The following is a 57,671-nucleotide window of genomic DNA, read 5'->3' as shown; positions in this document are numbered from 1 at the left end:
CGAGTTGCTTCTACAACTTTTTCTGTTTCTGGAGATTTCGCAGAACCTTTTGTAGAGAAGCTTAACATAGCAACGCGTGGATCAATACCGAATAGTTCAGCAGTTTTCGCACTCTCGATACCAATTTCAGCTAAATCTTGGCTGTTTGGTGCAATGTTAATTGCGCAATCAGCGAATACATATTTCTCTTCTTCACGTACCATGATGAATACGCCAGAAGTTTTTGTAACACCTGGTTTTGTTTTAATAATTTGAAGTGCTGGACGAACTGTATCAGCTGTAGAGTGAGCTGCACCACTTACTAAACCGTGTGCTTTGCCCATGTATACAAGCATTGTACCAAAGTAGTTTTCGTCTTTAAGGATTTTGCGAGCGTCTTCTTCAGTTGCTTTACCTTTACGGCGTTCAACGAAAGATGCTACCATTGCATCCATTTCTTCGTATGTAGCTGGGTCATAAATATCAACGCCCGCTAATGTTAAATTCATGCTAGCAGCTTTTGCGCTAATTTCTTCTTTATTACCAACTAAGATTGGTTGTACTAACTCTTCTTTTGCTAAACGCTCTGCAGCGCCTAGAATTCTTTCATCAGTTCCTTCAGGAAGTACGATAGAAATGCCTTTTCCTTGAACTTTTTCTTTTACTGTTGTAAATAAGTTGCTCACGAATAAACCCTCCTACTTATGTTAAAAAAACTCTATCTTTAAGAATACTGCTTTTCCTCTCTATTTTAAACTTATAGCTCCCAAAAAATAGATAAAATGAAAATGATTATATTTTCATAAAATTCAGCCTAGAAATAATGCCCCTTTAAGCCTTATTCCCTCCTATTTTCAAATAAACTTAAATGTGACAATTTTATGCGCCAAAGCTTTATATAGATGATTTTAAAACTATATATGCTATAGTTAACGTGTAAAACTATCATTAACTGAGGTGAATAGAATGAGTGAAGCAACAACAACGTTAGATGGCTGGTATTGTTTACATGATTTACGTTCTATTGATTGGGCTGCATGGAAAACATTATCTAGCGACGAACGCGGACAAGCTGTGTCTGAATTTTTAAATGTCGTTGAAAAATGGAACGAAGTAGCTACTGCGAAAAAAGGCAGTCATGCAATGTATACAGTTGTTGGCCAAAAAGCTGATATTATGCTTATGATTTTACGTCCAACAATGGAAGAGTTAAATGAAATTGAGACAGAATTGAATAAAACAACATTAGCTGAATATATGGTTCCTGCATACTCTTACGTATCTGTTGTTGAACTAAGCAACTACCTTCCAGCTGATGAAGATCCATATCAAAACCCACAAATCTTAGCTCGCTTATATCCAGAACTACCAAAAGCAAATCACATTTGCTTCTATCCAATGGACAAGCGTCGCCAAGGTGATGACAACTGGTACATGCTTCCTATGGAAGAACGCAAGAAAATGATGTACAGCCATAGTAAAATTGGTCGCCAGTACGCAGGTAAGGTACGCCAAGTTATTTCAGGATCAGTTGGATTCGACGATTTTGAATGGGGCGTAACATTATTCGCTGACGATGTTCTTCAATTTAAAAAACTTATATATGAAATGCGTTTCGATGAAGTAAGTGCTCGTTATGGTGAATTCGGAACATTTTTCGTTGGAAACATTTTACCTGACGAAAAGGTAGAGAAATTTTTACACATATAAAGTGAAACTTTAATCAACCTTCACCAATCGGGCTTTTACGGGCAGTTAATCGCCCACCTAACCTCCTTGCTTTCGCTTAATTTTGAGGTGGGGATCTTACTGCCCGTTAATGCGGGGTAAATCGTGAAAAAAGGAACGAAATTCGTTCCTTTTTTTATTACCCTCTATATTTCTCTTCAAAAACCTTCTTTTCTCCGCAAATTTGAACAAAAATCGACAAATTCCTTTCAAATTCCTTACAAAATTGTAACCTTTCTATATCCAAATTTATGCTAAAATGGTACGAGCTACATGCTAATAACGATGCGAAGGTGATAATCTATATGAAGAAAATCTTGTCTATTTTACTAGCGTTTTTATTGTCAATTTCTTCCTTAGGAGTAACAACATCCCATGCGGAAGAAAAGATACACATTGAGGCAGCTGCTGCACTTCTATTCGATGCAGATACAGGAAAAATACTGCATGAACAAAATCCAGATGAATTGCTAGCTATCGCTAGTATGTCAAAACTAATTGTTGTTTATGCTGTATTAGAAGCAATCAAAGAAGGAAAAATCACTTGGGATACAAAGGTAAACATTTCTGATTACGCTTATGAAGTTTCACGTAATAATGAATTCTCTAACGTTCCGTTTGAAAAGGGACGTCAGTATACTGTAAGAGAATTATATCATTCTATCGTTATCTTCTCTGCAAACGGATCTAGTATTGCCTTAGCAGAACTTCTTGCAGGAAGTGAGAAAAACTTCTTAAATCTTGCAAATGAACATGCAAAAAAACTAGGGTTAAAGAAATATAAATTTGTAAATGCTACTGGGTTAAATAACGCTGACTTAAAGGGAAAACATCCTGAAGGAACGGATCCGAATGGAGAAAATTCCATGTCAGCTCGCGATATGGGTATGCTTTCAAAAGCAATGATTACAAAGTATCCAGAAATGCTAGAGGATACAAAACAAAGATTTAGAAACTTCCCAGATAATCATCCGAAACCAATTCGTATGGAAAACTGGAACTGGATGTTACCAGGTGCCGCTTTCTCTTATGAAGGAACAGATGGTTTAAAAACTGGTAGTTCTGATACTGCTGGATACGGATTCACTATTACAGCAAAACGTGGTGACTTACGCCTTATTTCAGTAATTATTAAAACAAAATCAATGGACGAGCGTTTCACTGAATCTCGTGCATTAATTGAATATGGATTTAATAACTTTGAAAAACAAAAATTAAAAGTTGATAAACACAATACAATCTCTGTAGTAAAAGGGAAAGAAGATCAAGTAACTGTTGCACCTGAAAAAGAAATAACAGTCATTGCGAAAAAGGGTGACAAATCACCTTACAAAATTTCTACTGAAGTAGATAAATCGCTCGCTGAAGGTGGACATTTAGTCGCTCCTGTTAAGAAGGAGGCGAAGGTAGGTTCCATCGTCCTAGAACCGACTGATAAATACGGATTTTTAGATGGAAATAAAAACATGAAAGTTACTGCGAAAACGACAGAAGAAGTTGAAAAAGCAAATTGGTTCGTATTAACAATGCGCTCTATTGGAGATTTCTTCTCAAACTTATGGTCTAAAGTATTTTAATGATGAAAAGCTAGCTCATGCTAGCTTTTTTTATTTTCCTCTCTCCATGTAAAACTTCGTTTGGTTGTCATATCTGAGTCCTTTTTCTCATACGTATGAACTAGTAATTGTTACACACTTCATCTAGAGATAAACCTCTTTCCACAAGGTATTCCAAAAAGAGAGGTGACACATAATGGGCGTTATTGCTTATAACGAAGAAGATGTAAAGTTGTTAGCTAGACTGATGCGTGCTGAAGCCGAAGGAGAAGGACAACAGGGGATGTTGATGGTCGGAAACGTTGGGGTAAATCGTGTCCGCGGAAATTGTTTAGATTTTAAAAAAATACGGAATTTACGTCAAATGGTGTATCAAAATCCTGGCGGTTTTGAGGCAACGCAAAAAGGGTATTTTTATCAGCGTGCAAGAGAACAAGATATCGCATTAGCAAGGCGAACGATTCAGGGACAACGCTTTTGGCCTGCCAACTTTGCCTTATGGTTTTTTAGACCTGAAGGCCCTTGTCCGTCAACTTGGTATAATCAACAAAACTCTGGTCGCTTCAAAAAGCACTGCTTCTTCCAGCCATCTGGCGAAGATTGTCCTAGCGTTTATTAAGGATTGATAATGAGGAGGGATTTTTGAATGGCACAGCAACAAAACCCGTATTACGGAACTGGATTTTATCAACCATCTGGAACTTATGTACAACCGCAACAAATGACCCCACAGCAACAGCAACAACAGCAAGCGATGCAACAACAAGCGGCGCAAGCTCAATATGCCGTTTCTCAAGGCATGTTACCATTAGAACAATCCTATATTGAAAATATCCTTCGTTTAAACAAGGGTAAGCAAGCTACGGTTGTAATGACTTATGAACGTGGTAGCTCACTCGGTACCCAATCATATACAGGTATTATCGAAGCAGCTGGTCGTGATCATATTGTAATTAGTGAGCCACAATCAGGGAAACGTTTTTTACTATTAATGATTTACTTAGATTATGTGGAATTCCCAGAAGAAATTACTTATTTACCTAGTCAACAAGCAACTTATGCTCCAAGACCATAAAAAAAGCTGGCATATGCCAGCTTTTGTTTTTTATAACCCTTTTACAACTGCAGTTCCGACTAAGATCCATGCTACGATAAAAACTACACCACCAAGAGGTGTAATTGGGCCAAAGAACTTAATACCTGTCGTACTTAATGCATACAAACTGCCTGAAAACATAATAATCCCAGCTACCATAAGCCAGCCAGCAGTAGTTAAAAGTGATGATTGAATTTTATCCATCAATAAAGCAACTACGAATAGTCCACCTGCATGAAACATTTGATATGTAACGCCTGTTTTCCAAACTTCTAACATTTTTGCAGAAACTTTATTTTCTAAACCATGTGCTCCAAAAGCCCCTAAAGCAACAGATAGCCCTGCTGCAATACAACCTAGTAAAAAGAAAATTTTCATCTTAATTCCCCTTTTTTTACCTTTATCATAAGCAATTTTTTCATATAAGCCAAACGATTTATCTTCTAGAAATCAAATAAAGAATTACCGTTTGCACCTTCTTCTTTTATATAAACAGGTTCTCCAGAAACCGGCATAACTGGTTGAACTGTCGTCATAGGCTGAGATCCAATTACTTGCGATGGAATCTCAGGTTCTCTATACATAGAAGGCTCAGCTTGTTCATCTAATAATAAATCACATAACGCACGCACAACTAATAAATGCGCTTTTGATTGTTGCCCTTCACTGCTTTTTGCCTTTGCAATTTCATTCGCCATTTTATTTAAAATCTTATCGCTCGATATTTGCATTCCTTGTCACCTCTTACTTTGTAGTTCTTTCTCAAATTGTCCCAGCTTCTCTACTGAACCAAACACTATTATCATATCATGTTCTTGTAGTTTTTCCTGCCCCGTTGGATTATGTATAACATCCCCATTTCTCAAAATGGCTAAAATTGTTACATCAAATTGATTTCTCACATCACTCTCTAATAACGATTTATTAGTTAAAATAGAGCCCTCGCCGACTGCAATTTCTTCAATTACAAATGACTGCTCCAAGCCATACAGTACTGTATCAATATAATGAACTGTTAGCGGATTCGCAATACCTTTTGCAATATGAATTCCTGCCATGCTAGATGGATTAATCACCTTATTTGCCCCAGCCCGCTTCAATTTGTCTTCAGTTTCTGGTTTTTCCGCTCTTGCCACAATTTTAATTGCATCGTTTAATCCCCTTGCCGTTAATGTAATAAATACATTTTCGGCATCATTTGCAACGATAGCAACTAAACCAGCTGCCTTTGAAATTCCGGCATGATGTAACACTTGGTCTTCCGTTGCATCTCCGTGTACATACAAAAGTTTTTCCTTCTCTAATATGCTTTCATCTTTATCCACGACGACAAATGGAATTTTCTTTTCTTGCAATTCATGTACAACTTGAAGCCCTACTCTACCACAACCACATACGATAATATGATTTTGTAACTGTGCTATTTGTTTATCCATCTTCTTCCTCCGCACTGCATGAAATAAATTCCCTTCAACAATCATAGCTGCCACTACACCAATTGCATACGTAACAATGCCGACTCCAATCGGTATGATAAGAAGCGCAAAAACTTTTCCTGCCTGTGTTACAGGAACGGCATCTCCGTATCCAACGGTTAATACAGTAATCATCGTCATCCAAAATGCTTGAAACAAACTAATCTCTTCAATCATCATAAATCCTAACGTTCCAAGAATTACAACAAAAGTCATACATATAACTGCTATCCATAACTGCTTACGTGCATTCATATCGTGCTTCAACTCTTTTCTCTATCTACAATCTTTGCCAGTGGAAATGAAATACATATATACTAGATACGGAATCTATGAAAGAGGTTGATATAATGAAAACATTTCTTTCCGCCTTACAATGGGCGCTATTTATTTTAGCTGGGAGCCTTATCGTACCAATTAGCGTCGCAACTAGTTATGGTCTCGATGGCGCTGAAGCTATTGCATTCGTACAAAGAACATTATTTGTTCTTGGTTTTGCTGGCCTACTGCAAGCTATATTTGGGCATAAACTTCCCATTCAAGAAGGTCCTGCAGGTCTTTGGTGGGGAATTTTCTCCCTTTATGCAAGTTTAGGTGTCGTATTATTTGGATCCAGCAATGAAACGCTGAAAGTCCTTCAGTACGCTTTCTTATTAAGTGGTATCATTTGTATTATTCTTAGCGTTTTTGGATTCATCGATAAACTAGTTCGCTATTTTACGCCGACAGTCATTGGAACATATTTATTTCTTCTTGTCGCGCAACTTAGCGGGGCCTTCTTAAAGGGAATGTTCGGCCTTGACGGACAACATACAGAAGTACAAGCTAACGTATTTATTCTTTCACTCATTGTTATTTTACTATCCTTTTTCATCATGAAGCTACCTATTATTGGACAATATTCCGTTCTTTTCAGTATCGTCTGCGGCTGGATATTATTCGCATGCTTCGGATTATCTAATCCAGTAACGCCTGTGACCGATATAATCCGTTTTCCGTCTCTGTTTGTTTTCGGAATGCCTCGTATTGAATGGAACATGGCAATTACGGTAGTTTTCGTTACACTATTACTTCTAACAAATATGTTGGCAAGTATTCGCGTTGTCCAAAAGATTGTCTCTAAGTATGAAAAAAATGCAGCACCAGATCGTTTCAAACAAGCCGGCATTATAACAGGAATCAATCAATTGCTAGGAGGTTTTTTTTCAGCTATTGGACCTGTCGCCATTTCTGGATCAGCAGGCTTTATCGCAACGACTAATATTTATAAGAGACTCCCATTTATGTTAGGATCAAGTTTTATTATTCTCGTTAGTATATTCCCAAAGATTACTTCATTCTTTGCGGCAATCCCTGTCGCAGTCGGATATGCTGCCATTTATCCTGTATTTGCAAGCATGATTGGTCTTGCCTTTCGCGAATACGAAACAGTGCAGAATAAAGAACGATTATTTAAAGTAGCAGGTCTTTCAATCTTTACAGGAGTTGGAGTTATGTTTGTTCCAGCAGGGGCATTTTCTACGCTCCCACCATTTTTAGCATCGTTTTTAAGTAACGGTCTCGTTCTTGGATCTGTAATGGCAATTTTGCTTGAAATACTATTTTCTCGTTCAACAGAAAAACAACCATCGTAAATTGGAAAACTTCCATTATTGCACTCTATCTTTAGAGTTGTTACGATAATGATAAAGTGAGAGCTAATCAAGCATTAGCGGTATAAATTATCATGGGCAACATGCTCATGGTAATTTATACTAACAATATAGAACTTTTCCTAACTTCATATGAAGAAGTTCGATGTCTTACTATATATTCCCCAATATCTTCATAAAACTTTATTTCTATTTCAACAAAGAGAGGAATTTTCAATATGACTTATAAAATGATTGTTTTAGATTTAGATGATACTTTATTACGTGACGACCATACTATTTCACCTCGTACGAAAGAAGCCCTAATGACTGCACAAGAACAAGGTGTAAAAGTTGTACTTGCTTCTGGACGTCCAACTTTTGGTATGCGCAATGTAGCGAAAGAACTTCGTTTAGAAGAATACGGCAGTTTCATTCTATCTTTTAATGGCGCAAAAATTATTAACTGTAAAACAAACGAGGAAATCTTTAGTAGTACGCTATCTCCTGAAATCGTTCACAACCTATTTGAAATTAGTAAAACTGAAGATGTATGGATTCATACTTATATGGGCGATGATATCGTAACGGAAGAAAATAATCCTTATACTGAAATCGAGGGCGATATTACTGGTATGCCAATTGTTGTAGTGGATGACTTTAAAGCTGCTGTTCAAGAGCCTGTAGTAAAAGTATTAATGAATAAAGAGGCTGAACGCCTTGTTGTAGTAGAAAAGAAACTACAAAAACAACTAGAAGGCCAATTAAGTGTTATGCGTTCTAAACCATTCTTCTTAGAATTTACTGAAGCTGGTGTTACAAAAGGAACGAGCTTAAACAAACTGATCCAAAAGCTTGGCATTGAGCGTGAAGAAGTTATCGCAATGGGCGATAGCTATAATGACCAAGCGATGATTGAATTTGCTGGTCTTGGTGTTGCAATGGGCAATGCACCAGATGATATTAAAGAAATTGCAAACTACGTAACAGATACAAATATGAACGATGGCGTTGCAAAAGTAGTTGAGAAATTTGTACTAAAAAACGAAGTACTTGCTTAATAGTTTCATTCACAAAACCTATTTGAAGTCAAATACTTCAAATAGGTTTTTATTTAAATTACCACGTTTTTGTGACTATATTTTGAACTTTGCACTATTCTCGTAGTGTAAACTTTCTTTTTGTATATAATGAAACAAAATAGACTATTTTATTTTGAAAAAGAATACAAATTTACTATATACAAGCATACGTTAAAGGAGGCTATTTCATGTTATCTACACCAATCGGACGATTAAGAGCAATCGGCTTAATTGAGGGGATTTCTTTCCTATTACTATTATTTGTAGCAATGCCATTAAAATATTTCGCAGGATTTGCAACAGCTGTTAAAATTACAGGTATGGCTCATGGTGTTTTATTTATTCTATTCATCTTTGCGGTAATTCAAGTAACAATCGTACACCGCAAATCAATTGCATGGGCACTTGGGGCATTCGTTTCATCAATTATCCCATTCGGTACATTTGTACTAGATGCAAAATTAAAGAACGAACAACAATAATAAAAAGGTAGTTAACAACTGTTAACTACCTTTTCTATTTATAGATTTGGTATTTCCCAATCAATTTCTCTCTCGTCCATATTAGCTAAAATCGTATTTACTTTAGAGTATGGCTTACTACCAAAAAAACCACGTCTTGCTGATAGTGGGCTTGGATGTACAGATTCGATAATATGATGCTTCGTATTCGTAATTAACTTTTTCTTCGCCTGTGCATGACGTCCCCACAATATGAAAATAACTGGGTTTTCACGTTCATTTAATAGCTCAATTACACGATCCGTGAAATGCTCCCATCCTTTTCCTTTATGAGAATTCGCCTCACCTTGACGAACTGTTAATACCGTATTTAATAATAAAACTCCTTGTTCTGCCCACTTTACTAAATAACCGTTATTCGGGATTTCATAACCATATTCATCTCGGAGTTCTTTATACATATTTAACAATGACGGTGGCGTTTTAATGCCGGGTTGTACCGAAAAACTTAAACCATGCGCTTGATCCGGTCCGTGGTATGGATCTTGTCCTAAGATAACGACCTTTGTATTTGCATAACTTGTATACTCTATAGCGCTAAAAATATTTTCTAGTTTCGGATACACAACATGTGTACTGTACTCTTCTTTCAAAAAATCAACCAGCTTGTGATAATATTCTTTCTCAAATTCTGGTGCCAATAAAGAACCCCAATCATTTTTTAAAGCATTTTTCATACTTTCACTTCCCGTCCAATTAATTCACCATATCCTGCTTTGTAAATACTACAAACGAAATAATAAGGGACACAACGGCCCAAACAGTTAAATTCATTAAAGAAAACCCCATCGATAAACCTTGTAATGCAGGTAATTTTCCTGATAGATAATCTGTTAATGATAAATTCACACTAAAAATATATTTCGCACCTTCCCAAGATGTTGCGAATGAGCTCAAAATGCCACCTGCAATTAATGCGGCTAACATAACACCCATACCAGCTGGTGTATTTCTAATTAAAACAGAAACCATAAATGATATAGTTCCGACAACGATAGCAACAAACCAAGCTAATCCATACGCCATCAAAATATATTGCCACTGCGGAATAAGATGCACAAAATTCGTATTTAACGTTTCCTTATCGATAACAAAACCTGTTAAAACAGGTAAATTCCATCCTGAGTATCCAAATACAAGACCTGATAATACGTAAGCAAACAGACCGACAAGTAACAGTATGAGTGAAATGAAAAATAACATCGTCACGTACTTACTAAGGAGTATTTTCCAGCGCCGAATCGGCCGCGTAAGTAGCATCTTCATCGTTCCATCACTTCGTTCTCCTGAAACAATATCAATAGCAACAATCATTACAAGAAGCGGAATAAACAATGTAATTCCTTGCTCAATAAACGCCCTTACAAAAGTCGGTGCGCCTGGTGCCATCGGGTTAATATCGTGATCTAAATAATATTGTTGCTGCTCCACTCTTACCTTCAGCCAATCCCGCCATTCTTCTGGTAGTCTAGAATTGTTCAAGCGGTTTTGAGAATCAACAATTTGTTGTTGCAGCGAAACTTTCCAATCCGTTGTACCTAGCCTTTTTTGTGTCGTTTCTACTTCACGATACTGCGCATACACAAAAAGCGGGATTAAGATTGCTAAAATAAGCATGACAACAAAAATACGTTTCTTACGATAAATTTTCTCCGATTCATTTAAAACTAGATTCGCAAATTCACGCATGCTGCTCACCCCTTGTGAGTTCAATAAATAAATCTTCTAGCGTAAATACAAGCTCCTTAACACTATGTACATCTATCTCGTTTTCTACAAAATGTTTATTCCAATTACTTATAGATGCGACATCCATGCGGCATAGTAATCGATCATCTTCTATACTCACTTCTCTTACTTCCTCAGCATCTTCTAGCATATCTTTCGCCTTAGAAATCGGTGTAACAATCCATTCTACACGATCACTTGCTGTTTTAATTAACTCTTCAACCTTGGCAACTGTTATCATTTTTCCTTTATGAATAATAGCAACCCGATCGCATATCATTTGTACTTCGCTTAGCAAGTGACTTGAAATAAACACACTCATATTTTCTTCTTCCACAAGCTTATGTATAAATTCCCTAAGTTCTCTAATTCCAGCTGGATCTAAACCATTTGTTGGCTCATCTAATATGAGTAATTTAGGATTCCCAAGGAGCGCTTGCGCAATGCCAAGGCGCTGTTTCATACCAAGTGAGTACGTTTTTACTTTATCGTGAATCCTTTCATCCAAATGAACCATTTGAGCAATTTTAATAATACGTTCATCCGATATGCCACCTAACATACGGGCAAATTGTTTTAAATTTTCCCATCCCGTTAAATATGTATACAGTTCAGGGTTTTCAACGATACTCCCAATTTGACGCATCGCTTCTCTGAAATTTTCCTTAATAGAATAGCCGCCGATAGAAATTGTACCTTCTGTTTCTTTAATCAATCCAACTAACATTCGAATGGTAGTTGTTTTTCCGGCACCATTCGGTCCTAGGAAGCCAAACACTTCTCCTTGTTTTACATCGAAGGAAATATTCTCTACAATAGTCTTCTTCCCAATTACTTTCTTCACGTCTCGTACAGAAAGTATCGTCGTCATTTTACCCCTCCTTGTTCTAGCTTTAATTTACTCACAACATTTTGAACTAATCGGTCCGCCATATATGTATACCCTACTTCATTCGGATGAAAATGATCGGAGTATAATAAATCTTTCCCGCGGTTTTGGAATAAATCAAATGTCGGTGTAATATACACATTTTTATTATTTAGCGCTAATTTTTCTAGAGATGCATTCCAGTCTACAACAATATTTGATGATCCTTTTAAATCTGCTACATCTTCAAAAGGATTGTATAAACCAAGCCAAAAAATAGGACTATCTGTATTTAACTTACGAATTTCTTCTATAATTTTCTTCGCTTCATTTTGGAACGTTTCTGTATCAGGACGATATGTTTCTAAGTCTATCTTTCCAAGTGATTCCCATCCTGGAAATAAATCATTTCCTCCTATCGTTAAAACGATTACATCTGCTTGCTTAATTGAATATTGAGCGCCACTACTCTCCATTTGTTTTAATAAGTCAGGCATTTTTGCACCACTAACAGCTAAGTTAGTTAAAGCAATCTTTTGCTTATAATCTTTTTGTAAATCTTCTTTCATTCGTCCAATATAGCCAATTCCTTCTTTATCACCAACACCGCGTGTTAATGAATCACCTAAACTAACGATTTGTAACGTTCCCGTTTTCTTTTTCTCTTTTGCCACTACATCGGTCTTTTTAATTACATTTGAAGCTTTCGGATTTAACACATCATTTACACCTGAAACAAAGCCATATGCAAATAAACAGAAGGATGCAATTGTAATGAGTAGAATTACTTTTACTACTTTTGATCTCATATCAAAACCCCTTTTAGCCCTCATAGATTGTCCATAATTATACCAAACGCAATTTTGAAAAGCGATTTTCACACCTTATCTATTATGTTGTTTCCCTATGTACTAATTCTGGCAATAACTCTACGTGCTTTACATCTATTTTCTCATCATTAATCTTTTCATATAATAATTCGAATGCCTTCACACCAACATTTTTACTACAATACGAAATCGTCGTAATGCCTAAAATATCTGCCACATCTTGATCATCACAACCGATAATCGTAATATCTTCTGGAATACGAATGCCTTGTTTTTTCGCTTCCGTTACCATTCCCGCTGCAATATGGTTGCAAGATACAAGAAACGCTGTTGGTTTTACTGACATATGGGCCCATTCCCTAATTACATTACGCCCATCTTCCACCGTAAAACAGCCTTTAAACTTCCAGTCCTCTATCGGCGTTACAGCAATCGGTTGAAGCGAATCCTCATATGCTTGTTTTCTTCTCTGGCTATTAATACTATTACTTCTTCCAATGCAATACCCAATACTTGTATGGCCAGCATCTATTAAGCTCTTCATCCCGCGCGAAAACACCTTATAGTAATCAATATGCACACTCGAAATGAAATTCGAGTCTATTTCTTCGCACATAACAATCGGACCAAATTTCGTATATTCTTCAAGCTTTTCCTTACTATTCGCCCGGGAACATATAATAACCCCATCAAGCTTTTTCATTTTTAACATATTCAAAATTTCTAATTCTCTTTCCTCACTATAATTCGTCTGACAAAGCATCATATTATAATTATTTTTTGCTGTTTCCTTTGATATCCCTTCGATAATAGCGCTATAATATTGATCATTTACGTGTGGTAATAAAACGCCAATGACATTCGTTTTCCCTTTCACTAAATGAATTGCATTCACATTTTGCGTATAATTTAAATCTTCTATAATTGCTAAAATTTCTTTTCGCTTCTGTTCATTCACATATGGATGATTATTCAGTACACGTGAAACCGTTGAAACAGATACCCCAGCAAGTTCAGCAATCTTTCTTATATTCGTCATCTCATTTTCCCCTTCTCTGCAAAAATTCTCCCTTGACCTGGTAAGCTTTCCACAATATATCCTTTCCTAGCAAATACATTTTGAAAGGATATACAACTATGCTTCGATTCAAATTAGAATATATATTTTTCATTGGCGGTCTACTCACCCTCGCCATCGGTATTAATATGATGACGACAATTACTTCCTTTGGACTTAGCCCTTATGATTCCTTCTTTATTGCACTATATCAAAATTTCGGGATAAGTATCGGTTTTTGGATTTTCATGATTAATTTTGCTTTTACTCTTATCGTACTCTTTTGGAATAAAAAACAAATTACGATCGGTACAATTGTAACGATGGTTCTTATTTCCCTTTTTGTTGATTGGATCGGTTCCATTACAACTATTATGGATGCTATCCGTTCTCTTCCAAAATATATAACACTTATTTGCGGAAATCTATTCGTTGGAGCTGGGATTGGTCTTTACGTCTCTACAAACCTTTGTGCAGCACCTCAAGAAGCTTTCGTTTTAACGGTTGCTGAGAAAAAGAAATGGACATTTAGAAGAACAGAAATTTCATTAGCGTTTTTATTTTTAACGTTAAGCTTCCTATTAGATGGACCTATCTATTTTGGAACAATCATCTTATCTTTTACAACAGGCTGGATTATTCAAGCATTTATTCAAATTGGTACGCAAATTTTAAATAGAAAAAAACCTATTAAGCAGGCCGCTTAATAGGTTTTTTATTAGAGGAGATGCTACTTTGCATCTCCTTCAATTCGGTAATTTGCTTTCAAACAATCTATTTCTTCATACGATTGCAATGTATGTAGAATATAATCATAATCAGCAAGAGACGCACGATGCGTTACAATTACAATTTCAGCTTTTCCTTTCTCTTCAAGCGGCATTTGAATAATCTTTTCAAAACTAACACCACGCTCAGAGAATAACGAAGTAATTTTTGCAAATACACCAATTTCATCTTTTACATGAAGTCTTAAAAATTTCTTCACAACAATTTCGTCTGGCTCTTTTAATACCTTTTTATACTGCGGGGATACCGCACTATTTCCGTTTACACCTAATCGAATATTTTGCATGACAGCTACTAAATCTGAAACAACAGCTGTTGCTGTCGGTAAGCTTCCTGCACCTGGTCCATAAAACATCGTTTCTCCAACCGCTTCACCATACACATATACAGCATTATATTCGTTTTGTACGGCCGCAAGGGGATGTGTATTTGGAAGTAGCGTTGGTTCAACTGTAACTTCTAATTTTTCACCATCTCGCTTCGCAAGACCGATTAATTTAATCGTGTAGCCTAAACTTTTACTGTATTCAATATCTTCTTCTGTAATAGAAGTAATTCCTTTTACCTTCACATCTCCAAGCTCTACATTTGTAGAGAAACCAAGGGTAGCCAAAATCGTCATTTTTCTTGCTGCATCTAAACCTTCCACATCTGATGTTGGATCTGCTTCTGCAAATCCAAGTTGTTGGGCTTCTTTTAACACGTCGTTATATGCTCTCCCTTCATCTGACATTTTCGTCAAAATAAAATTTGTCGTTCCATTTACAATTCCCATTACTTTCGTAATAAGATCTGAAGAAAGTCCTTCTACGATACTTCGTAAAATCGGGATTCCTCCAGCTACACTTGCTTCATAAAACAAGTCTGCTTTATTATCTTTTGCTACCGCTAAGAGTTCCGCCCCATGTAACGCCATTAAATCTTTATTGGCAGTTACAACATGCTTCCCGCTTTGTAAGGCTTGCAAAATATATGCTTTTGCATCATCAATGCCACCCATCACTTCGATGACAACGTCAATATTTGGATTATCTAAAATTTCATTTGCATCTTGTGTTAATAGAGTAGAAGGTACCTCTACTTCTCTCTCTTTTTCAATATTTTGTACTAGTACTTTCGTTACTTTTACAGGACAACCTACTTGGTGTATGAGTCTCTCTTGATGATCTGTAATAATACGAACTACACCGCTACCAACTGTCCCAAGGCCTAATAAGCCCACTTGAATTTCCTTCATAATACTGTCCACCCCTCAAAAATTGTGTTTAGATGAAATTATATGAGTAAAAAATCTGAAAAACAATGTTTTTTGAACATTCGGAAAAATATAAGTTAATCTTTACAAAGAAAACGTTGCCACGTGTTACACAATCTTTTTTTTATAATACATAAGGGGTTTCTTGATACACGTAATAATTCAGCCAATTAGAGAATAATAGATTCCCATGGCTTCTCCACCTCACAAGCGGTTTCTCGTTTGGATTATTATGCTTAAAATAATTTTCCGGCACATCAATATTCAACCCTTTTTGGCAGTCCCGTTCGTATTCTTGCTTTAACGTATCACAACTATATTCACTATGCCCGAGCGCAAATACTTGCCTTCCTTCTTGCCCAATAACAAGGTGAACACCCGCTTCCTCAGAGTTTGCTAATAATGTTAATTCTTTCACCTCTCTAATATCACTCTCTCTTACTTCTGTATGACGAGAATGCGGGGCAAAAAACAATTCATCAAACCCTTGTAACAATTTCACGTGTTGCTCACGGACTTCATGTTCAAATACACCGAACATTTTTTCCTTAAGAGGATACTTTGGAACACCATAATGATGATACAAACCAGCCTGCGCCCCCCAGCAAATATGAAGCGTAGATGTTACATTCTTTTTTGAATACTCCATAATACGTTTAAGCTCTTCCCAATAATCTACCTCTTCGAAAGAAAGAGTTTCAACTGGTGCTCCTGTAATAATCAGCCCATCAAATTTCTCATTCTCAATATCACGGAATGTTTTATAGAAACTCGTTAAATGTTCCTTTGCTACATTACGGGACAAATGTGATTCCATATGAAGTAAATGAACATCTAATTGCAACGGCGTGTTGCCAATTAAACGAAGTAATTGCGCTTCTGTGTCTTGCTTTGTAGGCATTAAATTTAATATAGCAATTTTCAATGCCCGGATATCTTGTGTTTCTGCTCGCTCCTTCGTCATTACAAAAATATTTTCCTCCTGCAACACTTTGCGAGCTGGTAAATCTTTATCAATTATGATCGGCATGTTCTTTGCCTCCGACTAGCGCTGCTTCTAAATCAGCAATAATATCAGAAACATCTTCTATACCAACCGATAAACGAATTAAATCTGATGTAACGCCAGCTAAACGCTGATCTTCAGCACTTAATTGTCTATGCGTCGTGCTAGCAGGATGTATAACGCAAGTTCGCGCATCTGCTACATGCGTTACGAGAGTTGCTAGTTTTACATTTGCGATAAATTCTTTCGCAGCTTCTAATCCTCCCTTAATGCCGAATGTTAAAACACCACTAGCACCTTTTTTCAAATACGTTTGTGCTAACGAGTAATTTTCATTACTATCTAGTCCCGGATAATTCACCCATTCAATACGTTCATGATTAGCAAGCCACTTAGCAACTGCGAGAGCATTTTCACTGTGACGCTCCATTCGTAAATGCAGCGTTTCTAAGCCGATATTACTAATATACGCATTGAATGGGCTCATACAGTTTCCGTAGTCTCTTAATAATTGAACACGTGCCTTCACAATATAGGCTGCTGCACCAAAATTTTGAACATAACTTACGCCATGATAACTTGGATCCGGTTCAACAAGTTCAGGATATTTCCCATTTGTCCAATCAAAGTTCCCTCCGTCAATGACAATACCGCCTAAAGAACTTGCATGACCATCAATATATTTCGTCGTAGAATGAACGATAATATTTGCTCCGTGCTCAAATGCTTGGCATAAATAAGGAGTTGCTAATGTATTATCCACGATAAAAGGTACTTCCAACTCTTTCGCTGCATCTGAAAACTCTTTGAAATTTAAAACGTTCATCGCTGGATTTCCTAGCGATTCTGCATAAACCAGTTTCGTCTTATCATTAGCAAGGGCCACAATTTCATCAGCAGTTAAATTTGGATTAAAGAACGTAACATCAATACCAAGCTTACGCAAACTCACTCCAAATAAATTAAACGTCCCGCCATACACTGTGGAAGAACAAAGCAGGTGGTCTCCGCTACTACAAATATTTAAAACAGCAAGCATAATAGCAGCCTGCCCAGAAGCCGTTGCAACAGCCCCTACACCACCCTCTAAATCCGCTAATTTTTGCTCAAATGCAGCTAAAGTAGGATTTCCAATACGCGTATATATATATCCTTCTGCCTCTAAATTAAATAGTGCTGCTAAATCGTCCGAAGTATCGTATTTATACGTTGTACTTTGATAAAGTGGCAAAACACGCGGTTCGCCATTCTTTGGTGTATAGCCACCTTGCACACAAATTGTTCCTTTTCCCCATGATTCTCCCATCTCTCATTCTCCTTTCTTTTATACAAAATAAAAAAACTGCTCCTTTCCTGAAAACAAGAAAGGAGCAGTTTGAAAACACGCTCTAAAGGCTCTTTCTTATCTCTCAGGATTTATTACCTGCAGGATTTGGCACAATTCCGTTATACGGCTGTTGCCAAGGTTTCATCGGGCCTGTCCCTCCACCTTTTCTTGATAAGACTATGCAATTACCGTTGATTTTATAGCAATAATTTCCTAATGTCAATCACTTTTTCTGAATGTTCTAAATTAACTACGAAGAATTTGACATACATAACAAAAGAAATATATTCCATATTCATTTGAAAAAGACCTTTTAAAACCCACGATTACTATATAGAATTAAGTAAGTAGTTTAACTGTATACATTTCAAATTCTCACGAGACCTCAATATATTGAATAAGCAAACCTCTCAAAAAGATACTATACATATTCATTTCACAGTAGCATATTGAATCCTTTCGACATTAAAGCTTACATAACGGAGGTATAACATGACAAATACAAAGGATATGCACTATATACTCGTCCTATACGGCATTCTTTTAGGCTCTATAGTAGGAGCAACAGTCTGGCTATTTTTAGTTACAATAAATATCGGCATTCACTTTATTTGGGGATACTTACCTACTATTTTCTCTGCTCCTCCGTATTACACTATTTGTGTAACAACTATCGGTGGTATTCTCGTCGGCTTAACTCAAAAATACTTCGGCACATATCCACGTCTTATGCCGGAAGTGATGGGTGAATATAAAAAAACAGGTAGAATTGAATACCGTTTCGTACATAAATCTACTTTAACTGCGATTATCGTTTTAATATTTGGAGCTAGCTTAGGTCCCGAAGCAGCACTTGTTGGCATTATCGGTGGACTTTGTACATGGATAGGAGATCGCTTTACATTCGCATTAAAAGGAATGAATGAACTAACAGAGGTTGGAATTGGTGCTACTTTAAGTGTAATTTTTAACGCACCATTATTCGGTTATTTAGCTCCAAATGAAAATGAAGGTGAGCGAATTAACGAATTTTCTAAAGGAAAAAAAGCAATTGTATATTTAGCTACCACTTTCTCTGGTTTTTCCGTTTATTTATTACTTAGTAAATTCGATAATCGTGGATCCTTTATCGTTGATTTTGGAGAAGGTTCCCTATCTCTTAATGAATGGATTGCCTTTCTACCACTTGCTAGTATCGGTGCTATAGTTGGCTTCTTTTATTTCAAATTAGAATTCACATTAGAGAAATTAATCCATCCCTTAAAAGAATACAAACTATCACTTGGAATTATCGGTGGTATTTTATTAGGAATTACAGGAACTTTTCTCCCGTACACGTTATTCTCAGGAGAACATCAATTAAAAGATTTAGTCATTGAATGGAGCCATTTATCATTCTGGGTACTACTTCTTTCAGGGGTTTTAAAATTATGTATTACTGCCGTTTGTTTAAATACAGGTTGGCGCGGTGGACACATTTTCCCCATTATATTTGCGGGATCTAGTATCGGATATGCTATAGCATCCATTATCCCTATAGATCCAATTGCTTCGGTAGCCATCGTCACGACAGCAATTTCAAGTTATGCATTAAGAAAACCAATTGCAATAACATTACTATTGCTCATGTTTTTCCCGCTCAATTTACTACTACCGATGCTTGGAGCGGCAGCGATTGGTAATGCATTTCCACTTCCTAAAAACAACAACGCTACAAGCGAATAAAAGTAGGCAGTAGGGACAAAAGTTCCACTGCCTATTTTTATTACACACGTTGCTTCAATAGTGCGTATAACTCTTCAAAATTTTGCACTTCATATGTTGGCACAATCTCGCTATCATTTGATTTCTTTTCTCGATTAAACCAACAAGTATCAATTCCCGCTACATATCCGCCTTTCATATCAGCACTTAACGAATCCCCAATAATGAGCCCCTTTTCTGGAGCAAAATTAGGAATTCGTTCAAAAACATAATCAAAATACTCTTTCATCGGCTTTTGGAATCCTGTATCCTCAGAAACAAAAATATCTTGAAACAAGGCATGTAATCCTGCATTACGTAAACGTTTATCTTGCGTCTGAGAAATACCGTTTGTCACAATATATAAATCGTAATCACTCTGAATTTGACTTATAAATTCAAACGCGCCTTGCATGAGCTGATTTCCTTCTTCTAAGTAGCTACGATAATTATTTTCGAATAATATCCCATCTACCTCTTCCCCATATTCTTTCAACAAAATCGAAAATCGTGTATTTAAGACTTCATCTCGATTTATTTCCCCTTCTTCAAAAGCCTCCCAAAGGCGTTTATTAATTTTTTTATACTGCGCTTCAACCTCTCTAGTTAGATTAATCCCTCTCTCTTCAAACAGCATACGTAACGCCACTTTTTCCGCCTTTTGAAAATCTAACAATGTATCATCTACATCGAATAACAATGTTTTATATTTTTTCATAAGCCCTTCACACCCTCTTTTCTACAAAAATAAATTTACGTAAATCGTATCATTCCTTCTTGTAAACATAATAGGAGATATCTCATACTAAACAGGAGGTGAAAACATGAAAGTTAGCAAAAATAGCGAAGAAATCTCTCATTACATGCAAACTTCCAACTTCCATACCCTTTTTTCTTTTAATGTCTTACCATATGCTGAACTACACTCCTTTCAAAAGAAAGAAAGGATATGTAATGAAGGCGTTGATGTTCCTTATCTTTATTACTTAATTTCCGGGAAAGCAAAAATATATATGAGTCACAAAAACGGGAGGGTCTCCTTAATTAACTTTATTCAAGAACCTTCGTTCATTGGGGAATTAGGGTTAATCGGCGTCGAATCCGTTACGAAAACGGTGGAAGTGATTGAAGATTGTATGTGCTTGGCGCTCCCTCTTAAAGAATGTCAGCATCTTTTATTGCAAGATCCTATCTTTCTACAGAAACTATGTAAATTTATCGGCGAAAAAACAATTACCCGAACAGAAAGTTACGCAAAAAATAATAGTTATCCGTTCGAAAATCGGTTAGCGGCATTTATTCTATTAACAGAACAAAATAACAGTTATACAGAGAAACATACCGAAGCTTCGGAATACTTAAATGTCAGCTACCGTCATCTTTTATATGTATTAAACCAGTTTTGCCAACAAAATTACTTACAAAAAGACGGAAGGACCTATTACATACAAGATCGAATTCAATTAGAAACACTAGCTGATGAACTTAAAATATAAAAAAGCAGCATTAACGTTTATATGTTAATGCTACTTTTTTCGAGTGACGATTCTATTTTCAATTAAAATTTGCTTGCTACTTTAGCTGCTTCTTCAAGACCCGCTGTAATGATCTCTTCTGCTTTATCAGGGAATTGATTATGTCCTTCAATAACTACTGTTTCCATATTTGTTGCACCGAAGAAGCCCATCATGCTTGCTACATATTTAACAGCCATTTCTACTTCAGCTGCCGGACCTTCAGAATATACGCCACCGCGCGCGTTTAATAATGCAATCTTCTTATCTCCAATTAGACCAACTGGACCTTCTGGCGTATATTTAAACGTTTTTCCAGCTCGGTTTAAATAATCAATATATGTGTGCAATACTGCTGGGATTGTTAAGTTCCATAATGGGAAACCGAAAACGACTTTATCAGCTTCTAAAAATTGATTTAAATACTTATCAGCAACTGCTACTGCTTTTGCTTCCTCTTCCGTTAAATCAAATCCTTTACCTGCTTTGAATGTACCATTAATCATATCTACACCTACATATGGTAATTCTTCTTTATATAAATCAAGTTCTACTACTGTATCATTTGGATGTGCTTCTTTATAGTTTGCTAAAAATGCCTCGTATAATTTCACACTAACTGCCTGTTCCGCTGGGCGGTTGTTTGCTTTTACAAATAAAACTGTTTCCATTATTTTTCCTCCTAGTACTCACTCTTCTGTTGTTATATGCTTTCAAAAAAGGTATCCCTTGTAATTGTTGTTTTGTTGCTTACAAACATATTTTATCTTTATATCAAGACAATTTCGTCCTCACATAGACGTATTTTTCCATAAAAAAAGTCCACCTTCTAAAGGCGAACTAGGTCTTACGACTTTTGTCTTATACAATTCCATTTTTCACTGCATATAATGCCGCTTGCGTGCGATCAGATAAATTCAACTTACTCAAAATACTACTTACATGAGCTTTTACCGTTTTTTCTGTAATAACTAAAACAGATGCGATCTCTTTATTACTCATCCCTTTCGCTAATAGCTGCAACACTTCATTCTCTCTCGCTGTTAGCACATCCACTTGAATAGAAGGTTCTTCCTCCTTTTCTTCTACAGGTAATGTTTGAGAAAGAAGAGCATTTGCTATATCAGGATGTAATTGAATATTACCTTTATATGCGCTTCGAATCGCTTCAACAAGTTGATCCGGTTCTACATCTTTTAAAATATAACCGCTTGCTCCTGCCCTTAATGCTGGTAAAACATGTGCCTGATCAGAAAAGCTAGTTAATACAATTACTTTCACATCCGGATATTCTTTTTTAATACACCCTGTCGCCTCAACACCATCCATTTCAGGCATATATAAATCCATTAGTACAACATCAGGATTAGTCTCTCCTACTTTCACTAATGCCTCTTTCCCATTACTTGCTTCTCCAACTAGCTCTAAATCTTCTTGTGTACTTAAGAAAAATGCTAATCCTTTTAAAACAACTGTATGATCATCAACTAACAATACTTTTATTTTCACGAACTTCCCTCATTTTCACATCATAATGGTACGTTTATTTTTACACTTGTTTTTTTCTTATCACTTACAATTTTAATTGTTCCACCAACTAATTCTACTCTTTCGCGCATCGTAGTCATGCCAAGTGATTTCTTCTCTTTTATATCCTTTTCTACAAAGCCGCTTCCTTGATCGACTATTTCTAATGATACAGTCTTCTCCGTCACTTTGAAATAAATCGTCGCTTCTCTAACATTCGCATGTTTACTTACGTTATTTAAAGCTTCTTGTCCAATTCTCCATAGCGCTTCCTCTACTACGCGCGGCAAATCACGAACACCTGTAACTTGTTCCCGAATTTTCAATCCCAAACTTTCACCATATTGTTTTAAAGCTGGTAATAGTCCTTTCTCTAATCCTGCTGGACGTAGTTGCCAAATTAACGTCCTCATTTCTTTCAAGGCACCTTGCGATAACTCACGTATCTCATGCAAAGACTGATCTACCTTTTCATTTTTTCCTTTTAAGACAGCTTCAGCGCCTTTCGTCATGAAAGTTAATGAAAACAACTTTTGTGAAACAGAATCATGCAAATCTCTAGCTAAGCGATTGCGTTCTTCCATTCGTACAAGTTCTCGGCGTTTTTCATTTAACCTTAAGTTCTCTATCATTAACGATATATGATTCGCTAACGCTTGTACTACATCGATCGTATTTATATCAAATTCTCCATTATTCGAACTTACACTTAATACGCCAAATATATGATCTTGAATGTGTATGGGAATGGCAATAACTGCACGATTAGGATGTACGATATTCCCAACCTGACTCTTTAACAAAACAGGTTCTTCTTTTTTCAGCGCTTCCTGTGCCGCTGACTTCAAATTCTCTTGCAACTCATCTATCTTATACGAAGCTCTTACAGCAAGTTCATTTTCTTCTCTACTAAAGAATACAACTTGCTCCCATAGAAATAACTTCCCTATTTGTTTTACAATCTCCTCAGGCAATGCATTAAATTTATGAATCGTCCTTAAAGCTTGAATAAAACGTTCTAACTTTACATAATAATGAGCCCTTCTCTTTTCATTCTCATACAATTTTGTACGTTTTAATGCTGTTCCAATTTGGAACGCAACTGATTGTAATAGCACTAATTCTTCTTCAGAAAAATGCGTTTTACCCGGGCTAGCGACATTTAATACGCCAAATTCATCTTCCCCAGCTTTTAACGGCACTGTCGCATGATGCACGATTCCTTCTGTATCTCCCCAGTTATATTCAATCGCATTATTAATTCTCTTACATTCAATAATATTAACGGCTCTCTCTAGTTTCCCTTCCACAAATCGGTGTAAACACCAACAATTCCCCTCACACATCGGTCGTTTATTTTCAAATCTCAATCCCTCTGGCAATTGATAATCAATTAATTTCGTATATCTACCATTTTCATCCGCAAGAAATATCCATCCTGTCGTTAAACCCGTTACATTCAATAGTTTTTCCAATACAGCTTGCAGCACATGATATGTATCATTTGAAGTGTTCAACGTCTCTGCAATCTCTTTTAATATAACTAATTCATTGGTACGATTTTCTTGAAACATAACTCGTCTCCTACATACAATATTTTCAATAGCTCCTAAAATAAATCATCTATTTTTCACTTTGTACTTATTCGTAACATTGATATAATGGTGAAAACATAGTTTTCATTATATCACTTGAGGGGGCTTTCATAATGACATTAAATAAAGCACTTACTATCGCTGGTTCTGATACAAGTGGCGGTGCAGGTATACAAGCAGATTTAAAAACATTCCAAGAACTTGGTGTATACGGAATGACATCTCTTACGACAATCGTAACGATGGATCCACATAACGGTTGGGCGCATAACGTATTCCCAATCCCGGCTTCTACATTAAAACCACAATTAGAAACAACAATTGAAGGTGTTGGCGTAGATGCTTTAAAAACAGGTATGCTAGGATCAGTAGAAATTATTGAAATGGTTGCAGAAACAATCGAAAAACATAATTTTAAAAATGTAGTAGTTGATCCTGTTATGGTATGTAAAGGTGCTGATGAAGCATTACATCCTGAAACGAATGATTGCTTACGTGACGTTCTTGTTCCAAAGGCATTAGTTGTAACACCAAACTTATTTGAAGCTTACCAATTAAGTGGCGTAAAGATTAATTCTCTTGAAGACATGAAAGAAGCAGCGAAAAAAATCCACGCTTTAGGCGCGAAATACGTCCTAATTAAAGGCGGTAGCAAGCTTGGTACAGAAACTGCAATCGACGTCCTATATGATGGAGAAACATTCGATCTTTTAGAATCAGAAAAAATCGATACAACAAATACACACGGCGCAGGTTGTACATATTCTGCTGCAATTACAGCAGAACTTGCAAAAGGAAAACCTGTGAAAGAAGCAGTAAAAACTGCGAAAGAGTTTATTACAGCTGCTATCCGTTATTCATTCAAGATCAACGAATACGTAGGTCCAACACATCACGGTGCATATCGTAAATTCGTTGCATCAAAAGAACTTGTCTAATCTATAAACAAAAAAACCCACAGAGTTTATATATTCCCTCTCTGTGGGTTTTTTTATAAGATCTTCTGGTCATCTTATCTTTAAGATGCAGAACTAACTTGATTTCTACCATTTCTTTTGGAGTAATATAATGCATCATCAGCAGCTTGAATAAATTGCTCTGGTGATTCTTCATACACTGAAATACCTACTGAAACTGTAATTTTTATTTTTGTCCCATTTAACAATTGAAATGGATGATTTTCAACAACTGTGCGAACTTGTTCTCCCATACGCATTCCATAAGCTAATCCCTTCTTTGGTATCAAAAGTGCAAACTCCTCTCCACCCTTTCGAAAAGCCAAATCTGGAAATGATGAAATTTCTCTTAAAATACATCCAATTTGCTTTAACACTTCGTCTCCTGCAGGATGCCCATACGTATCATTTACACACTTAAAGTGATCAATATCTATAAGTAGTAAACAAAGTGAATCATTTTTCATACGCTTATTACTAATATGACGATTCATTTCTAAATCAAACTGTCTTACGTTTCCTAAACCTGTCAATGCATCTATCGTTGCATATTGCTTCATCGTTTGAAATAATTCATTGGATTGCAATACATAATTTGCGCTTATAAATGTGATATATGCTGCAACAACACTACAAACTACATATAGTGCTACTATAGACATATCCTTAAATAAAATAGAAAGTGGCACTACTAAAATAAATAAACTATATACATTAAACCAAATCCACCTTGTCAATGTAGAAGCTTTCATCCGCCAAATAAAAACAACTCCAACACCTATTAATACAATACTATAACAAGCCAATTCAGAGGCTAAAGAGTACTCAGTAAAAAATAATCGGGTAATTAAAATAATAGTAACTGTTATACTACTAGCTATCGGACCTCCGATGATAATTGCTAAAATAACAGCTAAATAACGTAGATCCAACATAATATCCTCAATATGTACACCAAAATGCATCAATAGTACACTTAATATTCCAGTAAGCATACCTACTACACACTTCTGCCAAAGAGAAAACTCTTCTTTTAACGGCCTATCTCTTAAAATCTGACCTCCAACAAAAATAAAGGAAAGAATAATTGTTGTGTTTACAAATAAGTCCCTTAACATAAAATAATCTCCCTACTTTTCTATCTATCCCTTTCCTTATTTTATTGTATACGAGATACCTATAATTCCCAAAGCTTTTTATTTATTTTTGCTGTTCCACGTGAAACAGCAAAAAAAGGGCGAAAATTCACCCTTTTCATTAACAACATCGTGATATCTTTCCGCCCTTTGCATTAAACCTAGCTTCTTGCGCTTCTGCAAAAAACTGTTTTTGACATATCACTTCTTCTTCTGGATGATGCTTTTTCATATGCTCTACATATGTTTCATAGCTTGGTACCCCAACAAGTAAACTAATAAAATGTTTCCTTTTTCTCCATACTTTCCGTAGTCGTTTAAGCATAATAGTTCCTCGACTCACTTTCATCTCTAGAAATATATGGTGCCTCTTTTAGCGGCATTGGCTTATTTCTTAATACTTGAATCCAAATTCGAATCGCAGAAATTAATACAGCGATTACAACTATCATAAAAATCCCACAAAGCGCTGCATCAATATAATCATTGAAAATAATTTGTTTCATTTGAGTGACATTTTTAGCTGGCGCTAACACTTTCCCCTCATCTAATGCTCCTTGAAACACCTTTGCATGAGATAGAAATCCTATTTTAGGATTTTCATGAAATAGCTTTTGATAACCCGCTGTCATCGTTACAATAAGCAATCCGACAGTTGGAATAAGTGTCACCCAAACATATGCCTTTTTCCCCATTTTGAACAAAATTGTCGTTCCAAGTAATAACGCAATACCTGCTAACATTTGATTTGCAATACCGAAAAGTGGCCATAATGTGTTAATTCCACCAAGCGGATCTACTACCCCTTGGTATAAGAAATAACCCCATCCTAATACACATAACGTTGTAGCTATTACATTCGCTAATGTAGAATCCGTTTTCCCAAATGGCTTATATACATGTCCTAAAATATCTTGAATCATAAATCGGCCTACGCGCGTTCCAGCATCAATTGTTGTTAAAATGAATAGTGCTTCAAAGAGGATTGCAAAATGATACCAAAAGGCCATCATGGCCGTTCCACCTATTACTTGTGAGAAAATATATGCCATACCTATCGCTAACGTCGGTGCGCCACCTGTACGTGATAAAATCGTTTGCTCTCCAACGTTTACAGCGAGATCTTTTAGTTCATTTGGTGTAATTGCAAATCCCCATGAAGAAATAACTTGAGCTGCCTGCGAGACATCCGTACCGATAAGTGCTGCGGGACTATTAATCGCAAAATAAGTTCCTGGTGTTAATACACAAGCTGCAATCATCGCCATCGCGGCTACAAATGACTCCATTAACATTGCTCCATAACCGATTGGTTGTGCATGTCCCTCTTGTTCAATCATCTTTGGTGTCGTACCTGATGAAACGAGAGCGTGGAATCCAGACACCGCACCACAAGCAATTGTAATAAATAAGAACGGGAATAAGTTTCCAGAGAAAACAGGACCTGTTCCATCGATAAATTTCGAAACTGCTGGCATTTGTAAATCTGGTGCTACAATTAAAATACCGATTGCTAATCCAACAATTGTTCCGACTTTTAAAAATGTACTTAAATAATCACGTGGTGCTAAAAGCATCCAAACTGGTAATGCCGATGCGATAAACCCATATACAATAAGCATAATAGCAATCGTTTCACCGCTAAATGTGAACATACTTGCAAGTGTTGGATGTTCTGCTACATACTGTCCTCCAATAAGAGACAGTATAAGTAGAATAATTCCGATTACTGACCCTTCACCAACCCGTCCAGGCCTAATGTAGCGCATGTACACTCCCATTAAAATAGCGATAGGAATCGTTGCTGCTATCGTAAACATCCCCCAAGGACTTCCTACAAGCGCCTTTACTACTACTAATGCTAATACCGCTAATAAAATAATCATAATGCCTAAAATACCTATCATTGCAATAAGCCCTGTAACAGGACCAATCTCATCTTTAATCATTTCTCCTAAAGATTTACCATTCCGTCTCATTGAAGCAAATAAAATTACAAAATCTTGCACAGCTCCAGCGACAACTACCCCAACAATAATCCATATTGTCCCTGGTAAATACCCCATTTGCGCCGCCAAAATCGGTCCTACTAAAGGACCTGCCCCAGCAATGGCTGCAAAATGATGTCCAAATAATACCCACTTATTTGTCGGAACATAATCTTTTCCATCATTTAATGTATGGGCTGGCGTTTGCCGATTATTATCTAAACCGAATACCTTTCTCGCTATAAATCTACTATAAAAGCGATAAGCAACTGCATACACACATACCGCAGCTACTAAGAGCCACACGGCATTAATAGTTTCACCTTGTGATAAAGCTATTACACCAAAAGCACCTGCTCCTACTGCTGCAATAACTCCCCAAAGTAAAATCGACTTCAATGTTTTCACATACAATCCCCCCAATACTATTGCTTAGTGGGATTGCACTAAATTTTCTGAATATTTTATTTGAATCCTCCTTATCATGAAGGATTTTTAGTTTATCATGTTAAAAATTTCGCATTATCTACTATAATTCTATTTTATTTCGAAGTTTTTTCACGTAATTCCGACTAACTGGAATCGGTTGCTCATCATATTTATCTAAATACAAATTATATGTGCCATTATAATAAGGTTTTAGTTCTTGTACATATGACATATTAATTAAATAACTTTTATGTACGCGTAAAAAATCATATGCATTTAACTTATTTTCCAGCTCCTGAAGTGTATATGTTGAAATATACTGATTATTCGTTGTATAAATTGAAACTGTTTTATTCTCCTTATTTTTGCTTATATATACAATATCTTCAGGGAAAATATATCTAATCCCCTCTTGACCTTCTATCGGTAGTTTTCGCAAATAACTCTTTGCTTTCTCGCCGTGCTCTTTACACATTCTATATAAAAGGAACTGCAAATCTTCCTCACGAAATGGGCGTAGTAAATAATAGAATGCTTGAAAACGAAATGCCGTAATCGACTCTTCTATATCTTCACCCATAAAAATCAATTTCGTATAACAATTTACTTCCCGTAATAAACTCGCATATTCAAAACCAGTTCCATCTAGTAATTTTGAATTCAAGAAAACAAAATCTGGTGTATGCTTTTTCATGATAAATAATGATTCTGTTCCCGTATTCGCTTCAAAACATTCTACATTCTTTATATTTTCAGTGAATTTTTCAGCTAAACTTCTTCGCTCTTCTACTTCTTCCATGATCAGTAAAATTTTCATTTCTTCAACCACCTAATTCTTTTGTCCATATGTCCTGTTGTATACATTCGCTTTTATAAGGAATATTCCCTTTTTCTTACTATACCATTATTTATCTAAAAAAACAGAAAAAAGGGAACCGTCACGGTCCCCCCTGTCTTTTTATTCCATTATTTATTGACAGTAAAACTCACTGAATGCGAAAAAATGAAGCCGGAGTTTTACTGCCCCAAAAACACAATTGATGCTGGCTAGTAATCAGTGGGGGATAAACCCCTCACTGATTACAGTTTCACCTTATACTAGTTCTCGTTGCTTCGTTTCTTGCCCAAGTACAATTACAGCAACTACGCCAATTAAAATTGCTCCACAAAAAATCGTAAATATTAGTGATAATGAAGCCTGTGAAGCAACTAAATATCCTACTAATAGCGGCCCAAGAATACCGCCAATGCGTCCGAATGCCGCAGCCATCCCTGCACCCGTACCACGAATAACTGTTGGATACTGTTCAGGTGTATAAGCATATAATGCACCCCAAGCACCTAAATTAAAGAAGGATAATAACATGCCTGCTATGATTAATACTGTTAATGACTCCGCTACTCCAAACAAGTAAGCACTACAAGCTGTACCGATTAAATACGTAACTAAAACAAACTTACGACCAAGTCGTTCAATAAACCAAGCAGCCGTGAAATATCCTGGCAATTGAGCTAACGTCATAATAAGTACGTACTGGAAACTTTTTATTAAACTAAATCCTTTTAATACCATTACACTAGGTAACCAAAGGAACATCCCATAATAGGAAAAGACAACAGAAAACCATAGAATCCATAACATAATTGTTGCCCTACGATATTCTCCAGACCAAACTGACTTTATATTTTCGATAACGGATGGTCTTTTTTCAACCTTTTGGAATCTCGGTGAATCCGGTAAATTCCATCTTAAATATAAAGCATATAGTGCCGGAACCGCGCTCAATACCATTGCAACTTCCCAACCATATTTCGGAATTACAAAATACGAAATAAGGGCTGCAATTAGCCATCCACCTGCCCAAAAGCTTTCTAATAACACAACTATTTTGCCACGTTCATGTGCTTCAACGCTCTCTGATACTAATGTAGAAGCAACTGGAAGCTCTCCACCAAGCCCCATACCAATTAAAAATCGTAAAACAAGGAACATCGCAAGTGTCGTCGTTAAGGCAGTTAAACCACTACCGATAGAAAATAGTAATAATGTAATAATAAAGACTGATTTCCGCCCTATTTTATCTGATAGTATTCCAAAAACGAGCGCTCCGACTGCCATACCAATTGAATTAATGCTGCCTATCCAGCCCATTTCTTGCGTACTTAATCCCCAATCTTTTTGCAATGCTACCATTACAAATGAAAGCATTCCAACATCCATCGCATCAAATAACCATCCAAGCCCCGCTATTCCAAGTAGCTTTCGCTTCGAAATTTCTTTCACCTTGCCCACAAGAAGTCCTCCTCACACAGCTGTCTTTACACATCATTTTACATGTGTGAATTGTATAAGTAAAATACTTTCGTTCAAAAAATTCTCCTTCATCATTCCCCAAAAGTAAAATACTTATCACACTATTTGAGGGCTGTAAGACTCACGCCTCAAAATTCAGCTGAAGCAAAGAGTTTAAATTGAAGACCAACTGCCATTAAACGTCCGATTGGTGAGGTCTAACAATCAGTGGCGGATGAGTAAAATCCCACTTTATCCAAAATGGCCAAATAAAAAAAGTAGCGATATTCCGCTACTTTTTCGAACGCATGACTTCTTTTAAAAATTCCGCTAATACTAACTGACGGCGCCAGCGCGTTGGATTACTACATAATCTATAAAACCACTCTAAATTAATTGCTTGAATCCATTTTGGTGCACGTTTTACCTCTCCAGCCCATACATCTAAACTTCCGCCTACTCCAACAGCCATTTTCGTTTCTAAACGATGCTTGTTAGTTTGGATAAAGTTCTCTTGTCTCGGGAAACCCAGTGCGACAAGCAATAGATCTGGTTTTGCTTCTTGAATACGAGAAACGATATTCTCTTCTTCTTCTTGTTTAAAATACCCATCTTGTGTACCCACAATAGATACAGCTGAATACGTCTTCGTTAAATGATCTGCTGCAGCTTGTACAACATGCGGTTTTGCACCAAGTAAGAAAACAGATACCGGTTTATTCTCCTCTGATAGCTTTGCAAATAGATTACACATTAAATCAAAACCTGCTACACGTTCCTTTACAGGTGTACCTAACATACCACTTGCTTTTACAACTCCAATACCATCAGGTGTAATTAAATCTGTATTTAATAATGTTTTATGGAATGTTTCATCCTTTTTTGCACACATAACAATTTCAGGATTCGCTGTGACTACCTGAAAAGTATGAGTTCGCTCCAATTCTAGTTGTTCCTTCAAATATTGGATTGTTTCATCCATTGTCATTGTAGAAAAAGGAACACCTAGAATATCAACCGTTTTTACTTCCATGATTAACTATCCTCTCTATTTCAGTAAAAGTTTTTTATATGCATTATAAGTATCTTCATACAAATTCTTTAGCGAGAAATGAGTAGACGCATGATTATATAAACGATTTCCCATCGCTTCTAATTCACCATTCAACCATTTTTCATAAGCATTTTCTAACGCGTTTGCTAACGAATCTGCATCACCAATCGGTACAATCCATCCATACGTATCATCAACTATTAACTTTTTCATATCACCTACATTTGTCGCAATAGATGTTAAGCGCTGATTAGCCGCTTCTAATAAAACCAGAGGGAAACTTTCGCTATAAGAGGTTAACAAATTAATGTGTGCAGATGCATATAATTCTTTTGAATCTGTACGAAAACCTAGAAACATCACCTTATCCTCTAAACCCTTTTGTTTCACCATCTCTTTTAATTCTGCTTCTATAGGTCCATCACCAAGTAAGAGCACCTTCATATTTTGGATTTTAATTTTTTGTAACGCTTCAAATAAAATATCATGACCTTTAACAGGATGAAGACGAGCTACTTGAATAGCTGTAAATACTCCTTCACCGATGCCAAATTCACTCTTATCATAAGGGTTGGCTGGAGTACTATCATACTCAATTCCATTATAAACCGTACAAATTTTCTCTTCTGGTACACCTAGTTTTATTATGTTTCTCTTAAAGTTTTCCGTAATTGCAAAGAATAAATCTACCTTCCTGAAAGAACGTAAATTTAACTTCGTAAATACCCATCCTTTTAATCCCCTCTTCATAAAATCCAAAGTTGGATCACTGTGGACAGTCATTATCCATTTCGCTTTTATACCTTTTTTCAAGAGGGAGAGATAGAAATTTGCTCGTGCGCCATGTGTATGCACAATGTCAAATTGATTTTCATTAATAAATGCTTTTATTTTTGAAAGAATTGATAGGTCGTACCGAGATGATTGGGTAAAAACATGCACTTGAATACCAAGGTTTCTCGCCTCTCTAGCAATCGCACCTTCTTCAAATACCATTAATTCCACTTCTTCCTTTGAAAATTGAGATAAAAGTGAAATAATATGTGTTTTCCCACCACCTTCTTCTGCACCAGCATTCATATGCAACACTTTCATTTCTTACATCCCCCATTTTTTTCTTTTTATTTACTATAACAAAATAAAAGCTAACATTATGCTAGCTTTTATTTTTCTATCATTCAATTTCCAAGTCAACTATTAAATATGCCATGAGTAATACTAAGTAGAAACTCACTCCTGGTGCAATTAAAATATGACCAGCTATGAATGAGATACCTAATCCGAGAAGTATCGCTGCAATCACCATTGCATATTTCACTGTGAATATTTGTTTAAATTTAGTAAATATACATGCAATAAATTTAATACCAAAGTATAAGAATGGAATTACAAGTAAAATGAACCCTATGATTCCGAAAGAATAGAACCAATCGTGGAAGTCACGTTCAATTAATTTCGGCTGTTCTTTATAGTTACCAGCATAACCCATTCCTAATAATTTTTGAGACATTGGGGCTTCAGTATAGAAATCTTTATACATCTGTTCAAATAATTGACGCCCACTAAAGATAAGTGCTTGCGTTTCTTCTTTTTTCTCCGCTACTTTCTCTTTTGCTTTCTCTTTCTCTTTTTCTTGCTCTGTCACAGGAGGTTTATGCTCTTTAGCTTCCTCCTTCTTTTTCTCTTCCTTTTTCGCACTCTGTTCTTGTTCAATTAATTGGAAATGGAATCCCATATTTTTCATAAATGGTGAAAAAGGTGTATATGCTAATATGCCTACAAATACAGTTATTGCAAGAAAACCATTTAATAAATAGGCATGTTTCTTTCCGTCTTTACGTTGTGTAAATGCTTGAATAAAGCACATAACAACTGCGATAGCCATTGACCCAAAGATTGCTCCTACGCCAACCTTTGTCCCAATTGCAAATAATGAGTAAACAACTAAAATTGAAGGAATCCAATAGTACGCTTTACCTATACTTTTTGTTTTTTCAATTGAGTACAAAATAACAATTGGACACATGATGGCTAAAATAGATCCTAGTTCGTTACCTGCATAAAACCAACCGCGTGACCCTAACTTTACCCATTCATAACTATTATAATCTGTACCAGTAGTAATCGAAGCTACCATTACTACTCCTATAATTAACGATGCATACGTAATATAGTCGCGCATTTTTGAATGGCTTTTTTCTTTTAAAGACTTAAACACAAACACATAACAAGTAAGCATAACAAATGGATATAACGCTTTTGCTATAAACTTAATTTCTTCTGTAAGTACCATAGGGTTTTTTGTAAGCTTGTTATTTACCAATCCGATGGTGAAGACTATTCCTACCAATATTATATACAATATATATTTTATATTTCCTTGTTTCTTCGTTTGAATTAAAATATATATCCCACTTAGGAACATAACGAATAAGCGTGTAATAACTCCAATAGTCGTATCAATTTTTAAAACCATGATACAGAACGCTGTAAGCAAATCTAAAATCGGTTGCAACAAAATAAAGATTAGTAGAAAATTTTCAAATTTATTACTTTTACTATTTTCGCTTAACATCTAGAACCTCCATAACTATTACCTAATTTCAATCTATACAGTTAATATTTTTTTCTTATCTCAAATATTTATTATAACATATATTTTTTAATTAAACGTCTCACATTTCTCCCCAATCTTACCTTACAGAAAAAAGCATATTTGCATTTTCAAGCGCTTTCTTTCCTCATTCTTTCTTTTTTTCTACATGTAACGAAAATGCATTGTTATTTACATAACTTTAGTGTATATTTTTTCTCTGGAACATCTTTAGGAGGAAGGGATTACAGCAATGTTATTAATCGACATATTTACGTTTCTTGGCATTATCGCCGCTGCTATTTCTGGTACATTAGTTGGTTTAAAAAAAGATTTAGATTTATTCGGTGTCCTTTGTTTAGCTGTAGCTACAGCGCTCGGCGGCGGTATTATTCGTGATATTATGATCGGTAACCTGCCTCCTGTCGCATTTGTTAAACCCATTTACTTTTTCGTAAGTGTATTATCAGCATTATTTACTTGTATGTTTTTTGAGCGTATCAATAAACTACAAGTCGTTATCATGCTTTCTGATGCTGTTGGCTTAGGTGTTTTTACGGCTATTGGTGCAAATGCGGCAATGTCACATCATGTTGACGCCTCATTTTTGGTTGTTTCAATGGGAGTCATTACAGGTATTGGAGGCGGTATTTTGCGTGACATTTGCGCTCAAGATATCCCCTACGTATTCCGAAAAGAGATTTACGCAATCGCTTCTATCTTAGGAGCAATTAGTTTCCTAATAACATATGCAATGGGGGCACACGTATTAGCTTTCTATGTTTGTTTATTAGTAACATTCATTATTCGTGTTGTCACTGTAATATATAATGTACATTTCCCAGTTTTCTTTAAAACACATGCTAAAATTAATAAAGGCCACTAAGAGAATTCTACACAGAATTCTCTTAATTTATATACTATTCTACACACTAATGTAGAGTAATTGTATATAAAAATATATAATTATATTAGAACTAAAAATAAAAACGCTTTACAAACAGGGGGAAGAACGATGCTTGGGGTTTTTAAAAAACGTACAAATAAAACAAACGCCAGTATACTTGAATTAAGTAAGGATCAACAAATCACTTTTAACGTGCCTACTAATTCTGAACTAAAAGTTCAAATGGATATGCTGCATATTTCAAAAGAAGATTTACAAATCGTAAAGGTACTACAGCCCTTTATTTATGAAGAAATTGATTGGATTACGGAAAAATTTTATGCCAATATTACAAAACAACCTAATTTAATTACTATTATTGAACGTTATAGCTCTATTCCAAAACTAAAGCAAACTTTAAAAACACATATAAAAGAATTATTCAGCGGAGATATGCATGAAGATTTTATTGAACAACGTGTTAGAATTGCCAAAAGACATGTACAAATCGGTTTACATAGAAAATGGTATACAGCCGCTTACCAAGAATTATTCCGCTCTATCATGAAGATTTTGCAAACTAAAATTACAACAATTGATGATTTTTCTTATTCTATAAACGTAATAAACAAATTATTCACCCTTGAACAAGAACTCGTTATTTCGGCTTATGAATCTGAATATGAAAGAATACAAAAAGAACATGAAAAAGAAAAAGAACTAACAGCTATGACTATTACGCATATTGCAACAGAATTAGCATCTGTATCTGAAAAAACGAGCGCTTCTCTTCAACAGTTAACCGCTAAATCTGAAACTATTGTGGAAATTGCCAAAACAGGTACATCATTAGCTACAACATCAGAAGAAAAAGCGAATAAAGGTAAAGAGCAATTAAATCAGCAAAATAAACGAATGGAATACATTCAAACGAACATGGAAACGATTATTACAGATACTCATGAGCTTCTCGATATTTCTAACAAAATTAACGAAATTATAGATATTGTAAAATCAATTGCAGAGCAAACAAATTTACTCGCACTAAATGCTGCTATTGAATCTGCACGTGCTGGGGAATTTGGCAAAGGCTTTTCTGTTGTAGCTGGAGAAATTCGAAAGTTATCAGAGCAAACGAAAGAATCTATCTTCAACGTTACAAAGCTCGTTGAAAAAACAAATGAGCAAATTATTCGTGTCTCTTCTTCAGTGAAACAAATTAGCTCCCTCGTATCTGAAGGAACGGATGGTATGTCTGCAACAGATCAATATTTCCAAGAAATTGTAAAAGGCATGTCTAACTCGAAAGAACAGAATAAAAAAATTGAAAATGAGCTAGAAACCATTTCACAAGTAATGAAAGGAATTCAAGACGATTCCTCAAAAATGGCTCTAACAGCTGATAGTTTACAACTAGAATTGAACCGATAAAATGAGGCTTACATCAGTAGGGGTTCTTTATCTCTGCTGACTCTTAGTCTTCATCTTCCAACCATAAAAAAAAGAATCCAAACTGGATTCTTTTTATTTTCTGAAGAAGATTTTTTGACAATACACATAACTCATATAAACACCAAAGCTTTGTAAAATAAACAAAGCTGGCACCATAAGGTTGTAATATGCCATATCTACTCGGAAGAGTCTTAGCAATACGTATCCGCTAATTAACAATAAGAACAACATATATCCTTCGTTTTGTTGTTTCTTAATAAGAAAGTGTAATAAAGCTATAGACATAAATACTGTTACCGCTATATATATAAGTTTTTCACATTTAAATAGAATAGAATGTATTCCCTCACCAGAGAATTGATTAATTACTGGCTTTAAAAGTTTAAATCTTTCTTCTTCAATCTCTTTTAGCTTTTGATCGATATGGTCTGTCACACTTTGATTCTTTGTTATTTTTTCCTCATTTTTACCTTTTCCAATTAAAACAGATTGAACATACGTCTCATTTGAAATTGTATATTGTGACATTCCCATTGACTGAATTCCATAACTCACACCAAAATGAGCACTATAAAATAGAATAAGTATCCCTATCATCTTTAATAGTACTTTTTGCTTCATTGCTGATTGAAAGAGTTCAATTAACAACACATATACCGCAATAAAAATAGGAAGAAATAATCCCATTGGGAAAATCATATTACTACATGCAAATAAAATTGCTGAAAGTACCCACATATAAGGATGATCTAAACCTTTATATAAAAGTATGTAGCAAGCCAAATAAAATAAAAATATTGCGAGCGATTCTGATGTTAATAAGGTACTCATAAATACATTCGGAATATATAAAGCATAAAATACAGACGCAATCCGGCCGCACTCTTCTCCAAAAACGATTGCTGCAATACGATAAATGAAAAATGCAGTCCCTGTGCAAAATAAAATATTAAATAACTGCAATGCGAATACTGTATCGCCAAATACACGAATAATAACTGATTCATAAATAATAAAAGGTAACTGCGCTACGTTCTCTACGTTATTACCAATTGCAATCTGCTTTGCAGCTTCAAACATAGCTTTCATATCACCAATTATCGGAACGTCTACAAATAGAACCATACTAAGTCTCACAATTATAGATGTACTTATAAGAAAAACAAGAAATTGTTTTTCTGTAAAACGATACTGTAAGATCGATGCCACTAACAGCATGAGAATAACAAAAATAACCAATACAATTGTTACACTTGTTGTACTGTCACCAAAAAATTGTTTACTTGTTTCAAACGCTGACCAACAACTATAAACAAAAAATGCTAGCATCGCACCGATCATTATTTTACTGAAAAAAGACGAAAAATTTGTTTGTATATGATTCATATGTCCATTGCACCTCTATTTTCATTCATAACAAAACGATTCTATCATGAATAGGTACACAGCTGATAGGGAATTTCTATGACAAATACAGGGTCCTAATTTTTTCACTTGCAATGTAAGCGAAGCCTCTTTTACACTACACTTTATATAGTAATAAATTTTCTTTCAGTTACATGAATACAAATACAGAAGTTTTACTAACCCTCTTCTGGAATTCTTTACTTCATTAAATATCTATCGATTTTTAATTTTTTGTACTCCACTTACAATACATGTCATTCTGATTGAAAACAGAAAATAGGGGCTGACCATATGGAAAAGAAATTCATGCGAGAATCCAAAGCAATTAAAACAACACGTGTTTTTCCGAATGATTTAAATAATCATCAAACACTTTTCGGAGGAAAATTATTAGCAGAAATTGATAGTATCGCTTCAATTGCAGCTGCAAGACATAGCCGTAAGCATTGCGTAACGGCATCTATCGATTCTGTTGATTTTTTAACTCCCATTCACCAAGCAGACTCTGTTTGTTATGAAGCATTCGTATGTTATACAGGAAAATCTTCGATGGAAGTGTTCGTAAAAGTAATTGCAGAGAATTTATTAGCAGGCGAACGTAGAATAGCTGCAACATGTTTCATTACATTCGTTGCATTAAAAGATGGCAAACCTTCATCTGTTCCACAAGTACTACCAGAAACTGAAGAAGAACATTGGCTACACACAACTGGTTCTGAGCGTGCAGAAAATAGAAAAAAAGGACGTATAAAGAGCAAGGAAATGGCTGAAGTTCTAACTTTAAGTAAACCTTGGAGTATATAGACCTTCACCATTAAAAAATCTTTTGAGCGAATAGCTATCACATATTCGCTCATTTTTTATAAACAATTTCACCCCTTCATACAACAATTACTCCTTTTCACACATATTATGTAATATTTTTATACATACCTACTCCTTCTTAGCTTTTTCTAATGAATAAAAACCCATTTACAATACGGTTCTATGCCATCAACAGTTGCTTTACAAAGTTTATGTAGGGTACACTTATACGGGTGGTCAACAAAACAATTTAAGGATTTGTAAATCGTGTAGAAAACACCTTACACTTCATTAATATTGAAAGAATTAACTGTGGTTAAAAACCTTACTATGACATAGCAAGTATTTTAATGAAACTGGATTATTTTAATGGAAAGGTGAAATTATGCAGAAATCAATTGCTTCAAATATTTTTTACAAAATACTGCTCAACACGTTTAATATTATACTCCCAATTTTAGTTGGTCCTTACGCATATCGAACATTAGGAGCAAATTCAATCGGAACCGTTAATATTGCTGAAACTTTCTTCAATTACTTCTTCGTGTTCGCCGTATTTGGTGTATATCAATATGGTTTACGTGAAATTAGCTTAATTAAGAACGATAAAAAGAAAGTTTCTAAGTTATTTACAAGTCTATATGTAATTAATTTCACAACTAGTATTTTGGCTTTATCAGGCTTTGTGCTCTTTAGTTATATTGGATACGGACATGAAAGTCTATTTCCTGTTCTTCTTATTTTCGGTTTTAATTTTATATCTAACATGTTTTATGTAGAATGGTTCAATGAGGCATATGAAAATTATGACTTCATCACTAAAAAAACAGTTATCGTTCGATTAATCTACGTCGTACTTCTTTTCTCTTTCATTCATGGGGTCGACGATTACAAAACATATGCTGGTTTATTAGTATTATCGACATTCTTAAACCACTCTATTAGCTTTATATATGTGAAACGCCAAGTGAAATTTGATTTTTCCGACTTAACGATTATTCCTCATTTAAAACCGTTACTATTAGTCTTGATTTTTTCAAATGCTAATATTTTATATACTCAATTAGATCGTCTTGTTTTAGGGGTATATATTGGAAAAGAAGAAGTTGCATATTACGTAATGGCTTTTCAAATTATGATGATTATTAATACACTTATGTTAAGTGTTGTACAAGTAACCGTTCCAAGACTGTCTTACTTATCAGGGAACGCATCTGAAATGGAATACGAATCATTATTAAACAAAATCTCAAAAGTATATTTCATTACCCTATTCCCTGCCTCAATTGGTCTAATGCTCATTGCTCATGGAGCTGTTGTTATTTACGGTGGACAACAATTTGCTGAGGCTGGTAATACATTAATTGTTTTCGCTTTCTATATGATTACAGTCGGTATTGAGTCCATTTTATCGAATCAAATTATTTATGTGAAAAAGAAAGAAAGCATTTTAGTGCGATTTTTATTCATTTGCGGATTTATCAACTTAGCATCCAATATTGCACTAATATACTTCCATGTACTTACACCAACAACCGCAATTTTCACAACAACAATTGCGAATTGTTTCTTAATCACATTTGAATATATTTATGTGAAAAAGAAATTAAAAGTGAATTATACGTTATTCGATATACAAAAACTGAAATATCTATTTTATTCACTGACATTTGTCCCGATAGCATTCGTTATTGATACGCTCGTATCTGGGCAAATACTACAAGTTATCCTAGTAATAATGACATGTGGATTAACATATGCCCTTATCCTCTTTATAACAAAGGATGAAATTCTCTTTTCACTACTTGAAAAGATATTAGGACGATTCAAAAAGGCTTAAACGCAATCTCTAAAAGGAGCTGTTAAACTTGAAATTTTCTTTAATCATGGCTACTTGTGGCAGACGTGATGATATTCTTGACTTACTAAAATCACTTGAACAACAAACTTACAAAAACTTTGAACTTATCGTAGTAGATCAAAATGATACGCCAATCTCTGATTTATTTGATGAATATAAAGAAAAATTTTCTATTCATTACATTTATACACCTATTAAAGGACTATCGAGAGCTCGAAATGCAGGCTTAAAAGTAGCCGATGGTGATTTCATCGCTTTTCCAGATGATGATTGTATTTATGAAACAAATGTTTTAGAGAGTATATTAGAAACTTTCAACTCTAATAAAGATGTTCATTTCATCTCAACAAATACTACAAATGTGGAAGGCACAGGTTCTTTAATACACGCACCGAATTCAGACATTATTTTAAATAATAAATATGGATTCATGGGACCTTCTTTCACACTATTCTTCACAAAACAATTTGTACAAGATGTAGGTACATTTGATGAAGATTTAGGTGTTGGTTCTGGCACGATTTATGGGGCTGGTGAAGAAACTGACTTTGTACTACGTGGTATGAAACAAAATTATACTGGTTTATTTAGAAAAGATCTGTTCGTATACCATCCTGTAAAAGAGGAAATTATTAATGAACAATCATTAAAACGTGCCGTTTCTTATGCTGGTGGTTTTGGTAGGGTTATTCGCTTACACTATGGATTCCCTTATTTCTTACGTGCTGTCGCTGCGGCAACATTCCGTATGACACAAAATATTTCTAATGATAAGCGCAAGTTCCACGCAAATCGCTTACGTGGAATTGTTCGTGGATATTTAAAATAAAAAACAAGGTGTAACCACTATTATTAAATGGTTACACCTTATTTTTTTATTTCTCTTGCATCGCTTATTTCTTGTAAATTAACCCATCATTCTTTTATAATCGCATCCCCACTGGTCAATTATATTATATATTTTTGAAATGATAGCATTATATCGAAGAATTTAGTATCATGATTCAAGACACTATTTAGAATTGAACGGAGGACATTATGAGCTTATTAACTGTTGAAAAATTAGGCCATACATTTGGTGATCGTACATTATTTAAAGATGTATCCATGCGCTTACTCGCAGGAGAACACGTTGGATTAGTTGGAGCAAACGGTGTTGGTAAATCAACATTTATGAATATAATTACTGGTCAACTTATCCATGACGAAGGGCGTGTAGAGTGGACACCTGGTACAAATTACGGTTACTTAGACCAACATACCATTTTAACACCTGGTCGCACGATTCGTGACGTATTAGCAGATGCGTTTTTACCTTTATTTGAAAAAGAAAAAGCTTTAAATGAAGTTACAGAAAAAATGGGAACTGCTACACCAGAAGAATTAGAGGAACTTCTTGAGCAAATGGCAGAAATACAAGATGCTCTTGAAGCAGGTGGCTTCTATTTATTAGATATGAAAATTGAAGAAGCAGCACGTGGTCTTGGAATTGACGCGATTGGTTTAGATCGTGATGTTGCCGCATTAAGTGGTGGACAACGTACAAAAGTGTTACTTGCAAAGTTACTACTTGAGCAACCAGAAGTACTACTATTAGATGAGCCTACCAACTATTTAGACGTTGAACATATTCATTGGTTAACAAATTATTTAAAAGAATATCCACATGCGTTCCTATTAATTTCCCATGATACGGAATTTATGAACAAATGTGTCGATGTTATTTTCCATCTAGAATTCACAAAAATGACGCGTTATACAGCGACATATGAAAAATTCCTAGAACTAGCGGAAATTAATAAAAATCAACATATTAATGCTTACGAAAAACAAAAAGAGTTTATTAAAAAACAAGAAGATTTTATTGCAAAAAATAAAGCCCGTTACTCAACAACAGGCCGTGCGAAGAGCCGTCAAAAACAACTTGATCGCATGGAGCGTATCGATCGTCCTGAAACAGCGATTAAGCCTGAGTTTTCCTTTAAAGAAAGTCGTGCAAGTAGTCGATTTGTCTTCGAAGGGGAAAATGTAGAGATTGGATATACACATCCGTTATTACCAAAATTAACAATGACAATTGAACGTGGTGAAAAAATTGCAATTGTTGGGTGTAATGGTGTCGGTAAGTCAACACTGTTAAAAACGATTTTAGGTAAGATTAAACCATTAAGCGGAAAAACAAGTCTTGGTGACTTCTTAAACCCATCATACTTCGAGCAAGAAGTAAAAGCTGATAATATAACACCGATTGATGATGTTTGGAATACATTCCCTAGCTTAGACCAACATCAAGTACGTGCAATGTTAGCGAAATGCGGTTTAAAAAACGAACACATCTCTCGTCCACTGAATCAATTAAGCGGTGGCGAACAAGCAAAAGTTCGTTTATGTAAACTAATGGGTGAAGAAAGTAACTGGCTACTCTTTGATGAGCCAACAAACCACCTTGATGTTACAGCAAAAGAAGAGTTGAAGAAAGCGATGAAAGCATACAAAGGGACAATTCTTCTTGTATGCCACGAACCAGACTTTTATGAAGATTGGATAACAAAAACTTGGGATGTAGAAAAATGGGCTCAACAAAACTCTTAATCCGATAATAAATATCTTTCAAATTTTAAAATAAAAAAGCAGTTGCTTCTAAAAGGATTCTTATACACCCTTTTGAAACAACTGCTTTTTTCATTTATCTTTTTACTATATCCCTGTCACCTTTTTTATTATAAATATGCTTAATACCAAAAGCAGCTAAAAAGATCATAGGTATAGTAGCCGAATAATGGTATCTCGGTGCTACTTCCACTATCATTTGTGCCATTGTTAGCCCAATCATGTATAAACAAATAATAATAAGTGAAGATTTGTTTTTATTTTTTATAGCTACTAACGCCCCGAACAGTGAAGTAGCTAGTAAAAAGTAATAAAAAACATTCGAAATTATAGTATATCGTACTTTATGATACATAATTGGATCTGCATATTTAACAGCTTGATCATCATTCCCTAAGAAGATAATAAATTTATCATACATTAGTTTCCCGAAATCTATATCATCATTTTTTATTCTCTTTTTCGCTTCTTCAAGCATTTGCTTTTGAACGTCCTGAGCACTCCATCCTGGTTGGCCACTATAATGATATAGTAACGCTGAATCTCCTGGATTCCATGTTCCTGAAGCTCCTTTATTAAATCCTACATGAATATTGTATCCCGGCACTGTTGCTATCTCTTCACCTAAACGTGATGTTATATAGTTATTCATCGCCGAAGACATCATTAAGTATCCAATAATGATAATCCCTACATATGCCACCTTATTAATCAGTACTTTCTTATTCCCTATATGCCTTATATCTATAATAAACATCCATATTGCTAGGGCTATAATTGGCACCGCTGCAATTGGTCTTGCCATATTTATTAATACAAGTAATGCAGATAATAAAATTGAATACATAAGAACCTTTACAATCGTTATATTTTCAATTTTATCATAAACAATTATCATAATTGCCCAAGCTAATAACAGTATTGTACAATACAACGGTTCTGAAAGTGCAAACATGTTATACATCGTTTGTGATGGCAGGAGAATCCACAAAACACTTGCTGTTATCGCTGTTCTCACTCCACCAATTCTTCTACCTATAAAATATATTAATCCCATTGATATTGTAGTTAAAACAACATTAATAATTGGCGGAATCATAAAGTTTGCCCCAAATATTTTTAGGAAGATACTTAAGAATGAAGCATACCCAAAAATATGTGGAAATAATGCAACATATCTATCATGAATAACAAAGTTGTCACCTAATGCTTTTGCTGTATTAAAAAAGGCTTCATAATCACCAATTGGATCAATCTTATATGTAAGAATCCACGCTGTTTTCACTGCTAGACAAATAATTAACAGTGCAAAAAAGCACATTTTTTCATTTAATCTTTCAAGATATAGCGATCCGCTACTAAGTATAAAGTTTCCAATTGTACATAAAAGTAAGAATCCAACTACTATCATTACGTAATTGTATTTTTGAGTATCCGAAAAATAATCAAAAATTAATATCGCAACGAAAAAGCTATAAATGCCGTATATGGCACGTGTAGAAAAGGTTGAAAACAATCCAGAAAAACGTTCCAAAAAACTCACTCCTTAAAATATTTATATGGGAAAACATTATATTTCCTAAAAAAATTACACTCCCAGCTACTATACATGAATATTACCATGATTTCCATGTTTTGCTTTCATATTGCCTAGTATACCAATTTAAAATAACCTTTTTTATTATTGACAGATTTATTCTATATCCTAAAATGATATCCACTCAAAACATATAACATCTTAGCATAAACTATGCTATAATTGATAGTTGTTATGTACAAGTAACCTTTCTACATTTCCTGTTTTATTTATACATTTTATAAAGTTGAGGATACTATTATGGAGAAACTCTTAAAGTTTGGTTTAGTAGGGATCTTTAATACACTCATTACAATTATTAGCTTTTGGATATTATTAAAATTCGGTATGAACTACCTTATTGCGAATACCATTGCCTATTTAATTGGTGTTGCCAATAGCTACTATTGGAATAAAAATTGGGTGTTTAAACCTAATAATAAAAGCACGTCAATGTTCTTTAAATTTCTAACTGTAAATTTAATTGTATTGGCTTTTAATACATTATGTTTATTTATATTAGTAGATAAACTTACTTTTAACGCATTAATTGCACAGATTTTCGCAATTGGTGTCGGAATGGTTATAAACTTTGTCCTTAATAAAATTTGGACATTCAACCAAACCGAAAAGGCTACTAATTAAACTTGAACAACTTATTAAAAATACGGAGGATACAACATGCAAAAATTAATTTCGGTTGTAGTTCCTATGTACTTCGAGGAAGAAGTAGCACAGGAATGTTATAACCGTTTAAAGTCCGTTATGCTTCAAAATGATATTAATTACGAGTTTGTCTTTGTAAACGACGGTAGCACAGACCGTACAATGGAAATCTTATCTGAGATTGCAGCAAATGATTACCGTACAAAAATCGTTAATTTTGCACGTAACTTTGGACACCAAATAGCCGTTACAGCCGGTATTGCCGCTGCAAAAGGTGATGCTATCGTAATTATAGATGCAGACTTACAAGATCCACCTGAAGTTATCACTGAACTTATTGCAAAATGGGAAGAAGGATATGAAGTTGTTTATGCAAAACGTAAACAACGTAAAGGTGAAACTTGGTTTAAACTTTTAACAGCTAAATATTTCTATAAATTCTTAAACTATATGTCTGATATTGATATCCCAAAAGATACTGGTGATTTCCGAATCATCGACCGCAAAGTAGCTGATGTTTTCAATCAAATGACTGAGCGAAATCGCTTCATCCGCGGTATGATGTCTTGGGTTGGCTTCCGCCAAACGTATGTTGAATATGAACGCGATGAGCGCTTTGCTGGTGAAACGAAATATCCATTAAAGAAAATGATTAAATTTGCATCAGATGGCATTATTGCATTTTCAACAAAACCGTTACGTATCGTTATGACTTTAGGCTTATTATCAGTTCTCATTTCAATAATTGTTCTATTATATACAATTACCGTGAAAATCATTGGCACTGGTACACAAACAGGTTGGGCATCAATTATGGTTGCTATTACATTCTTTAGCGGTATTCAGTTACTTGGTCTTGGAATCGTTGGCCAATATATTGCTCGTATTTACGACGAAAGCAAAAATCGTCCGATTTATATTGTGAAAGAAACAATCAATATTGAGCAAGAAGAGACTACACAAACAAAAGAAAAAGTGAATGCATAATAAAAAAGGTAACAATGATAGCTTTCATTGTTACCTTTTTATATTGTAATACCCCATAAGCCTCAAACGAAATTCTTTTAAATTTGGATATACCTCTAAATTAGATAACATCCCTTGAATGACCGGGATCCTTGGATTTTGCAATCTCATTTCTGCCTCCAAAACATCTAATGTAACAAGCAATTCCTCATCTTCTAATTGATCAGCTAACGTGCGTTTAAAAACGATAATTTCTTTTAAAAAGTGTTCCTTAACCTGCTCCTTAATAAGCTCCGATTTGCAAAGGAATTCTCCCAGCTTTTCTTCATGTAACACAGGTTCTTCCGAAGATTCTACCAATCCATCTACTAAATCATCTACTCTTTTCAAAATAAAAGCAGAAACATAAGATAAGTCAATTTCTGGTGCTTGTAAAATAATTAGTTCTAAATATCCACGACATATGCCTTCTACCATAATGACTAAATCTAATAAATAAGGCATAACCTTCTCACCATAAATAGACAGTAAACTATTCCGATAAAATGCGTGAGACTCTAACTTCATCCGCATCATAAACTCTTCTACTTCTTTATTAAAAGGGATAGCATTTTCCCTTGCATGCATAATAATAAATTCTTTATGCTTTTGTATATCATTAAACTGGCAATGCAATTGTTTTGCAAATTTTTCACGCGGCAATAACGATTCTTTTTCAATATCCATCATTTTATTTTGAATCTTGTCATAGTAATATCGAAGTGTTGCTAATAAAAGCTCCTCTTTTGATTTAAAGTATAAATAGAAAGCTCCCTTAGATATGCCACAAGCGGTCACAATTTCCTGTACTGATGTCGCATTTACACCCTTAGTCGCAAATAACTTCATAGCCATCTCTATAATTAAACGCTCTTTTTCTTTCATATCATGTCTCTCCTAAATTTAATCTCGCATCTTATTATGAATTTATCCCGCTATTCGCCGGGCAGTAAACCCGATTGGTGAGGGCTGATAATCAGTAGGAATGAAAAAATCCCCACTGATTCAAGTTTCACTTTATTATACCATCCCTTTTCATTGACGGCTGACCAATCAGTCAGTTATATTATGTATTAGACTGACCAGTTGGTCAATACAATACAAAGGGAGCGCAAACATGAACAAAATCATTAATTTCTCGTTAAAAAATAAGTTCGCAGTTTGGCTACTAACCATTCTTGTTACCATTGCAGGTATTTATTCTGGGCTGAACATGAAGCTGGAAACAATTCCTGATATTACAACACCGATTGTAACAGTAACCACGGTTTATCCTGGTGCTACACCAGAAGAAGTAGCTGACAAAGTTTCAAAACCGATGGAAGAGCAACTGCAAAATTTAAGTGGTGTAAACGTTGTTAGTTCATCATCTTTTCAAAACGCATCTTCTATTCAGGTAGAATATGATTTTGATAAAAATATGGAAAAGGCTGAAACAGAAATTAAAGAAGCTCTCGCAAATGTGAAACTGCCAGAAGGTGTAAAAGACCCTAAAGTTTCACGTGTAAACTTTAATGCCTTTCCAGTTATTTCGTTAAGCGTAGCAAGTAAAAATGAATCTTTAGCTACCTTAACTGAAAATGTAGAGAAGAATGTTGTGCCAGGATTAAAAGGACTTGATGGTGTTGCATCTGTTCAAATTTCAGGTCAACAAGTAGATGAAGTACAACTTGTCTTCAAGAAAGATAAGATGAAAGAATTAGGTTTAAGTGAAGATACTGTAAAAAATGTAATTAAAGGATCGGACGTATCTTTGCCACTTGGCTTATATACATTTAAAGACACAGAAAAATCAGTTGTTGTAGATGGAAATATTACAACGATTAAAGCATTAACAGAATTAAAGATCCCGGCTATACCTTCATCACCGAGCGGTCAAGGTAGTCCAAACGCTGGAACCGGTGCACAAACGCCGCAAATGAATCCAGCCGCTATGAATGGAATTCCGACATTTACATTAGACGAAATCGCTGACATTAAAGAAGTCGGAAAAGCAGAGTCAATTTCTCGAACAAACGGAAAAGAAGCAATAGGAATTCAAATTGTAAAAGCTGCTGATGCGAATACAGTTGATGTTGTAAATGCAGCGAAAGATAAAGTAAAAGAACTTGAGAAAAAATATAAAGACTTAGAGATTATTTCAACATTCGACCAAGGTGCACCGATTGAGAAATCAGTAGAAACAATGCTGAGCAAAGCCATTTTTGGTGCTATCTTTGCGATTGTTATTATTATGCTGTTCCTACGAAATATCCGAACAACATTAATCTCTGTCGTTTCCATACCACTTTCTTTATTAATTGCTGTATTAGTCATAAAGCAAATGGATATTACGCTTAACATTATGACACTTGGAGCAATGACAGTGGCTATTGGACGCGTTGTGGATGACTCCATTGTTGTTATTGAAAATATTTACCGACGAATGTCGTTATCAGAAGAGAAACTACGCGGAAAAGATTTAATTCGTGAAGCTACGAAGGAAATGTTCATTCCAATTATGTCTTCTACCATTGTAACAATTGCTGTATTCTTACCGCTTGGACTAGTAAAAGGTATGATTGGTGAAATGTTCTTACCATTTGCCTTAACTATCGTCTTCGCTTTATTAGCATCGTTACTAGTAGCAGTTACAATCGTGCCGATGCTAGCTCACTCTTTATTTAAGAAAGAGAGCATGAGGGAAAAAGAAGTACATCATGAAGAAAAACCAAGTAGATTAGCAAACGGGTATAAACGCATACTTGCATGGGCTTTAAATCATAAAATCATTACATCAAGTATCGCTGTCCTTCTATTAGTTGGTAGTCTTGCACTTGTTCCAGTTATCGGTGTAAGTTTCTTACCATCTGAAGAAGAAAAAATGATCATTGCAACGTACAACCCTGAACCAGGGCAAACGTTAGAAGACGTTGAAAAAATTGCAACGAAAGCTGAGAAGCACTTCCAAGATAATAAAGACGTCAAAACAATTCAATTCTCATTAGGTGGCGAAAACCCAATGAGTCCTGGTCAATCCAACCAGGCAATGTTTTTCGTGCAATATGATAACGACACGAAAAACTTTGAAAAAGAGAAAGAACAAGTCGTTAAAGATTTACAGAAGATGTCTGGAAAAGGCGAATGGAAAAACCAAGATTTCGGAGCAAGTGGCGGTAGTAATGAAATTAAACTATACGTGTACGGAGATAGCTCGGAAGACATTAAGCCTGTCGTAAAAGATATTCAAAATATCATGAAGAAAAATAAAGACTTAAAAGATATAGACTCTAGTATTGCAAAAACATACGCAGAGTACACTTTAGTCGCAGATCAAGAAAAACTAAGTAAAATGGGTCTCACAGCTGCGCAAATTGGAATGGGACTTTCTAATCCACATGATCGCCCTGTTCTAACAACAATTAAAAAAGACGGTAAAGATGTCAATGTATATGTAGAAGCTGACAAACAAAATTATGAAACAATCGATGACTTAACAAATCGAAAAATTACAACACCACTTGGTACTGAAGTGGCTGTGAAAGATGTTATGACTGTAAAAGAAGGTGAAACTTCAAATACAGTAAAACACCGCGATGGCCGTGTTTATGCAGAAGTAAGTGCAAAACTAACATCTGATGACGTTTCAAAAGCATCTGCCGCTGTTCAAAAAGAAGTAGATAAAATGGATCTTCCTTCGGGCGTAGATGTTTCTATGGGCGGCGTTACAAAAGATATTGAAGAATCATTCAAGCAACTTGGCTTAGCGATGTTAGCTGCGATTGCCATCGTATACTTCGTTCTTGTCGTTACATTTGGCGGTGCCCTTGCACCATTCGCAATTTTATTCTCGCTACCATTTACAATTATTGGAGCACTTGTTGCCTTATTAATCTCGGGCGAAACGCTAAGTGTCTCTGCAATGATTGGTGCGCTTATGTTAATTGGTATCGTTGTAACAAATGCAATCGTGCTTATCGACCGCGTTATTCATAAAGAAAATGAAGGTCTATCAACACGTGAAGCTTTATTAGAAGCCGGTGCTACACGCCTTCGTCCGATTTTAATGACTGCAATTGCAACAATCGGGGCCCTTATCCCGCTTGCATTAGGATTTGAAGGTAGCGGCTTAATTTCTAAAGGACTTGGTGTAACGGTAATTGGTGGATTAACAAGTTCAACGTTATTAACACTTCTTATTGTTCCAATCGTTTATGAAGCATTAAGCAAGTTCAAAAAGAAAAAAGCAAAATAACAAAAAAATAACCTCGCAGTTAGCGAGGTTATTTTTTATTTCCGAATAAGATTAGGAAATCACCATATCCTTCTTTCTCTAATTCCTCTTTTGGAATAAATCGAAGAGCTGCGGAGTTAATACAGTAACGAAGACCATCTGGTCCTGGACCGTCTGGAAATACGTGCCCAAGATGCGAATCTCCTTCCTTACTTCTCACTTCTGTACGAGTCATATTATGACTCACATCCATTTTTTCTTTCAGACTAGCTGACATAACTGGCTTTGTAAAACTAGGCCATCCACACCCACTATCAAACTTATCTAAAGAAGTAAACAAAGGCTCACCTGAAACGATATCTACATAAAGACCTTCTTCTTTATGATTCCAATACTCATTTCGAAAGGGTGGTTCCGTTCCATTTTCCTGCGTTACATAAAATTGCATCTCATTGAGTTTTTCTTTTAAATGAGCATTATCTTTTGGCCAATGTTGTTTAATAAACGCATCTCGTCCTGAGCCTTTACGGTATAACTCGTAGCGGAATGTGTTTTTCTTATGATATCCTTGATGATATTCTTCAGCCGGATAAAACGTAGTAGCTGGTAATATTTTTGTCGCAATCGGCTTTGAAAAGCGTCCGCTCATTGCAAGCTCTTCTTTTGAAGCTTCTGCTTTTTTATGTTGTTCTTCATTCTGATAAAAAATCACTGTTTCGTAAGACTGTCCACGGTCGTGGAATTGCCCACCTATATCAGTCGGATCAATTTGTCTCCAGTATATATTTAATAACTCCTCATACGGCATTTTATTTGCATCAAATGTAATTTGTACTGCCTCATAATGTCCCGTCGTTTCTGAACATACTTCTTTATACGTTGGGTTCTCTTTATGACCACCCGTATAGCCAGAAACAACCTGTATAATTCCTTCCATCTCTTCAAATGGCGAAACCATACACCAGAAGCACCCTCCAGCAAATGTAGCTTGCTCTACCTTTTCATTTACAGCCATTCTTTCACCCCTATTCTATGTTCTTCTTACAGTATGGCATAAGAAACATCATGTTATAAAAGAAAAAGCATCGAACATCGATGCTTTTTCTTTACTTCACTTTATTTTTTTCCAACATCCTTCTCCATTTCATCACTTGTCACATCTAAGACATCTAATAAGAAAATAAAGATTGGAATACCGATAATTAATCCCCATACACCTAAGAAGTGTTCTGAGAAGATTAATACCATAAATGTATAGAAAATCGGTAAATTTGTTTTTTGCGACATAAACTTCGGATTTAGCACGTAACTTTCAAGCGCATGAATTACTGTTACGATAACTAAAATATAAACAACGTACATAATACCGCCGATATTGTAAGCAATCATACAAAGCGGGAATAACGAAATGATAACCCCAGCTACTGGAATTAAACCAAGCAAGAAGATCATTAACGCTAAACCTAATAATTGCGGGAATCCTAATATCCATAGTGCAATAACGGATAAAACACAGTTAACAACTGCAATTAAAAATTGTGCTTCAATTACTTTTCCGAATGAACGTGCAAATTTCTTACCGAAGTACTCAATTTCAGTATAAAATATTGCAAGTCGGCTTTCTTTAAATTTTGCAGTAAAAGCAACGATACGAGCTTTTTCCAATAAGAAAAATAAACTTAAAATTAAAGAAAGTAACACTTGAAGACCAAATTTCCCAACATTCGTAATCGATTTATACAAAATGTCGACGCCTTGTCCTACATATTTTGAAAGTTCCATATGGTTGACAGCATTCACTGCATACTTAATTAATTCACTATCTGGTGGGTTTCTTAAAAATACATTAAATTGATAAATCAATTGTGAAATTTGTATCGTTAATACTGGTAAATATTTAAATAGCGTAATAGCAATTCCACCAATTAACATTACATATAGAAATGCTATAATAATCTTTCGATTAATGGGCATGAAATGATCTAATTTACGAGAAATAAACTTTTGGAATCGATCCATTAAATACGTGAGAATAAACGTAATTAAAATTAAATTCAACATACTTTGCAGCCCGTATAACACGAGAGCAAGTATTACTAATACGAGTAACCTCTGAAATCCTTTGCTTTGAAACAGGTTTTTTATTTGCATAATCGACGAGTACTCTCTCCTGTCCTATAAAGTAAAACGTTAATAAGTAGATTTTTTCTCTCTTCTCTACCTTTAATTATTTATTCATATGAAGATTTTTATAAGCTTATTATATATCTCCCTTAGCAGATCCTATAGTAGCTTACTTCTTATTTTACAATACAATGACCTAATTCAAAACGTATTCTACACAGTATTAATGAAGATTTAAGGAAACTTACATTTTATTTAAATAGGTCTTACCACTACTGTAACATAAAAAGCAAGCTATCAGTAGAAATCTGTCCTACAAATAGCTTGCTTTTCTCATTTTTTAAGTAAGTTTTCCTAGCCAATGAATGGCATAAACATTGGTATGACAACTACAGTTACAACCCCAACTACTGTTACAGCAATACTTGCCATAGCTGCCTCTACTTCACCCATTTCAATTCCTACTGCCACTCCTAATGCGTGACCTGCTGTTCCAAGTGCTAAACCTTTTGCAATTGGATGTTTTACTCTAAATGTTTTTAAGAATAACGCTCCTAATGCGTATACGATAACTGCGTTAAAAATAACTGCAAACGATGTAATTGCTGGTATGCCACCAATACTTTCAGAGATTGGTAACGCAATTGCTGTTGTTGCTGCTTGTGGTAACATTGAATTCATTACTGCTGTATCTAGAACAATTGCTTTTGCAACAATGAACACGACAATTACTGAGCAAATGGATCCAACTACGATAGCCGATAAAATTTGCCACCAATATTTTTTCAGCTTGTCCACTTGTTTATATAATGGAATTGCAAACGCGATTGTTGCTGGTTCTAAGAAGAAGCTAATCATTTTTCCGCCAGTATTATATTCTTCAAAAGTAAAATTACCTACTTTTAGAAAGACAATCCCTAATACCATCGCTACGAATAATGGTGTGAATAAGAAGAATCCTTTTGAATGCTTAAATAATAATGTTCCGATTCCGTATGCTATTAATGAAACGACGATTCCGAAATATGGAGTCATTGTGCTTGCCATGTTCATTCCCTCCTAACAATATATACTAAATTGGTTATGCAACTTTTCCGTGCTTGCGTCCTTTATTTACTACTTTCAATTCTTTCGTATCTTCTATTTCTTTTTCATCTTTTCCTAAAATGAATTGTGCAAATAACCCTGTTACAGCGAGTAAAATAATTGTTGCTACAACAATTACAGTTAAAATTTGTACAAAATATTGTCCCATTACACCGAGAGAATTAATAACTGAAATACCTGATGGAACGAAAAGGAATCCGATAATACCTGTTAAGGCCGTTCCGAGTGATTCAACTTGTTCCAATTTAATAACCTTCAAACATAATAGGCTAAATAAAATAACTAATCCGATCACCGATGAAGGCATCGGAATTGGTAAATGTGTTGCAATAATATTAGAAACTAACATAATAGCTGAGAATATGAATGCTTGTGATAAGAAACTATATACTTTTTTCGTACTCATTTTGGCCACCTCTTTCGATTTGGTACCTTTATTGTATAAGATACAAGCAAAACTGTAAGCGTTTACACAACAGAACGTCAAATATACAAAATTAATTACAGAAATAGGCAGATGAAATACAAAAAGCTACTTCTTAAATACGAAGTAGCTTTTTGAGTTCTTTTGCATATGTACGGCTAACAGGTACTTTTGATCCTTCTTTCATAATTAAATTATATGTAGAATTGAACCATGGTTGTATTTCTGTAATATGATTAATATTTGCAATAAAACTGCGATGGACACGCATAAAACTTGCTTGCGGCAACTTCTTTTCTAAAATGACAAGTGTATCATGTGTTACATATGTTTCTCTCATCGTTTTTACTGTCACTTTTCCGTCCACAAGTCCTACATATATAATATCTTCAATATTCACAAGTACAATCGATTCTTCAATTGGTAATGCTAATTTATGCATCTCGGTCGTTACGTCTACACTCTTTACTTCTTGTTTTGTTTCTAATTTTATTTGTTTTTGCTTTTTATATTTCTTTAATGTCTGTACGATACGCTCTTCATCGAACGGCTTTAAAATGTAGTCTAACGCATCTACTTCAAATGCTTGCAACGCATATTGATCATAGGCCGTAGCAAACACAATTGCAGGTGGATTTTTCATCTTCTTTAATATATTTGCGATTTCAAATCCATTATCATCAGATAACTGAATATCTAGGAACACAATATCTGGTTTATTTTGCATTAGCTCTTCTAATGCATCCTCTACACAATCTGCCTCACCAATTATCTCTACTTCTTTCGTTTGCTCTAATAAATATTTCAATTCATCACGCGCTAACATTTCATCATCAACTACTAATACTTTTAACACTCCGTTTTTCCTCCCCTACTTTTTTCGGAATTACAAAGAGGAACTTTGTCCCTTGCTCTAATTCACTTTCAATTTGAAGCATTGTCTCTTTCCCAAATAACCCGATAAGTCGTTCATTAATATTATATAAAGCTGTTCCGGTCCCTTTCTTTGATGGAACTACCATTTTTCCTAATTGTCCTAGACGTTCACTCTCAATTCCTTGTCCATTATCTTGAACTTCAAAATGCACCATCCTCTCTTTTTCAAACACATGTACTTCAACTTCGCACACCGGCTGCTTTTTCGGAAAAGCATGGCGCAATGCATTTTCAACTAATAGCTGCAGTACAAATGGTGGAACTAAGGTCGTCTTTAACTCTTCCTCAATGTACATCTTCACTGCATACTTATTCGGAAACCTCGCTTGTTCTAACGATAAATATGCATGTACATGATTTAACTCTTGTTCTAATGGAATAAGCAATTGGCGTGCCCCTTGCAAATTACAACGAAAATACACGCTAAGCTGCAATAATAATTTTCTCGCTTTGTCTACATCTGTTCGGCATAAAGCCGATACAGTATTAATTGCATTAAATAAAAAGTGCGGATTGATTTGTGCTTGTAACGCTTTTATTTCGGCATCTTGCAATAACTTACTTTGTAACTCTGCTTCACCTAACTCAAGCTGTGTAGAGAATATTTTCGCCAGCCCTTCCGCTAGCTCTTCTTCCACACGACTTAATTGATTAGAGTTTTTAAAATAAAGCTTTAATGTTCCTATCGTATTCCCATGTGAAGTTAGTGGAATAACAACTGCCGCTTGTAACGGACACCTTTCATGCTGACAATTAATACTTTCACGTGATTTCGCTTTCATTATTTTCCCTGTTTTTAAGACTGTTTTTGATAAACCCGTTATTAAACTGTGGGAAGGAATATGATGATCTGATGCTAATCCAACGTGAGCTAATATCTTCTCTGTATCTGTTAAGGATACCGCATCTGTTCCCGTAAAGCGGTGAATAATTTGTGCCACATGTTTACAAGAATCTTCTGTTAATCCTCTGCGAAAATATGGCAATGTTTTGTCAGCAATTCGTAATACTTTATGCGTTTGTAAAGCTTTCGCATTTTCTTCCTGGCGCAAAATAGCTTGTATCATAGAAAGTAAAATAAAACTTCCGAAACTATTTACAAGGATCATTGGTATCGCAATTGTTTTCACGATACTAATTCCATCCTCTACGATTAATAGGATCATAATCATTTCTAAAGAAACGATAAACACGCTTAAAACCGCCGAAAACTTAGGCGTAATTGCACGATTATATTTTTTGAAAATGTATCCAATATACCCTGTTATAACACCTGCTAAAATTGACGAGATTGCACAACTTAGCGCTGTCGTCCCGCCAAGCATATAACGGTGAATACCAGCAATCGATCCTACTCCAATTCCGACGATAGGACCACCAAGCAATCCACTAATTCCAACACCCATAATACGTGTATTCGCAATTGTACTAGATGACGAAACACCTTGTAGCCAATTTTCATTCATAATTGTATTCCCTGCGATTTCAATTCCCGTGTAATTGCTAACAATTGTAAACACTGAAAAAATACAAATAAGCTTAAGCTTATCGACATACCCATCTTGTCTATGAAGAAGGCGCCTGAACGTTTTAATATGAGAGAGTAAAAATCCTAAAATAACAATAAGTCCGACACGTTCAATCATCATAAGTACTAAATTTAGCATCTGTGATTCATTCCTTTTTATATGAGTTAGTTTTATTATGGGAAAATAATGAAGTGGGCGTCAAGGAGAATGAAGTATCTTTTGAAATATTTTACACATAACAATTCACTCTTTATTTGACAATCTAATAGAAGAGTGCTAAAAATAAGGTAATATAATACAGTCCTTTAACCCAAC

General features: G+C 35.1%; 53 protein-coding genes, 1 pseudogene and 1 riboswitch (1 of these 55 only partly in view). Of the genes and pseudogenes, 21 read left to right on the top strand and 33 right to left on the bottom strand.

Features of this window, described 5'->3' with window-relative positions; translation table 11 throughout:
• On the bottom strand, positions 1 to 665 hold the 5' portion of the coding sequence (pta, locus tag PDL00_RS21185) for a phosphate acetyltransferase (protein WP_000067226.1). Its footprint begins 307 nt before the window's first position; only the first 665 of its 972 coding nucleotides appear in the window; it begins with the start codon at positions 663 to 665; its stop codon lies off the left edge, out of view.
• 280 nt (positions 666 to 945) lie between these two features.
• Between pta and hemQ the strand changes: the two genes are divergently transcribed.
• The 4 genes from hemQ to gerQ all read left to right on the top strand — a co-directional run bounded on the left by hemQ (position 946) and on the right by gerQ (position 4,338).
• Entirely contained in the window at positions 946 to 1,689 is a 744-nt protein-coding gene (hemQ, locus tag PDL00_RS21180) for a hydrogen peroxide-dependent heme synthase (RefSeq protein WP_001287595.1), read from the top strand.
• 317 nt (positions 1,690 to 2,006) lie between these two features.
• Positions 2,007 to 3,284 (top strand): serine hydrolase, encoded by a 1,278-nt coding sequence (locus PDL00_RS21175; protein WP_242254455.1) that lies wholly within the window; start codon positions 2,007 to 2,009, stop codon positions 3,282 to 3,284.
• Between the two features lie 175 nt (positions 3,285 to 3,459).
• Positions 3,460 to 3,882, top strand: a complete 423-nt coding sequence (cwlJ, locus tag PDL00_RS21170) for a cell wall hydrolase CwlJ (RefSeq protein ID WP_000538161.1) — start codon at positions 3,460 to 3,462, stop codon at positions 3,880 to 3,882.
• Between the two features lie 27 nt (positions 3,883 to 3,909).
• A complete protein-coding gene (gene gerQ, locus PDL00_RS21165; protein WP_000068647.1) occupies positions 3,910 to 4,338 on the top strand; it encodes a spore coat protein GerQ in 429 nt (142 codons plus the stop codon).
• Positions 4,339 to 4,368: 30 nt separating this feature from the next.
• Here the strand turns inward: gerQ and PDL00_RS21160 are convergent, their stop codons facing one another.
• The 3 genes from PDL00_RS21160 to PDL00_RS21150 form a co-directional block, all read right to left on the bottom strand.
• Complete coding sequence (locus tag PDL00_RS21160; protein ID WP_270731021.1) at positions 4,369 to 4,737, bottom strand: DUF423 domain-containing protein; 369 nt, start codon at positions 4,735 to 4,737, stop codon at positions 4,369 to 4,371.
• A 65-nt stretch (positions 4,738 to 4,802) separates the two neighbouring features.
• Complete coding sequence (locus PDL00_RS21155; RefSeq protein WP_001167358.1) at positions 4,803 to 5,090, bottom strand: YwdI family protein; 288 nt, start codon at positions 5,088 to 5,090, stop codon at positions 4,803 to 4,805.
• 6 nt (positions 5,091 to 5,096) lie between these two features.
• A complete protein-coding gene (locus PDL00_RS21150; RefSeq protein WP_242254453.1) occupies positions 5,097 to 6,089 on the bottom strand; it encodes a potassium channel family protein in 993 nt (330 codons plus the stop codon).
• A 95-nt stretch (positions 6,090 to 6,184) separates the two neighbouring features.
• Between PDL00_RS21150 and PDL00_RS21145 the strand changes: the two genes are divergently transcribed.
• The 3 genes from PDL00_RS21145 to PDL00_RS21135 all read left to right on the top strand — a co-directional run bounded on the left by PDL00_RS21145 (position 6,185) and on the right by PDL00_RS21135 (position 9,029).
• Positions 6,185 to 7,468, top strand: a complete 1,284-nt coding sequence (locus PDL00_RS21145) for a purine/pyrimidine permease (RefSeq protein WP_270731019.1) — start codon at positions 6,185 to 6,187, stop codon at positions 7,466 to 7,468.
• Between the two features lie 236 nt (positions 7,469 to 7,704).
• Entirely contained in the window at positions 7,705 to 8,526 is an 822-nt protein-coding gene (locus PDL00_RS21140; RefSeq protein ID WP_242254425.1) for a Cof-type HAD-IIB family hydrolase, read from the top strand.
• Positions 8,527 to 8,735: 209 nt separating this feature from the next.
• Entirely contained in the window at positions 8,736 to 9,029 is a 294-nt protein-coding gene (locus PDL00_RS21135) for a DUF3817 domain-containing protein (protein ID WP_061680068.1), read from the top strand.
• Between the two features lie 38 nt (positions 9,030 to 9,067).
• Here PDL00_RS21135 and PDL00_RS21130 read toward each other — a convergent pair whose 3' ends face one another.
• The 5 genes from PDL00_RS21130 to PDL00_RS21110 are packed head-to-tail and all read right to left on the bottom strand — an operon-like array spanning position 9,068 to position 13,533.
• The gene (locus PDL00_RS21130; protein ID WP_242254424.1) at positions 9,068 to 9,745 is read right to left on the bottom strand and encodes a uracil-DNA glycosylase; all 678 of its coding nucleotides are present in this window, start codon (positions 9,743 to 9,745) and stop codon (positions 9,068 to 9,070) included.
• Positions 9,746 to 9,764: 19 nt separating this feature from the next.
• The gene (locus PDL00_RS21125) at positions 9,765 to 10,757 is read right to left on the bottom strand and encodes an ABC transporter permease subunit (RefSeq protein WP_001206503.1); all 993 of its coding nucleotides are present in this window, start codon (positions 10,755 to 10,757) and stop codon (positions 9,765 to 9,767) included.
• Positions 10,750 to 11,667 carry an ABC transporter ATP-binding protein gene (locus PDL00_RS21120; protein WP_270731016.1) on the bottom strand — a complete coding sequence of 306 codons (918 nt, stop codon included), beginning with the start codon at positions 11,665 to 11,667 and terminating at the stop codon, positions 10,750 to 10,752. Before PDL00_RS21120 ends, PDL00_RS21125 begins: the two co-directional genes overlap by 8 nt.
• Positions 11,664 to 12,545, bottom strand: a complete 882-nt coding sequence (locus PDL00_RS21115; protein ID WP_270731014.1) for an SGNH/GDSL hydrolase family protein — start codon at positions 12,543 to 12,545, stop codon at positions 11,664 to 11,666. Before PDL00_RS21115 ends, PDL00_RS21120 begins: the two co-directional genes overlap by 4 nt.
• Before the next feature lie 10 nt (positions 12,546 to 12,555).
• Entirely contained in the window at positions 12,556 to 13,533 is a 978-nt protein-coding gene (locus tag PDL00_RS21110) for a LacI family DNA-binding transcriptional regulator (RefSeq protein ID WP_242254418.1), read from the bottom strand.
• 98 nt (positions 13,534 to 13,631) lie between these two features.
• Between PDL00_RS21110 and PDL00_RS21105 the strand changes: the two genes are divergently transcribed.
• On the top strand, positions 13,632 to 14,258 hold the full coding sequence (locus tag PDL00_RS21105) for a YczE/YyaS/YitT family protein (protein ID WP_048566734.1): 627 nt from the start codon (positions 13,632 to 13,634) through the stop codon (positions 14,256 to 14,258).
• Positions 14,259 to 14,281: 23 nt separating this feature from the next.
• Here PDL00_RS21105 and PDL00_RS21100 read toward each other — a convergent pair whose 3' ends face one another.
• The 3 genes from PDL00_RS21100 to PDL00_RS21090 form a co-directional block, all read right to left on the bottom strand.
• The gene (locus tag PDL00_RS21100) at positions 14,282 to 15,577 is read right to left on the bottom strand and encodes a homoserine dehydrogenase (RefSeq protein WP_242254416.1); all 1,296 of its coding nucleotides are present in this window, start codon (positions 15,575 to 15,577) and stop codon (positions 14,282 to 14,284) included.
• Between the two features lie 142 nt (positions 15,578 to 15,719).
• On the bottom strand, positions 15,720 to 16,625 hold the full coding sequence (metA, locus tag PDL00_RS21095; protein ID WP_270731011.1) for a homoserine O-acetyltransferase MetA: 906 nt from the start codon (positions 16,623 to 16,625) through the stop codon (positions 15,720 to 15,722).
• Positions 16,609 to 17,907 carry a bifunctional O-acetylhomoserine aminocarboxypropyltransferase/cysteine synthase gene (locus tag PDL00_RS21090; protein ID WP_016085402.1) on the bottom strand — a complete coding sequence of 433 codons (1,299 nt, stop codon included), beginning with the start codon at positions 17,905 to 17,907 and terminating at the stop codon, positions 16,609 to 16,611. Before PDL00_RS21090 ends, metA begins: the two co-directional genes overlap by 17 nt.
• 93 nt (positions 17,908 to 18,000) lie before the next feature.
• Positions 18,001 to 18,106, bottom strand: a riboswitch (SAM riboswitch).
• Between the two features lie 314 nt (positions 18,107 to 18,420).
• Between PDL00_RS21090 and PDL00_RS21085 the strand changes: the two genes are divergently transcribed.
• Positions 18,421 to 19,653, top strand: a complete 1,233-nt coding sequence (locus PDL00_RS21085; protein WP_242254412.1) for a chloride channel protein — start codon at positions 18,421 to 18,423, stop codon at positions 19,651 to 19,653.
• A gap of 40 nt (positions 19,654 to 19,693) precedes the next feature.
• On the opposite strand, the gene PDL00_RS21080 is transcribed toward PDL00_RS21085, so the two are convergent.
• Entirely contained in the window at positions 19,694 to 20,389 is a 696-nt protein-coding gene (locus PDL00_RS21080; RefSeq protein ID WP_242254410.1) for a YjjG family noncanonical pyrimidine nucleotidase, read from the bottom strand.
• 106 nt (positions 20,390 to 20,495) lie between these two features.
• Between PDL00_RS21080 and PDL00_RS21075 the strand changes: the two genes are divergently transcribed.
• Positions 20,496 to 21,167 carry a transcriptional regulator YeiL gene (locus PDL00_RS21075; protein WP_242254408.1) on the top strand — a complete coding sequence of 224 codons (672 nt, stop codon included), beginning with the start codon at positions 20,496 to 20,498 and terminating at the stop codon, positions 21,165 to 21,167.
• Between the two features lie 62 nt (positions 21,168 to 21,229).
• On the opposite strand, the gene PDL00_RS21070 is transcribed toward PDL00_RS21075, so the two are convergent.
• The 3 genes from PDL00_RS21070 to PDL00_RS21060 form a co-directional block, all read right to left on the bottom strand.
• Entirely contained in the window at positions 21,230 to 21,856 is a 627-nt protein-coding gene (locus PDL00_RS21070; RefSeq protein ID WP_063262381.1) for an FMN-dependent NADH-azoreductase, read from the bottom strand.
• Between the two features lie 190 nt (positions 21,857 to 22,046).
• Positions 22,047 to 22,694, bottom strand: a complete 648-nt coding sequence (locus tag PDL00_RS21065) for a response regulator (protein ID WP_242254407.1) — start codon at positions 22,692 to 22,694, stop codon at positions 22,047 to 22,049.
• 20 nt (positions 22,695 to 22,714) lie between these two features.
• Positions 22,715 to 24,286: a GAF domain-containing sensor histidine kinase gene (locus PDL00_RS21060; protein WP_242254405.1), complete on the bottom strand. Its 1,572-nt coding sequence runs from the start codon at positions 24,284 to 24,286 to the stop codon at positions 22,715 to 22,717.
• A gap of 134 nt (positions 24,287 to 24,420) precedes the next feature.
• On the opposite strand from PDL00_RS21060, the gene pdxK reads away from it, so the two are divergent.
• Entirely contained in the window at positions 24,421 to 25,245 is an 825-nt protein-coding gene (pdxK, locus tag PDL00_RS21055) for a pyridoxine/pyridoxal/pyridoxamine kinase (protein WP_000174251.1), read from the top strand.
• 80 nt (positions 25,246 to 25,325) lie between these two features.
• Here the strand turns inward: pdxK and PDL00_RS21050 are convergent, their stop codons facing one another.
• The 8 genes from PDL00_RS21050 to PDL00_RS21015 all read right to left on the bottom strand — a co-directional run bounded on the left by PDL00_RS21050 (position 25,326) and on the right by PDL00_RS21015 (position 34,738).
• A complete protein-coding gene (locus PDL00_RS21050; protein ID WP_242254403.1) occupies positions 25,326 to 26,381 on the bottom strand; it encodes a GGDEF domain-containing protein in 1,056 nt (351 codons plus the stop codon).
• Positions 26,382 to 26,520: 139 nt separating this feature from the next.
• On the bottom strand, positions 26,521 to 26,724 hold the full coding sequence (locus PDL00_RS21045) for a YbdD/YjiX family protein (protein ID WP_242254401.1): 204 nt from the start codon (positions 26,722 to 26,724) through the stop codon (positions 26,521 to 26,523).
• Entirely contained in the window at positions 26,717 to 28,795 is a 2,079-nt protein-coding gene (gene cstA, locus PDL00_RS21040; RefSeq protein ID WP_098342282.1) for a carbon starvation protein CstA, read from the bottom strand. The genes PDL00_RS21045 and cstA overlap by 8 nt, the downstream gene beginning before the upstream one ends.
• A gap of 121 nt (positions 28,796 to 28,916) precedes the next feature.
• Positions 28,917 to 29,633 (bottom strand): LytR/AlgR family response regulator transcription factor, encoded by a 717-nt coding sequence (locus PDL00_RS21035; RefSeq protein WP_061680084.1) that lies wholly within the window; start codon positions 29,631 to 29,633, stop codon positions 28,917 to 28,919.
• A 276-nt stretch (positions 29,634 to 29,909) separates the two neighbouring features.
• Positions 29,910 to 31,109 carry an MFS transporter gene (locus tag PDL00_RS21030; RefSeq protein ID WP_242254399.1) on the bottom strand — a complete coding sequence of 400 codons (1,200 nt, stop codon included), beginning with the start codon at positions 31,107 to 31,109 and terminating at the stop codon, positions 29,910 to 29,912.
• Positions 31,110 to 31,401: 292 nt separating this feature from the next.
• Entirely contained in the window at positions 31,402 to 32,142 is a 741-nt protein-coding gene (locus tag PDL00_RS21025) for a WecB/TagA/CpsF family glycosyltransferase (RefSeq protein WP_242254397.1), read from the bottom strand.
• A gap of 15 nt (positions 32,143 to 32,157) precedes the next feature.
• Complete coding sequence (locus PDL00_RS21020) at positions 32,158 to 33,258, bottom strand: glycosyltransferase family 4 protein (RefSeq protein ID WP_242254395.1); 1,101 nt, start codon at positions 33,256 to 33,258, stop codon at positions 32,158 to 32,160.
• Positions 33,259 to 33,337: 79 nt separating this feature from the next.
• Entirely contained in the window at positions 33,338 to 34,738 is a 1,401-nt protein-coding gene (locus tag PDL00_RS21015) for an O-antigen ligase family protein (RefSeq protein WP_270730998.1), read from the bottom strand.
• 271 nt (positions 34,739 to 35,009) lie between these two features.
• Between PDL00_RS21015 and PDL00_RS21010 the strand changes: the two genes are divergently transcribed.
• From PDL00_RS21010 to PDL00_RS34890, 3 genes and pseudogenes are all read left to right on the top strand, one after another.
• The gene (locus tag PDL00_RS21010; RefSeq protein WP_000924376.1) at positions 35,010 to 35,642 is read left to right on the top strand and encodes a trimeric intracellular cation channel family protein; all 633 of its coding nucleotides are present in this window, start codon (positions 35,010 to 35,012) and stop codon (positions 35,640 to 35,642) included.
• Between the two features lie 129 nt (positions 35,643 to 35,771).
• A pseudogene (locus PDL00_RS34895) lies at positions 35,772 to 36,317 on the top strand (protoglobin family protein); the annotation flags it as partial.
• 54 nt (positions 36,318 to 36,371) lie between these two features.
• Positions 36,372 to 37,073 carry a methyl-accepting chemotaxis protein gene (locus tag PDL00_RS34890; protein WP_442868344.1) on the top strand — a complete coding sequence of 234 codons (702 nt, stop codon included), beginning with the start codon at positions 36,372 to 36,374 and terminating at the stop codon, positions 37,071 to 37,073.
• 93 nt (positions 37,074 to 37,166) lie between these two features.
• Here the strand turns inward: PDL00_RS34890 and PDL00_RS21000 are convergent, their stop codons facing one another.
• A complete protein-coding gene (locus tag PDL00_RS21000) occupies positions 37,167 to 38,480 on the bottom strand; it encodes an ArnT family glycosyltransferase (RefSeq protein WP_270730994.1) in 1,314 nt (437 codons plus the stop codon).
• Between the two features lie 312 nt (positions 38,481 to 38,792).
• On the opposite strand from PDL00_RS21000, the gene PDL00_RS20995 reads away from it, so the two are divergent.
• The 4 genes from PDL00_RS20995 to PDL00_RS20980 all read left to right on the top strand — a co-directional run bounded on the left by PDL00_RS20995 (position 38,793) and on the right by PDL00_RS20980 (position 43,758).
• Positions 38,793 to 39,305 carry an acyl-CoA thioesterase gene (locus tag PDL00_RS20995; protein ID WP_242253640.1) on the top strand — a complete coding sequence of 171 codons (513 nt, stop codon included), beginning with the start codon at positions 38,793 to 38,795 and terminating at the stop codon, positions 39,303 to 39,305.
• 385 nt (positions 39,306 to 39,690) lie between these two features.
• Positions 39,691 to 41,145, top strand: a complete 1,455-nt coding sequence (locus PDL00_RS20990; RefSeq protein ID WP_242253638.1) for an oligosaccharide flippase family protein — start codon at positions 39,691 to 39,693, stop codon at positions 41,143 to 41,145.
• Between the two features lie 28 nt (positions 41,146 to 41,173).
• Complete coding sequence (locus PDL00_RS20985; RefSeq protein WP_016085383.1) at positions 41,174 to 41,995, top strand: glycosyltransferase family 2 protein; 822 nt, start codon at positions 41,174 to 41,176, stop codon at positions 41,993 to 41,995.
• 209 nt (positions 41,996 to 42,204) lie between these two features.
• Entirely contained in the window at positions 42,205 to 43,758 is a 1,554-nt protein-coding gene (locus PDL00_RS20980; RefSeq protein ID WP_242253637.1) for an ABC-F family ATP-binding cassette domain-containing protein, read from the top strand.
• Between the two features lie 94 nt (positions 43,759 to 43,852).
• Here the strand turns inward: PDL00_RS20980 and PDL00_RS20975 are convergent, their stop codons facing one another.
• Complete coding sequence (locus tag PDL00_RS20975) at positions 43,853 to 45,310, bottom strand: hypothetical protein (protein ID WP_270730986.1); 1,458 nt, start codon at positions 45,308 to 45,310, stop codon at positions 43,853 to 43,855.
• Positions 45,311 to 45,613: 303 nt separating this feature from the next.
• On the opposite strand from PDL00_RS20975, the gene PDL00_RS20970 reads away from it, so the two are divergent.
• Both PDL00_RS20970 and PDL00_RS20965 read left to right on the top strand, forming a co-directional pair.
• Positions 45,614 to 45,997, top strand: coding sequence for a GtrA family protein (locus PDL00_RS20970; RefSeq protein WP_000413281.1), 384 nt, complete (start codon positions 45,614 to 45,616; stop codon positions 45,995 to 45,997).
• Between the two features lie 36 nt (positions 45,998 to 46,033).
• Positions 46,034 to 47,005, top strand: coding sequence for a glycosyltransferase family 2 protein (locus tag PDL00_RS20965; RefSeq protein WP_098273074.1), 972 nt, complete (start codon positions 46,034 to 46,036; stop codon positions 47,003 to 47,005).
• A 30-nt stretch (positions 47,006 to 47,035) separates the two neighbouring features.
• On the opposite strand, the gene PDL00_RS20960 is transcribed toward PDL00_RS20965, so the two are convergent.
• A complete protein-coding gene (locus PDL00_RS20960) occupies positions 47,036 to 47,908 on the bottom strand; it encodes a TetR/AcrR family transcriptional regulator (protein WP_242253635.1) in 873 nt (290 codons plus the stop codon).
• A gap of 232 nt (positions 47,909 to 48,140) precedes the next feature.
• Between PDL00_RS20960 and PDL00_RS20955 the strand changes: the two genes are divergently transcribed.
• Positions 48,141 to 51,257, top strand: a complete 3,117-nt coding sequence (locus PDL00_RS20955) for an efflux RND transporter permease subunit (protein ID WP_270730983.1) — start codon at positions 48,141 to 48,143, stop codon at positions 51,255 to 51,257.
• Between the two features lie 28 nt (positions 51,258 to 51,285).
• Here the strand turns inward: PDL00_RS20955 and msrB are convergent, their stop codons facing one another.
• The 6 genes from msrB to lytS form a co-directional block, all read right to left on the bottom strand.
• On the bottom strand, positions 51,286 to 52,251 hold the full coding sequence (gene msrB / locus PDL00_RS20950; protein ID WP_242253633.1) for a peptide-methionine (R)-S-oxide reductase MsrB: 966 nt from the start codon (positions 52,249 to 52,251) through the stop codon (positions 51,286 to 51,288).
• A gap of 101 nt (positions 52,252 to 52,352) precedes the next feature.
• Positions 52,353 to 53,387: an AI-2E family transporter gene (locus PDL00_RS20945; RefSeq protein ID WP_242253624.1), complete on the bottom strand. Its 1,035-nt coding sequence runs from the start codon at positions 53,385 to 53,387 to the stop codon at positions 52,353 to 52,355.
• Positions 53,388 to 53,714: 327 nt separating this feature from the next.
• A complete protein-coding gene (lrgB, locus tag PDL00_RS20940; protein WP_270730980.1) occupies positions 53,715 to 54,407 on the bottom strand; it encodes an antiholin-like protein LrgB in 693 nt (230 codons plus the stop codon).
• A gap of 34 nt (positions 54,408 to 54,441) precedes the next feature.
• A complete protein-coding gene (gene lrgA, locus PDL00_RS20935) occupies positions 54,442 to 54,873 on the bottom strand; it encodes an antiholin-like murein hydrolase modulator LrgA (protein WP_073517685.1) in 432 nt (143 codons plus the stop codon).
• Between the two features lie 133 nt (positions 54,874 to 55,006).
• Positions 55,007 to 55,747 carry a LytR/AlgR family response regulator transcription factor gene (locus PDL00_RS20930; protein ID WP_048560483.1) on the bottom strand — a complete coding sequence of 247 codons (741 nt, stop codon included), beginning with the start codon at positions 55,745 to 55,747 and terminating at the stop codon, positions 55,007 to 55,009.
• Positions 55,725 to 57,494, bottom strand: a complete 1,770-nt coding sequence (gene lytS, locus PDL00_RS20925) for a two-component system sensor histidine kinase LytS (protein ID WP_270730976.1) — start codon at positions 57,492 to 57,494, stop codon at positions 55,725 to 55,727. Before lytS ends, PDL00_RS20930 begins: the two co-directional genes overlap by 23 nt.
• Positions 57,495 to 57,671 lie beyond the last annotated feature (177 nt).

The organism is Bacillus cereus group sp. TH152-1LC, assembly GCF_027710505.1.
GTDB lineage: Bacteria > Bacillota > Bacilli > Bacillales > Bacillaceae_G > Bacillus_A > Bacillus_A mobilis.
This window is presented reverse-complemented; position numbering and strand designations above follow the sequence as displayed.

Coding starts and splice junctions, on each gene's coding strand:
- PDL00_RS21120 (WP_270731016.1), bottom strand. CDS start 11,667: ATGACGACGATACTTTCTGTACGAGACGTGAAGAAAGTAATTGGGAAG.
- PDL00_RS21000 (WP_270730994.1), bottom strand. CDS start 38,480: ATGAATCATATACAAACAAATTTTTCGTCTTTTTTCAGTAAAATAATG.
- PDL00_RS21155 (WP_001167358.1), bottom strand. CDS start 5,090: ATGCAAATATCGAGCGATAAGATTTTAAATAAAATGGCGAATGAAATT.
- PDL00_RS21160 (WP_270731021.1), bottom strand. CDS start 4,737: ATGAAAATTTTCTTTTTACTAGGTTGTATTGCAGCAGGGCTATCTGTT.
- PDL00_RS20965 (WP_098273074.1), top strand. CDS start 46,034: ATGCAAAAATTAATTTCGGTTGTAGTTCCTATGTACTTCGAGGAAGAA.
- PDL00_RS21135 (WP_061680068.1), top strand. CDS start 8,736: ATGTTATCTACACCAATCGGACGATTAAGAGCAATCGGCTTAATTGAG.
- PDL00_RS21015 (WP_270730998.1), bottom strand. CDS start 34,738: ATGTTAAGCGAAAATAGTAAAAGTAATAAATTTGAAAATTTTCTACTA.
- PDL00_RS21130 (WP_242254424.1), bottom strand. CDS start 9,745: ATGAAAAATGCTTTAAAAAATGATTGGGGTTCTTTATTGGCACCAGAA.
- PDL00_RS20995 (WP_242253640.1), top strand. CDS start 38,793: ATGGAAAAGAAATTCATGCGAGAATCCAAAGCAATTAAAACAACACGT.
- PDL00_RS34890 (WP_442868344.1), top strand. CDS start 36,372: ATGACTATTACGCATATTGCAACAGAATTAGCATCTGTATCTGAAAAA.
- PDL00_RS21100 (WP_242254416.1), bottom strand. CDS start 15,577: ATGAAGGAAATTCAAGTGGGCTTATTAGGCCTTGGGACAGTTGGTAGC.
- PDL00_RS21045 (WP_242254401.1), bottom strand. CDS start 26,724: ATGCTTAAACGACTACGGAAAGTATGGAGAAAAAGGAAACATTTTATT.
- PDL00_RS21020 (WP_242254395.1), bottom strand. CDS start 33,258: ATGAAAGTGTTGCATATGAATGCTGGTGCAGAAGAAGGTGGTGGGAAA.
- metA (WP_270731011.1), bottom strand. CDS start 16,625: ATGCCGATCATAATTGATAAAGATTTACCAGCTCGCAAAGTGTTGCAG.
- PDL00_RS21105 (WP_048566734.1), top strand. CDS start 13,632: ATGCTTCGATTCAAATTAGAATATATATTTTTCATTGGCGGTCTACTC.
- PDL00_RS20960 (WP_242253635.1), bottom strand. CDS start 47,908: ATGAAAGAAAAAGAGCGTTTAATTATAGAGATGGCTATGAAGTTATTT.
- PDL00_RS21125 (WP_001206503.1), bottom strand. CDS start 10,757: ATGCGTGAATTTGCGAATCTAGTTTTAAATGAATCGGAGAAAATTTAT.
- PDL00_RS21035 (WP_061680084.1), bottom strand. CDS start 29,633: ATGAAAATTTTACTGATCATGGAAGAAGTAGAAGAGCGAAGAAGTTTA.
- lytS (WP_270730976.1), bottom strand. CDS start 57,494: ATGCTAAATTTAGTACTTATGATGATTGAACGTGTCGGACTTATTGTT.
- gerQ (WP_000068647.1), top strand. CDS start 3,910: ATGGCACAGCAACAAAACCCGTATTACGGAACTGGATTTTATCAACCA.
- PDL00_RS20980 (WP_242253637.1), top strand. CDS start 42,205: ATGAGCTTATTAACTGTTGAAAAATTAGGCCATACATTTGGTGATCGT.
- PDL00_RS21060 (WP_242254405.1), bottom strand. CDS start 24,286: ATGTTTCAAGAAAATCGTACCAATGAATTAGTTATATTAAAAGAGATT.
- PDL00_RS21025 (WP_242254397.1), bottom strand. CDS start 32,142: ATGGAAGTAAAAACGGTTGATATTCTAGGTGTTCCTTTTTCTACAATG.
- lrgA (WP_073517685.1), bottom strand. CDS start 54,873: ATGAGTACGAAAAAAGTATATAGTTTCTTATCACAAGCATTCATATTC.
- PDL00_RS21140 (WP_242254425.1), top strand. CDS start 7,705: ATGACTTATAAAATGATTGTTTTAGATTTAGATGATACTTTATTACGT.
- PDL00_RS21050 (WP_242254403.1), bottom strand. CDS start 26,381: ATGTTAAGGGACTTATTTGTAAACACAACAATTATTCTTTCCTTTATT.
- PDL00_RS20955 (WP_270730983.1), top strand. CDS start 48,141: ATGAACAAAATCATTAATTTCTCGTTAAAAAATAAGTTCGCAGTTTGG.
- PDL00_RS21070 (WP_063262381.1), bottom strand. CDS start 21,856: ATGGAAACAGTTTTATTTGTAAAAGCAAACAACCGCCCAGCGGAACAG.
- PDL00_RS21080 (WP_242254410.1), bottom strand. CDS start 20,389: ATGAAAAAATATAAAACATTGTTATTCGATGTAGATGATACATTGTTA.
- PDL00_RS21110 (WP_242254418.1), bottom strand. CDS start 13,533: ATGACGAATATAAGAAAGATTGCTGAACTTGCTGGGGTATCTGTTTCA.
- pdxK (WP_000174251.1), top strand. CDS start 24,421: ATGACATTAAATAAAGCACTTACTATCGCTGGTTCTGATACAAGTGGC.
- PDL00_RS21145 (WP_270731019.1), top strand. CDS start 6,185: ATGAAAACATTTCTTTCCGCCTTACAATGGGCGCTATTTATTTTAGCT.
- PDL00_RS20970 (WP_000413281.1), top strand. CDS start 45,614: ATGGAGAAACTCTTAAAGTTTGGTTTAGTAGGGATCTTTAATACACTC.
- PDL00_RS20945 (WP_242253624.1), bottom strand. CDS start 53,387: ATGCAAATAAAAAACCTGTTTCAAAGCAAAGGATTTCAGAGGTTACTC.
- cwlJ (WP_000538161.1), top strand. CDS start 3,460: ATGGGCGTTATTGCTTATAACGAAGAAGATGTAAAGTTGTTAGCTAGA.
- lrgB (WP_270730980.1), bottom strand. CDS start 54,407: ATGGCAAGCACAATGACTCCATATTTCGGAATCGTCGTTTCATTAATA.
- PDL00_RS21010 (WP_000924376.1), top strand. CDS start 35,010: ATGTTATTAATCGACATATTTACGTTTCTTGGCATTATCGCCGCTGCT.
- msrB (WP_242253633.1), bottom strand. CDS start 52,251: ATGGCTGTAAATGAAAAGGTAGAGCAAGCTACATTTGCTGGAGGGTGC.
- hemQ (WP_001287595.1), top strand. CDS start 946: ATGAGTGAAGCAACAACAACGTTAGATGGCTGGTATTGTTTACATGAT.
- PDL00_RS21090 (WP_016085402.1), bottom strand. CDS start 17,907: ATGGGAGAATCATGGGGAAAAGGAACAATTTGTGTGCAAGGTGGCTAT.
- PDL00_RS21085 (WP_242254412.1), top strand. CDS start 18,421: ATGACAAATACAAAGGATATGCACTATATACTCGTCCTATACGGCATT.
- PDL00_RS20990 (WP_242253638.1), top strand. CDS start 39,691: ATGCAGAAATCAATTGCTTCAAATATTTTTTACAAAATACTGCTCAAC.
- PDL00_RS21075 (WP_242254408.1), top strand. CDS start 20,496: ATGAAAGTTAGCAAAAATAGCGAAGAAATCTCTCATTACATGCAAACT.
- PDL00_RS21150 (WP_242254453.1), bottom strand. CDS start 6,089: ATGAATGCACGTAAGCAGTTATGGATAGCAGTTATATGTATGACTTTT.